Consider the following 56374-nt stretch of genomic DNA (forward strand, 5'->3'; position numbering starts at 1 on the left):
CCTCGGCTTGGGCGAGTCCATCCAATTACGAAAATCCCTGCCACCGTTTTCGCTCCTTATTTTTCGGCTACTTCTTGGCAGCCTGATACAGCGGCATCACCTTGGGAATCGCCGCCTGCAACGAAGCGACCCGCGTCGCCGAGGCCGGGTGAGTGCTCATGAATTCCGGCGGGGAACCTCCGGAATTCTGGCTCATTTTCTCCCACAGCGTGATCGCAGCATTCGGGTTGTAGCCAGCGCGTGCCGCCAGTTCCAGACCGAGCAGGTCGGCTTCGTTTTCATTACCGCGACTGTTCGGCAAGGTCAGGCTGTAATTGACCACGGTATCGGCCAGCGCAAGGCTGTCCTGCCCCAATCCGAGCAAGGCACCCGCGCCCTGTTTGGCCATCGCTACGCCATAGGCCTTGGACATCGCTTCGCGACCGTGCTCGCGCAAGGCGTGGGCGATCTCGTGACCCATGACTGCGGCGATTTCATCGTCGGTCAGTTTGAGTGTGTCGATCAGCCCGCTGTAAACAATGATCTTGCCGCCAGGGCCACAGTTGGCGTTCAGGTCATCGCTCTTGATCAGATTGACTTCCCACTGCCACTGCGCGGAATCCGGACGCAGCTTGGGCGCCTGGGCGATCAACCGGTCGGCAATCGCATGCACGCGCTTTGCATTGGCGCTGGTGGTATCGAGCACGCCTTTGCCGGACGCTTCGCTCACCGTTTCCTGATAGGACTGGGCGTACATCTTGTTCACTTCATCAGTCGAAAGCATGCTGAACATGTATTGCTTGCGCTCAACGCCCACCGCATCCCCACTGGTCGTGTTTACAGATTGGCAACCGCTGAGCAACAGGCTGGCAGTCAAGGCACTTAAAGCAACTGAACGACGCATGGTGAATCTCCCTGGAAACATGCTGGTGATTCTGGACGGCGAACAGCGAATGCGCCAGAGATCATCCGATAGCCTTTTTGGTCAGCTGATCCGGCGGTTGGTTCCAAAGGCGGTTGATCAATCTCTTCAGGTGTAGGTAGGACCGGACTTGTCCGGGAATACGGCAGCGCAGACACCGGGTTGGGTCAGGCTGAGTGATGCCGGCTCATCCGACGTCTTCGGGGACAAGTCCCCTCCTACCGGTTTGCGCAAATCAGGTAGGACCGGACGTGTCCGGGAAGGCTGCAGCGCAGACAACGTCACAAAGGCGTCAAGCACTCCGGCGCGTTGAGCTTTGGATCATTCACCAGATTGGCCAGCGGCCGTTCGCGCAGGGCGGTTTGCGGGCTGGCGAGCAGTGCTTGCAGGGTGGGCAACGGCGTGTCGGCGGCCAGCCAGTCCTTTTGGCCCTGGGCATCGAGAATCAACGGGCGGCGCTGGCTGGCGGCCAGTTGGGTGACCACCGCAACACTCAAATACGTATGCCCCTGCACCGGATACGCCTCCCAGATCGCCGCGAAAAACAGTGCCGAGCCCTCCCCCGGCGTCAGCCAGAACGGCCGTTTGCGAGTCGTGCCGCGCCATTCATAGAAACCATTGGCGGGCAGCAGACAGCGCCGCGAGCGAAACGCATCGCGAAACATCGGCTGTTCGACCAGGGTTTCGGCCCGGGCATGGGCCGGCGTGCGCGACAGGTCGGTCAGCCAGGCCGGCGTCAGCCCCCAGCGCGCGCGGGCCAGTTCAAGGTCGCCTTCGGTTTCGCTGCTGGCGCGCAGCATCAATACCGAGTCGGCCGGGGAAATGTTCCATTGCGCCTGTTGGTCAGCCGGGAAACCGGGCAAGGCCGCAAACGCGGGCGTCCAACGAAACAGGGCATAACGTCCACACATGAGGGCAACAAGACTCTTCTGGCAGCTAAAAAAACGGAATCGGGCAGCGTGTCAGCACACCAGCACGTCGGGAAAATTGTCCGGTTCGTCTCCGGACACAGGCAGCGCTGCATTGTACGCAGTGATCAACGCCCGTGCGTGCTCAGCCTGATCGTTATCGACCGACAGCCCCAACACGCCAAAAATTGGCAGCTCGCCCACCCCGCCCAGCAAATCCCGGCCGGTCAGATGCGCCTGCACGCCTTCACTGGCGAGCATGCCCTGCAGCAATTCGCCTTCGAGAAGGTTTTCCGGCTCGTAGATTTTCTGCATCACTCATTCTCACTGCGCACGTCCAGATTCCAGTCTTCGCCGTCGGTCTGCAGATCGAAAACGATCGGTCGGCAGCAGACCGGGCAATCTTCGATGTATTGCTGATCGCCGCCGGAAAGGTCCAGCACCGCTTCGACCGGTTCGCCACAGTAAGGGCAGTCGTAACTCTGTAATTCCTGCATCAAGGTCTCCGGGACTAGTTGTGCGTATAATCGCGCTCTATTTGAAGGCTGATGCACTAGAGTCTGAACGTTATTTTCAGACCCAGCCTTCCTTTTCCTGCCATTCCCTACAAGAGAGCATGATGGGCGAATTCGATGCCATCCGACCTTACGACGACGCCGAAGTCCCAGCTGTACTCGCGCGCCTGCTCAGCGACAAAGCATTCCTGGCGATCCTGACTCATTTCCGCTTCCCGCGCCTGGCCGGCGCGTTTGGCTGGGTGTTGCAACCGGTGCTGGCGCGCAAGCTGCGTCGCGAGTTTGCCGGGATCGATTCGGTGGCCACGCTTCAGGACAAGGTTGAGTATTACGTCGACCACACTATCGAGCGCGCCACTGACGGTGTGACCTATACCGGCGTCGAGCAGTTCAAGTCCGGCAGTGCGTATCTGTTTCTGGCCAACCATCGCGACATCGTGATGGACCCGGCTTTCGTCAATTACGCGATTTATCACGCAGGCTTGCCGACGCCGCGGATTGCCATCGGCGACAACCTGCTGCAAAAGCCCTTTGTCAGCGATCTGATGCGCTTGAACAAGAGCTTCATCGTGCACCGTTCCATCATCGGACGCCGGGAAAAAATGGCGGCGTACCAGTTGTTGTCGGCCTACATCAATCACTCGATTCGCAACGATTGCCAGTCGATCTGGATCGCCCAGGCCGAGGGCCGGGCCAAGGACGGCGACGACCGCACCGAATCGGCGATCCTGAAAATGTTCCACATGAGCCGCAAGGACGAGCCGTTTGCCGAAGTGATCCGCTCGCTGAACCTGACGCCCGTGTCGATCAGCTATGAATACGATCCGTGCGACCATGCCAAGGCGCGCGAACTGTACATCCGCGCCACCACGGGGAGTTACACCAAAGTACCGGGCGAGGATGACGTCAGCATCGCGTTGGGCATCACCGGCTACAAAGGCCGCGTGCATGTGAACTTCGCGCCGCCAATCACCGAGCTGTTCGAAGACACCAAAGCGCTGGCCATCGAAATGGACCGGCAAATTCTCGGCGGCTATCGCCTGTTCCCGGCGCATTACCTGGCTTACGCGCAATGGGCTGATGCTGATCCGGCACTCGGCGTGCCATTGGCGGCGGATGTGTTTGCGCCCGAGGAGCTGGCCAAAGCCCAGGAAGAATGGCAACGCCGCCTCGACGGTTGCCCGGAAGAACATCGGCCGTTTCTGGTCCAGCAATACGCGATGCCGGTACGCAATCAGTATCGGGTCAAGGCCGGGATCGCGCTGTAACTCGCGAACGGACGGTAAAGAAGGAGGCGCTCTGAAGAGCGCCTTTTTCTTTATGGGCTAAAGCAGGGATTACAGTCCGGTGCTGACCCAAGACAACAGCAACGCAAACCCCAGACAAGCCGCACCCACGCGGTAGCACAGGCGGTTCATGCGCAATAACGAGACGTCCATCAGATGCATGGGTTCATCGATCTGCGACAAGGCGCTCAGCACCGCAAGATGCCTGAGTTCGCGCTGTTCCCGGTTTCGCGTCACGTACAGCAAGCCGATTCCGGGGCAAGCGGCCAGCAATGCGAGCAGGTTGAGGGTAAAGGCAGGCGTGAGGGGTAAGAGCGACATTGCAGCCTCGATGGCGTTTTCAAAGCGCGCCGTGGGGTTCAGATTTGATAGAACCCTAATCTAGCCACCGTCACCTTAACGTAACCTGAACCGGGCACTGTATGGCACCTCGAGGGATAACCTCGATCCCTTCTGGAGCCATTCATGCTGCACGCCAAGAATCAGGACCGCCTGTATCTGATCGCCCCGAGCGACGAACAGGAAGCATTGATCGACGCTTTGTCCTTTAACGTCCAGGACCGCCACTGGCTGGTGTACTGCGCCCTCGGCGGGCATCAACACCACGACCTGCCGGACATGGATCAGCAGACCGGTTTCAGTTTTCTGGATTTTTATCAGCAGGCGGCATGAGGTAAGCAACCTCCAACAAAAAACCCGGCCTCTTCACAGAGAGGGCCGGGTTTTTTTGATCCAGCGTTTACGCGGTTACTGCGCCAGCGTCCGGCCAATCGTCTGATCCTGGAACAAACGCGTCAGCGCATCGCTCAACACGTCGCTGACCAGCTTGGTGTTGGTTTCCTGATTCGGCGCCATGCCGAAGCGCTGGTCCAGGGAGGCGGCATAACGACCGCTGTAGCTCTTACCGTTGTTCTGCACGTCAGCGCGGAACGTCGAACTGATGGTCGCTTCGGTCACGTACAGACCTTCTTTGGGCGACTGATATTTCAGGTCGGCGAGGGTCACGGTCAATTGCGGGCCGCTGCCACTGGCACTCGGCGTGAAGCCCAGCAAACGTACAGCGGCTTCGGCCTGGGCTTGCAGTTTAGGCAGCAGATCGGCACCGGAGACGCTGATCGCGCTGGTTTCCGGGTACATGCCGCCACGGGTGCCGAGTGTCGGGCCAGGACGACCATCAACCACACGCACCACCACCGGCTGGCCACGGCCGACAGGCGCAAGCTGGGCGTTCAGCTTGGGCTGCGGACTAAGTTGTTGCGGGCTGTGGGCACAGCCGACCAGTGTAAGACTGCTAACAGCAAGCAAACCAAACAAAATGCGACGCAGCATGCTCATCTCTCCATGGGCAGGGCACTAAATGTGCCGCAGTATAGCGGCGCTCACGGCACGCTAACCAGTTGAAAATCGGACTGCAAACAGACCGCAATGGTTCAGCAACACAGGTGTCACCGTCATGTCACGTGCGGCGTGCAACCTATGCTCAACCCAACAGGAGCATCGTCATGGACTTTCTCTGGTCACTGTTCAGCCTGCGTCGTCAATATCGCCACTACGCCCGCGTCGACCAATCCGGCATCTGCCAGGCGTTCAAGCGCTGCCGTCAGGCTCCGGCAGGCAGCGAATGGGTCGAAATCGTCGAGGAAAATCTCTCCTGGCTCGGCGCTCCACTGCCCGCCAACGCCCGCAGGCAGAGAGCTGCAAGCCGGTCCGCTGCACACCGCATGCTCACCGTCTGACCGGACGACGAATAAAAGTCACTTAATCAGATCAATTCCAGTCGTTTCATCGCTATAATCTCCCCCCGATTATAAGGACGTCTCCTGATCGGGCCTCGCAGCATTGCTAATCACTGGATTAGCGCCTTCGTATTGCCCACAGAGAGCCGCCCACACAGATCATGTGCAGGCATCTGTACTCGCTGGCTGGCGAATCGTTTCGAACCTTTCCTGCCTTAAAGCGCCTTATGCTTGCCTGCCTTCGATCTGCCAGAGCTGCCATCGCGCAGCCCTTTTTGAGGTTTGAGGTTCACGTTTCCAAAAGAGCGTGAAAAAAACGGGTTTCACAACTTCACAAGAGTGTGGCGAGCAAATGAATAGGTACGCGTTTGTAAATGCACCATTATCAGCGTCTGACCCAGCCCCTTTGAACAGGATTGATCGCTGCTGCGCAGTCTCCATGACCGGAGTCTGAAGCCTGTCCCCTACGGATTTGGTTGCATTACCGGAGGCCTTGACGATAGTCGAATGGCCGCTGGGCTTGAAAAATGCGTTCATGCACGTTTTATGAGCCGCATTTCAGGTCCGCTTGGTGACCTCCGTTGACGATGCGAAAAATTGCGAAGAACCGGACATGCCGATCCTGGCCAGCGTTACCTGGGGACTACTTTGATCCATGCCCCGCGACCTGGCGACCGACCTCGGGATCGTATGCCGTCAATTTGGTGCTGCAGATTTTGGAGACGCGTTAATGGCGCATAACGAAGCAGTTGATGTGGTATTGGTCGGGGCAGGCATCATGAGTGCCACCCTCGCCGTACTGCTCAAAGAGCTCGACCCCAGCCTGAAGCTGGAAGTCGTTGAGCTGATGGATTCTGGCGCTGCGGAGAGTTCCAACCCGTGGAACAACGCCGGTACCGGCCACGCCGGGCTGTGCGAACTGAACTACACGCCGCCTGCGGCCGACGGTTCCATCGACATCAAGAAAGCCGTACACATCAACACCCAGTTCGAAGTCTCGAAGCAGTTCTGGGCGTATCTCACGCAAAAAGGCACTTTCGGCTCCTCGAAGTCCTTTATCGCCTCGGTGCCGCACCTGAGTTTTGTCCAGGGCGCCGAAGGCGTCTCGTTCCTCAAGACTCGCTTTGAAGCGATGCGCAAGCATCACGCGTTTGCGTCCATGGAATACACCGAAGACAAGGCCACGCTTGCTGAGTGGATGCCGCTGATGATGCCCGGCCGCCCAGCCGACGAGCAGATCGCCGCGACCCGGGTGATCAACGGGACCGACGTCAACTTCGGCAACCTGACCAACCAGTTGCTCAAGCACCTGACCAGCACCCCTGATGCACAGGTCAAGTACTGCAAGCGCGTGACCGGTTTGAGCCGTAAAGGCGCGGGCTGGAGCGTCAGCATCAAGGACGTGAACAGCGGCAGTACTCGCGAAATCGACGCCAGATTCGTGTTCCTCGGCGCAGGCGGCGCGGCCTTGCCGTTGCTGCAGATGTCGGGCATCGAAGAAAGCAAAGGCTTTGGCGGCTTCCCGGTCAGCGGCCAGTGGCTGCGTTGCGACAACCCGGAAGTGGTCAAGCGCCACCAGGCCAAGGTTTACAGCCAGGCCGCCGTCGGTTCGCCGCCGATGTCCGTACCGCACCTGGACACCCGCGTGGTGGATGGCAAGAAATCCCTGCTGTTCGGACCTTATGCCGGTTTCACCACCAAGTTCCTCAAACACGGCTCGTTCCTTGATCTGCCCTTGTCGGTTCGTGTCGCCAACATCAAACCGATGCTGGCCGTCGCTCGCGACAACATGGACCTGACCAAGTATCTGGTCAGTGAAGTCATGCAGTCCATGGAGCAGCGTCTTGCCTCCCTGCGCCGCTTCTATCCGGAAGCCAAGGCCGAAGACTGGCGCCTGGAAGTGGCCGGGCAACGGGTGCAGATCATCAAGAAAGATCCGAAGAAAGGCGGCGTGCTGCAATTTGGTACCGAACTGGTGTCGGCCAAGGATGGTTCCCTTGCGGCCCTGCTGGGCGCTTCACCCGGCGCTTCGGTAACGGTGTCGATCATGCTGGAACTGATCGACCGCTGCTTCCCGGAAAAAGCCCGTGGCGAGTGGGCTGCCAAGCTCAATGAGATCTTCCCGGCCCGGGAAACGATCCTCGAAACCGATGCGCAGCTCTATGAGCGCGTCAGTACCGAGAACAACGAGCGTCTGGAACTGATCGAGAAACGCAGCGCGGTGCAAAGCATCGCGTAATGGCCTGGCCATAAAAAAACGCCCTTCGGGGCGTTTTTTTTGCTCTGGTTTTGATCAGCCGCGAGCTTTTTCGATCAGCTCGATGTATTCCTCGGCATTGCGCTGATCCTTGATCAGGGCGATGAAATCGTTGCCGTGCTCGTCCTTGCCATCAAAGTCGAAACCGGCTTCGCGGAAGAACACCAGGAACCGCTCGAAATCATTGACCCGCAGGCCACGGTAAGCCTTGATCAGCTTGTGCAGCGACGGCGATGTGGCGTCGACCGGCTCGAAATCGAGAAACAACTTGATCTGCGCATCGCCGATCTCGTCTCCGATCAACTGCTTCTTATCTTTACGCATTGCTGACTCCAACTGAATCGCGGACATGTTAACCGGCGGGCAGTTTACCCCCCGCCCGGCTCAAGGCTCAACGCATACGCGCAGGTGTGGTGTGCAAATCAGCCCAGACGTGACCATTGGCATAGCTCAGGAACTGGCAGTAGACCTTCTCGCTGCGCAGCAGATCGACCATCATCCGGTACTGGGTAACGGGGTAGTACAAGGTCAGAACGCGGCTTTTCTCGTCGTAGGCCGGTTTTTTCAGGCTTTTACTTTCGCCATCGAAATGGATCAACACTTCGGCAATGGTCGCGCCCTTGTTCAGCGGCTTGCCCTTGAGGCGCAGCAGGATCGGCGACGTCACCGGGATCGGCTGCTGATTGGATTGCCGCTGACTGCCGATCACCACGGAATATTCAGTGATCTGCAACAACTGCTGCTGCTCGGGCTCGCCTTCCCGGACGTTCAGGTCGTCGGGCGGCAGATACTGGGCGTGCATGGGCTCAGCTGAAACGCTTGCCGCCAAAGGCAGACTGCACAGCAGCGCCAACGCCGCGCTACGGATCAAAAACTTCATTTCGACTTCCCGCAAGGACTGGGCTGGCACTTTAGCATGGAGGCTGAGGAGAACTCCGTAGGACCGGCTTCAGCCGGGAGAAAGCTCTCCCGGCTGAAGCCGGTCCTACGGAAAATCACATCCCTTTAACTGCGTAGATCCCAGCGGCATTGCGCCAGTAGCCTTTGTAGTCCATGCCGTACCCGAAGATGTAACGGTCGATGCACGGCAGGCCGACGAAATCGGCTTTCAGGTCCGGGCGGGCTTTGCGGTTGTGGTCTTTGTCGATCAGCACGGCAGTGTGGACGGCGCTGGCACCGGCATGTTTGCAGAAGTCGATGATCGCGCCCAAGGTGTGACCTTCATCGAGAATGTCATCGATGATCAGCACGTCGCGGTCGATGAACGAAACTTCCGGCTTGGCTTTCCAGAACAGATCGCCGCCACTGGTTTCGTTGCGATAACGGGTCGCGTGCAGGTACGACGCTTCCAGCGGAAAATTCAGATGCGTGAGCAGTTTGCCAGCAAAGATCAGCCCGCCGTTCATCACGCAAAATACCACCGGGTTGCGGTCGGCGAGTTCGGCATTGATCTGCGCACCGACCTTGGCGATAGCGACTTCGACTTCGGCTTCGGTGTAAAGGCAGTCAGCCTCGCGCATGATTTGACGGATATGCTCGAGATCAGCAGACATGACGCTCTCCAATGGGGGCAGTGTAAGAAAAGCGGGCAAAGGTACGCATCCGCTCCAGTCAGGGCAAGCAATTCTGGACTAACGTGTCAGGATTCGTATGAAAACGCCGTAACACCCGTAGGACAGTAACAGCTGAATAGATTAACCTAGGCCGTTTTTTTGCCCCCCGCCCGGAGCCTTTCCTTATGCCTGTCCGTGAAATCCGTCATCCGCTGATCCAGCACAAGCTCGGCCTTATGCGCCGTGCCGACATCAGCACCAAAAATTTCCGTGAGCTGGCCCAGGAAGTCGGCGCCCTGCTCACTTACGAAGCCACCGCTGACCTGCCACTGGAAACCTACGACATCCAGGGTTGGGCCGGCACTGTCCAGGTCGAAAAGATCGCTGGCAAGAAGATCACCGTGGTGCCGATCCTGCGCGCCGGTATCGGCATGCTCGACGGCGTGCTCAGGTTGATTCCGGGCGCCAAGGTCAGCGCCGTGGGCGTCGCCCGCAACGAAGAAACCCTCGAAGCACATACCTATCTGGAAAAGCTGGTCCCGGAAATCGACGAACGTCTGGCGATGATCATCGACCCGATGCTCGCTACCGGCGGCTCGATGGTTGCAACGATTGACCTGCTCAAGAAAGCCGGCTGCAAGGAAATCCGCGCCATGGTGCTGGTCGCTGCACCCGAAGGCATCGCGGCAGTGGAGAAGGCTCACCCAGACGTGACGATCTACACCGCATCCATCGATGAGCGCCTCAACGAACACGGCTACATCATTCCGGGCCTGGGCGATGCCGGCGACAAGATTTTCGGCACCAAGCAAAAGGACGCGTAATGAAGCAGGACGAGTTCAACGATCCACTCTGGCGCACAGTTTTATCCGGCGCGCAGATGCTCTTCGTGGCGTTCGGCGCGCTGGTCTTGATGCCGCTGATCACCGGGCTGGATCCTAACGTCGCACTGTTTACTGCAGGCCTGGGCACGTTGCTGTTCCAACTGGTGACGGGGCGGCAGGTGCCGGTTTTCCTGGCATCGAGCTTTGCCTTCATCACACCGATCATCCTCGCCAAGGGCCAGTTCGGCCTGGCCGCGACCATGGGCGGGATCATGGCGGCGGGCTTCGTCTACACCTTCCTCGGCCTGGCGGTGAAGATCAAAGGCACCGGTTTCATCGACCGCCTGCTGCCGCCGGTGGTCATCGGCCCGGTGATTATTTCCATCGGCCTGGCCATGGCGCCCATCGCCGCCAACATGGCGATGGGCAAGTCCGGCGACGGCGCGGAACTGATTCCCTACAAGATCGCCATGTGGATTTCCATGCCCGCGCTGCTGACCACGCTGATCGTGGCGGTGTTCAGCAAAGGGATTTTCCGTCTGGTGCCGATCATTTCCGGCGTCCTGGTGGGTTTCGCCCTGGCGTTTTATTTCGGCGTCGTCGACACCGCGAAAATCGCCGCTGCACCTTGGTTGGCGTTGCCCGCGTTCACCGCTCCGGAATTCAACTGGCAGGCGATTCTGTTCATCGTGCCGGTGGCGCTGGCTCCGGCCATCGAGCATATCGGCGGGGTGATCGCAGTCGGCAGCGTGACCGGACGTGATTATCTGAAGAAGCCGGGCTTGCACCGCACCTTGCTGGGCGACGGCATCGCCACCACGGCAGCCGGTCTGTTCGGCGGGCCACCCAACACCACCTATGCCGAAGTGACCGGCGCGGTGATGCTGACCAAGAACTACAACCCGAAGATCATGACCTGGGCGGCGATCTTTGCCATCAGCCTGGCATTCATCGGCAAATTCGGCGCGCTGCTGCAGAGCATTCCGGTGCCGGTAATGGGCGGCATTCTCTGTTTGTTGTTCGGCTCGATTGCAGCCGTGGGCATGAACACGCTGATTCGTCACAAGGTCGATCTGGCCGAAGCGCGCAATCTGGTGATTGTCTCGGTGACGCTGGTGTTCGGTATCGGCGGCGTGTTGATCGGCACCGGCAACGGCCCCGACGATTTCGGCCTCAAGGGGATTTCCCTGTGCGCCGTGACCGCGATAGCGCTGAACCTGCTGCTGCCGGGCAATGACAGCTGGAAGAACAAGCATCTGGATGATCAATTGCCGTAGGGCACGGCATTGATCCGTCGGACGTGGCATTAAACCGTAGGACCGGCTTCAGCCGGGAGAATGTTCTCCCGGCTGAAGCCGGTCCTACGGGTCCTACAACATCAACGGCGCCCGCTCGCACAAGCGGTTCAGCGCCGCCGCCCAGTTCGGATCGTCGTTCAGGCACGGAATCAACACCAGCTCCTCCCCTCCCGCCGCCTTGAACTGTTCAGCGCCGCGATCACCAATCTCTTCCAGGGTTTCGATGCAGTCGGCGACGAACGCCGGGCACATCACCAGCAGCTTCTTCACGCCCTGCGCGGCCAGTTCTTCAAGATGGGCCTCGGTGTAGGGTTCGATCCATTTCGCCCGGCCTAGCCTGGACTGGAACGACACAGACCATTTGCCATCGGCGATGCCCATGCGCTTGGCGAAGGCTGCGGCAGACTGAATGCATTGAGCGCGATAACAGGTTGCCAGCACTTCCGGCGGCGCGGTCATGCAGCAATCCGGACCTTTCAGGCAATGACTGCGCGTCGGATCAAGCTTGAGCAAGTGACGCTCCGGCAAGCCATGAAAGCTCAGCAACAGGTGATCATGTGGCTGCTGTAAATGCGGGCGAACGTTCTCTACCAACGCGTCGAGGTATTCCGGCTGGTCGTAAAACGCCTGCAGGACCGAGAACTGCATCTTCATGCCTTTGCTGCGCACGACGCGTTTGGCTTCTTCGATAACAGTGGTCACCGTGCTGTCGGCAAACTGCGGATACAGCGGTGCCAGCGTGACCTTTTTGATGCCTTGACCGGCCAGGCGCGTCAGTACCGTTTCAATGGAAGGCTCGCCATAACGCATGGCCAATTCCACCGGGCCGTGCGCCCACTCCTTGGTCATGGCCTGATGCAGGCGCTTGCTCAGCACCACCAGCGGCGAACCTTCATCCCACCAGATCGAGGCGTACGCGTGCGCCGACTGCTCGGGGCGCTTGATCAGGATCAGCGACACCAGCAACCGACGAACCGGCCACGGCAGGTCGATAACGTAAGGGTCCATGAGAAATTGATTGAGGTAACTGCGCACGTCCGCCACCGAAGTGGAGGCCGGAGAACCCAGATTGACCAGCAACAACGCGTGATCGGTCATGCAACATCCTATTTCAGTGGCGGCCCAGCAAATCGTCGAGGGCTGCGGGCAGTTCGGTAAATCGAAAGGTAAAACCAGCCGCTTCAAGCCGCGTCGGGCGAGCCTTTTGGCCACCCAGCAGCAGCACCGACAGTTCGCCCATCAACACTTTCAGGGCAATGCCAGGCAGCGGCATGAACGCCGGGCGATGCAGCACGCCGGCGAGGATCCTGGCGAATTCACGATTGCGCACCGGTAATGGCGCGCAGACATTATACGGACCCCGGGCGTCATCTTTTGTTAACAGAAAATCTATTGCGGCAATTTGATCCTGAATATGAATCCACGGCATCCACTGCCGACCGCCGCCAATCGGCCCGCCCATGCCCAGCTTGAAGGGCAACAACAACCGCTGCAGAAAACCACCTTCATTGGACAGCACCAGACCGGTGCGAATGAGCACCACGCGAACGCCCAAAACCTCCGCCCGCTGCGCGGTTTCTTCCCACGCGCCGCACAGCTTGCTGGCGAAATCTTCTTTGACCGGTTGCGCGGTCTCGTCCAGTTCACGCTCGCCGCCGTCGCCATACCAACCCACGGCCGAACCACTGATCATCAGCGGAGGTTTTTGCTCGCGACGCTCCAGCCAGGCCAGCAATTGTTCGGTCAGCCCGATGCGGCTGTCCCACAACAGCACCTTGCGCTTGCGGGTCCAGGGCCGGTCCGCAATCGGTGCGCCAGCCAGGTTGATCAGCGCATCCACCGGCTCTTCGCCCAGGTCGTTGAGATGCGCAATGCCCCGCACCGAATCGCCACACAAACGCGTGACTTCCCTGGGGCGTCGACTCCAGACAGTGAGTTGGTGACCCTGTTTTTGCCAGAGTCGGCAGAGCTGACGTCCTAGCAAACCAGTACCGCCGGTCAGCAATATGTGCATGGCAGGTTTCCTTGCGTGGCGTTCGGGGCTATTGCGTAGTCTATTTTTCAGGACCCTTGAATTCATCAACCAAGGCCGTGCTTGAACGATAGGCCAAACCTGAGGAGCGTGAAGCGGGACTATCCGTTCGCATCGCCACAAAAGGCTTTGAGAAACACCCGACCCCAAGCTTGAGCCGTACAAGCAAGGTCAGCAGCCTGCGAACAGCAGATCGCTGCAAGTTATACCAAAAAACAATATTGTACAGGTTTTAACTACGGCGTAGTCTGTGCAGACAAGGTAACGAGGCCCCTATGACTGTACCTATCGCAATCATCGGTACCGGCATCGCCGGACTCTCCGCCGCCCAGGCGCTCAACGCCGCCGGGCATTCCGTACATCTTTTCGACAAAAGCCGCGGCAGTGGCGGACGGATGTCCAGCAAGCGCAGTGATGCAGGCTCGCTCGACATGGGCGCCCAGTATTTCACTGCTCGCGACCGCCGCTTCATGGCTGCTGTTCAGCAATGGCAAGCCCAGGGCTGTGTTGAGCAGTGGACGCCTTCGCTCTACAACTTTCATGCAGGCCAGCTCAGCCCGTCCCCGGACGAGCAAGTACGCTGGGTCGGCAAACCTGGCATGAGTGCGATCACCCGCGCCATGCTTGGCGATCTGCCTGTGACGTTTTCCTGCCGCATCACTGAAGTATTTCAGGGCGAACACCACTGGAATCTGCAGGACGCCGAAGGCCAGAGTCATGGCCCGTTCAGCCATGTGGTGATCGCTACGCCAGCCCCTCAGGCAACGACGCTGCTGGCTGCTGCGCCGAAACTCGCAGGCGTGGCCGCCGGGGTGAAAATGGACCCGACCTGGGCCGTCGCCCTGGCGTTCAGCAAACCTTTGGACACCCCGCTGGAAGGCTGCTTCGTGCAGGACAGTCCGCTGGACTGGCTGGCGCGCAACCGCAGCAAACCGGGCCGCGCCGTGACGCTGGATACCTGGGTGTTACATGCGACCAGCAGCTGGAGTAAACAGCATCTGGACATGCCCAAAGAAACCGTCATCGAGCATCTGCATGGCGCGTTTGCCGAGCTGATCGGCTGCGCAGTGCCCGCACCGAGCTTCAGCCTGGCCCATCGCTGGTTGTACGCGCGTCCTGCCAGCGCTCATGAATGGGGCGCGTTGTCCGACTCCGATCTGGGCATCTATGTCTGCGGCGACTGGTGCCTGTCCGGACGCGTCGAAGGCGCCTGGCTCAGTGGCCAGGAAGCGGCACGACGCCTGATGGAGCACCTCGATTGAACCGACTCAACCCCGCCAAGCTGCTGCTGTCCAAGTGGACAGCAGCACAGCCGGTCAACCGGGAAAAACACTTTCTGGTCACCGAACTGTTTCGCGATGAAGCAGGCACGGTGCTGGAGATCGAATTGCAGGCCGTGCTGACGCAACGCAACGAGCGCCTGGCGTTGCAAACCTTGCAGAATGAGGACGTGTGGCGGATGGGCTGGAAGTAAATCTATCCGCCATCCCGCCCCCCCTACAAAACCTGTACAAATAATTTGACTTGTACAAATGCGAACCTATGATGAGCTGAAGTTGTACAGAGACTTAAATCTGTATAAGTCCTGATCAGAGGTTTCGCCATGACCACGCCCGCAGTTCATAAACCGAAGCTCGGCATCAGCGCCTGTCTGCTGGGCGCGGAGGTGCGTTTCAATGGCGGTCATAAAGAATCTCAGCTGTGTACCCGTGCACTGACCGAATATTTCGAGTTCGTGCCGGCCTGCCCTGAAGTCGCCATCGGCATGGGCATTCCCCGTGAACCGATTCGGTTGGTGGGCGACGCGGAAAATCCTCAGGCGCTGGGCAGCGTCAATCGCGAACTGAACGTCACCCAGGCGTTGGCCGATTACGGTGTGCAGATGGCCACCGAACTGGACGACATCAGCGGCTATATCTTCATGCAGAAGTCGCCTTCGTGCGGCCTGGAGCGGGTCAAGGTCTACCGGGAAAACGGCGCACCGGTCGATGGCGGCGGGCGCGGCATCTATGCCCAGGCTTTCTGCGCGCGTCACCCCAACTTGCCGGTGGAAGAAGACGGGCGCCTCAACGACCCGGTGCTGCGGGAAAACTTCATCACTCGCGTGTTCGCCTACGCCGCCTGGCACGAACTGCTCAAGGCCGGGCTGACCCGACGCAGCCTGACCGAATTTCACTCGCGATATAAATATCAGCTGATGGCCAATGATCCGGTGCAGTACAAGGCACTGGGCAAGCTGCTCGGCGACATGGGCCGCAGCGACCCGAATGACATCGCGGCGCAGTATTTCAGCGACCTGATGAGCGCCCTGAAAAAATGCGCCACCCGCCGCACCCACACCAATGTCCTGCAGCACCTGACCGGCTACCTGAAACAGACCATCAGCGCCGCCGACAAGCAGGAAATCCAGCAGCTGATCACTCAATACCATCAAGGCATCGTGCCGCTGATCGTACCGCTGACGTTGCTCAAGCATCACTTCCGCCAACACCCCGATCCCTATGTGGCGCTGCAGGTGTACATGCAGCCCCATCCGGAAAACCTCAGCCTGCGGAATGCGATCTGAACCATGAATGAAATCCCTCCTCCCGATCACGAAAGTGCAGCCGAGCCCGAGCTTGAAAGTGGCTGGCTGCCGATTCGTGAGGTTGCCCGACAAACCGGCGTCAACGCCGTCACGTTGCGCGCCTGGGAACGCCGCTATGGGTTGATCGTCCCGCATCGCACGCCCAAGGGGCATCGGCTGTACTCCGACTATCACGTACTGCGGGTCATGAACATTCTGACCTGGCTCAACCGTGGCGTTTCGGTCAGCCAGGTCAAGCACCTGATCGACAGTCGCCAGCCAGACGCCAGCGTGCCGGGCAACGATTGGGAAGCCTTGCGGCGAACCCTGGTAACCCACATCGGCGAACTGGCCGAACGCCGGGTCGACGACGTGTTCAACCAGGCGATGTCGCTGTATCCGCCGCGCACGCTGTGCCAACAGCTGCTGCTGCCGCTACTGGCGGAGCTGGAATGCCGCTGGCAAGGGCAGTTCGGCGGGCAGATGGAGCGCGCGTTCTTTTATTCCTGGCTGCGCAGCAAGCTCGGAGCGCGGATCTACCACAACAATCGCCAGCTGAGCGGCGCACCGGTGTTGTTGGTCAACCATTCCGATCTGCCTCTGGAACCTCATTTGTGGCTGACGGCCTGGCTGGTGAGCAGCAACGACTGCGCGGTTGAAGTGTTCGACTGGCCGCTCCCGGTCGGCGAGCTGGCCCTGGCCAGTGATCTGCTCGAACCGCGCGCGGTGCTGCTGTATTCGAGCAAGGCCTTGAACATCAGCCAGCTGCCCAAGCTGCTCGCCAATATCACCTGCCCCGCGCTGCTCGCCGGATCGGCCGTGCGCATTCATTACAACGAACTCAACGTGGCGCCGACCCGCATCGAAGGCCTGACCCTCGCGGAAGGTCCGCTTGGCGCGCAAACCGCTTTGCAAGAACTCGGGCTTATTTAAGGAATGACCATGCAACTGCTTTGGCTGCGCAGTGATTTGCGCATTCACGACAACACTGCACTGACCGCTGCCATGGAGCAGGGTCCGACAGTGGCCGTGTACCTGATCAGCCCCGAGCAATGGCGGCAGCATGACGACGCGCCGTGCAAAGTGGATTTCTGGTTGCGCAACCTGGTGGAACTGGAACAAGCCTTGGCCGGGTTGAACGTACCGTTGTTGATTCGCCACGCGGACACGTGGGATCAGGCGCCGGACGTGTTGCGCCAGGTCTGCCGCGAACTGCACATCGAACGCGTGCATGCCAACGAGGAATACGGCATCAACGAAACCCGCCGCGATCTGGCCGTGGCGAACGCCCTCGAGCAGGACGGCGTCCACTGGCGCAGTTATCTGGATCAATTGTTTTTCAAGCCCGGCACTGTGTTGACCAAGACCGGCAACTATTTCCAGGTGTTCAGCCAGTTCCGCAAGGTCTGTTACGCGCGGATGCATCAGGCGATGCCGCGCCTGATTCATGCGCCGCACAAACAGCAGACGCTGAACATCGTCAGTGATTCGGTGCCGACTCAGGTTGAAGGTTTCGCGAGCCCAAGTGCCGCGCTGCAAGCCTTGTGGCCTGCAGGCGAAGACGAGGCGCAACGGCGCTTGCAAGCCTTCAGCGACGCCCAGATCGACTATTACCGCAGCGAACGCGACTTTCCGGCCAAGCCCGGCACCAGCCAGCTATCGGCGTATCTCGCGGCCGGGGTGATTTCCCCGCGTCAGTGTCTGCATGCAGCATTGATCAGCAACCACGGCGAATTCGAAACCGGCAGCGTCGGCGCAGTCACCTGGATCAACGAGCTGCTCTGGCGTGAATTCTACAAACACATTCTGGTCGGTTATCCGCGCGTCTCGCGGCATCGGGCATTTCGTCCGGAAACCGAAGCGCTGAAATGGCGCGACGCCCCGCAAGAGCTGGCGGCCTGGCAACAAGCCCGCACCGGCCTGCCGATCATTGATGCGGCCATGCGCCAATTGCTGGAAACCGGCTGGATGCATAACCGGCTGCGCATGGTGGTGGCGATGTTCCTGACCAAGAACCTGCTGATCGACTGGCGTGAAGGCGAGCGTTTCTTCATGCAGCACCTGATCGATGGCGATCTGGCCGCGAACAATGGTGGCTGGCAGTGGAGTTCTTCCACCGGCACCGATTCATCGCCGTATTTCCGGATTTTCAACCCGCTGGCCCAGTCGGAAAAGTTCGACCCTGAAGGCCTGTTCCTTAAGCACTGGCTGCCGGAGCTGGCCGGGCTGAACAAAAAGGAAGTACATGACCCCGCAGCATCTGGCGGTCTGTTTGGTGTGGCTGAGTATCCGAAGCCCATCGTCGACCTGCGCAGCAGCCGTGCCCGTGCCCTGGCTGCGTTCAAGGCCCTGCCCCATCGTCAACCTGCGGCCGAGGCAAGCCATGAGTGATTTCCTGCGGCGTTTTGCCCATGACTTTGCGGCGCTGGATAAAAACAGCCTGCAGCGACTCGGCACTTTGTACAGCGACGACGTGGTGTTCACCGACCCGCTGCACAAGATCCACGGCCTTGCGAACATGCAGGATTACTTCGCCCAGCTGTACGCCAATGTCACCCAGCTGCATTTCGACTTTTACGGCTTCGATGAAGTGGCAACCGGCAGCGGGTATCTGCGCTGGACCATGAGCTATGCACATCCGCGTCTGGCGAAAGGTCGCCTGATTCGCGTCGACGGCTGCTCGCACCTGCTCTGGCGGGACAAGGTTTATCAACATCGCGACTACTTCGATGCCGGCGCTTTGCTTTACGAGCACCTGCCCATCATGGGTCGCGGTATTTCATGGCTGAAAGGGAGACTGGCATGACCCATCCGAACGCGCGCCGCATCTGGCTGACTGGCGCCAGCAGCGGCATTGGCCTGGCACTGGCCGAGCAACTGCTCAAGGACGGGCATTTGCTGGCGCTGACCGCCCGCACCGTCAAGCCCCTTGAAGACCTGGACAGTCGTTATCCCCGACAGGTGCTGCTGGTCCCGGGCGATGTCACCGACGGCCAGCAAGTCACGGCCATCGGCGACCGGATCAATCAGGTCTGGGGTGCGCTGGACACTGCCATCCTCAACGCTGGCACCTGCGAATACATCGACAGCAGTGATTACGACGCCGCGCTGTTCGAACGGGTCATCCGCACCAATCTGCTGGCCAGTTCCTATTGCGTGCAGGAAGCGCTGCTGTTGCTACGGCATGGCCGCGAGCCGCATCTGGTGGGCGTTTGCAGTTCGGTGACCTTTATGCCGTTGACCCGCAGCGAAGCTTACGGCGCGTCCAAGGCTGGCTTGCGTTATCTGTTCGAGTCGCTGCGCGTCGATCTGGCCCAGGAAAATATCGATGTCACCGTGGTCAGCCCAGGCTTCGTCGATACGCCGTTGACGGCCAAAAACGACTTCGCCATGCCCATGCGCTGGTCGGCAGAAAAAGCCGGCAAGCACATCGCCGAACGCCTGCAGCGTAGCCGCCGTCCCCTGGAAATCGCCTTCCCCGCACCCTTCATTCTGATCCTGCGCCTGTTGTCGCTGTTGCCGACGCGCCTGCAACTGGCTTTGGGTAAACGCATGGCGCGCGCTCCGGCCAAGGACGCGCGATGAAGATCGCCATCATCGGCAGCGGCATTGCTGGCCTGACCAGCGCATACCTGCTTAACCGCTCGCACGAGATCACGGTGTTCGAGGCGGCGGACTGGATTGGCGGTCACACCCATACGGTGGATGTGCAGGTCAACGGTCGCGAGTACGCCATCGATACCGGTTTCATTGTGTTCAATGACTGGACGTATCCGAATTTCATTCGCCTGCTGGAAACCCTCGGGGTCGGGTTCAAGCCCACCGAAATGAGTTTTTCAGTGACCGATCCAAAAAGCCGCACCGAATACAACGGTAACAACCTCAATAGCCTGTTCGCCCAGCGCAGCAATCTGTTGTCGCCCAGTTTCTGGGGCATGCTGCGCGACATCCTGCGCTTCAATCGCGAAGCGCTGGATGACCTGCAAAGCCAGCGGATCGCCGCCGACACCACGCTGGGTGCCTACCTGAAAAGCGCCGGCTATGGGCAACGCTTTACCGAGCATTACATCGTGCCCATGGGCGCGGCGATCTGGTCGATGTCCCTGGCGGACATGCTCGCCTTTCCGTTGCAGTTCTTCGTACGTTTTTTCAAGAATCACGGGCTGCTGTCCGTCAACCACCGTCCGCAGTGGTGCGTCGTGGAAGGCGGTTCCAGCCAATATATCGAGCCGCTGATCGCTTCGTTTCGCCAACACATTCGCCTGGCCTGCCCGGTTCACAGCGTGCAACGGGGCGCGCAATGCGTGACCGTCAACAGTGCGGCGGGCAGCGAACGCTTCGACAAAGTGATTTTCGCCTGTCACAGCGATCAGGCCCTCAAGCTGCTGGCTGAACCGACCGCCGCCGAACAGGAAATTCTCGGCGCGCTGCCTTATGCCGACAACGACGTGGTGCTGCATACCGACATCGGCCTGTTGCCCAAACGGCCGTTGGCGTGGGCCAGCTGGAACTATCGATTGGGTGGCGATGCGCAGCAGCTGGCCGCCGTCACTTACGACATGAACATCCTGCAGGGCATCGAAAGCGACACCACGTTCTGCGTCAGCCTGAACCAGACCGCCGCCATCGACCCGCAGAAAATTCTCGCGCGCTACAGCTATTCCCATCCGCAATACAGCCTGGCTGGCGTTGCGGCCCAGGCACGATGGCAAGAACTCAACGGCGCCAATCACACCTGGTTCTGTGGCGCGTACTGGGCCAATGGCTTCCACGAAGACGGCGTGGTCAGCGCGCTGCGCGTGGCCGCCGAGTTCGGGGAATCCCTGTGAACAGCGCCCTGTACAGCGGCTGGATCAGCCATCGGCGATTCGCGCCGAAGGTCCATGATTTCCGTTATCGGATCGGCCTGCTGTACCTGGATCTGGACGAACAAGCGGCGGTATTGGGTCTGTCGCCGTTGGCGGGCGGGCGACGATTTGCCGCGTTTTCCTTTCGCGAAACCGATTATCTGCACGCCCTGACCGGACGCGGCGTGCCGCTGATCGAAGCGGTGCGCGAACGGGTCGGGGCGGCGCTCGGCCACATGCCGCTGGGCAAGGTCTGCCTGCTGACCCAGGCGCGCAGCTGGGGTCTGGCATTCAATCCGGTCAGTTTCTTTTATTGCCACGAGCTGGACGGCACGCTCGCGGCGATCCTCTGCGAAGTCACCAATACGCCCTGGGGCGAGCGTTATCACTACGTGTTGCCCGCCGACGGCGAAGGTCATCAGCATTTTGCGGTGGCCAAGGCGTTTCACGTGTCGCCGTTTCTGCCGCGTGATCTTGAATACCGCATGAGTTTCAGCCAGCCCGCCGCCCGCCTTGGGGTGCACATGGCCGACTGGCAGGGCGAGTTGAAGATGTTCGACGCCACGCTGAACCTCGAACGCCAGGACCTGAATCGCCAGACGCTGCATCGCTATTTGCTGACGTTCCCGTGGATGACCGCCAAGACCTGTCTGGCGATTTATTGGCAGGCCGTGCGTTTGTTCATCAAACGCATTCCGATTTTTCCGCATCAGGCCGCAGAAGGCGACTATCGCACCGCCGCCGCGCAACCCAAGGACCAACACCATGAAAAGCAGTAGCAGTGGGTTTTCTGCCAATCTGGGTACCAACAGCCTGACCGCCAACCTCTTGCGCCGAGGGGTGCTGCGCCAGTTGCAGAAATTGCGCGCCGGGCAATTGGTCGTCGTTGAGGGGGATGAGCGCCATGTGTTCGGCCGGGTCGGCGCGCCGTTGCAGGGTGAGATTCATGTGCTGGATTCGGCGACCTGGGGCATGGTCGCCAGCTCGGGTTCAATCGGCGCGGGGGAAGCGTTTATCCACGGTTACTGGACTTCGCCGGACCTGACTGCGGTGATCCGGGTTTTCGTCAGCAATCTGGATGTGCTCGATGGCATGGAAGGCGGCATGGCGCGTCTCGGCCGGCCGTTCATTCAGAGCCTGCACTGGCTTAACCGCAACACGCGGGAAGGTTCACAGAAAAACATCGCGGCGCACTACGATCTGGGCAATGAGCTGTTCGAGCAATTCCTCGACCCGACCATGATGTATTCCGCCGCGCAATTCCTCACTGCCGACGACACGCTGGAGCAGGCGCAGCTGAACAAGCTGGAACGCATCTGCCAGAAACTGGTGCTGACACCGGACGACCATTTACTGGAAATCGGCACCGGCTGGGGCAGCATGGCGATCTACGCGGCGCAGAACTACGGTTGCCGAGTCACCACCACGACCCTGTCCAAAGAGCAATTCGCCTACACCGAACAGCGCATCGTCCAACTGGGCCTGCAAGATCGAATCACTTTGCTGCTCAAGGATTACCGCGACCTCACCGGGCAGTTCGACAAGCTGGTGTCCATCGAGATGATCGAAGCGGTTGGCCACCGATTCCTGCCGACCTATTTCAAGCAATGCTCGTATCTGCTCAAGGACAACGGCCTGATGCTGCTGCAAGCCATCACCATTCGTGAGCAGCGCTACGAGCAAGCCAAGCGCAGCGTCGACTTCATTCAACGCTATATCTTCCCCGGCGGCGCGTTGCCATCGGTGCACAAAATGATCGAAATCGTGGGCCGTGACACCGACATGAACCTGCTGCACATGGAAGATTTCGGCCTCCACTACGCGCGCACCTTGCGCTTGTGGCACGAGAACTTCAGCCACGCTCATGGCTATTTGATGGAGCTGGGTTACGACGACTATTTCCTGCGCCTGTGGGAGTTTTACCTGTGTTATTGCGAAGGCGGTTTCCTGGAGCGCACCATCGGCACGGCGCAACTGCTGCTGGCCAAACCGGCGGCCTTGCCCCAACCCTTGCTGGGTCGCTTCGATGCTTAAGCAGATCGCCAACGCCGCGCTGTTTCAGGCGGGCTGGTTCGCCTGTGTCATCGGCGGCGACAGCTATTGGTTGCTGATCCCGGTTGGGGTACTGATCGTGCATCTGCTGTGGATAAGTTCGTGGGCCGCAGAAGGCAAGCTGCTGCTGTGGATAACTGGGCTGGGCACCCTTCTCGACAGTGCGTTGCTGATGTTGGGGGTGTTTGATTTTGATGCAGGCGGGCCGTTGATTCCGCTGTGGCTGATGTTGCTGTGGGCGGTGTTGGCGACAACCTTGAATCACTGCCTGAGCTGGACCGCCAAACCCTGGTGGCGCGCCAGCCTGTTGGGCGCGGTCGGCGGGCCGATGTCGTATTACGCCGGGTCGCAATTGGCGGGCGTGCATCTGCCGCTGGGCCTGTGGCCGAGCATGCTGATCCTGGCCGTGATATGGGCCGTGGTGTTCCCGCTTATGCAATGGCTTGCCGGGTATTTTCAGGCGCTGCGGCCCGATCAACCGCGCGGGCACCGGTCAGGCATTCCACACGAGTGACCTGCGCTGGCATACACTGCGCGCCTATGACGCTGACCCTGATCCCGACCCATCAAATCCCCACAGAAAGCGCAGTCACCTGCTCGACCTGTGCGGCCTGCTGCTGCCAGCTGGAAGTGATGCTGATCACCGACACCGGCGTGCCTGAACGCTTCATCGACAATGACGACTGGGGTGGCGAAGTCATGCTGCGCCTCGATGATGGCTGGTGCGCGGCACTGGATCGCAACAGCATGATGTGCACGATCTATGAAAAGCGACCGCTGATCTGCCGCGAATTCGAGACCGGCTCGGAGGACTGCATGAATGAACGGCGCGGGATTGAGACCGCTTATTTATAAGCCCTGTGCCGGGGGACCGGCTTTAGCCGGGAGAATGCCCTCCCGGCTAAAGCCGGTCCTACGGAAAAAAGCAGCCCTCCCGGCTAAAGCCGGTCCTACGGAAAAAGCAGTAATAGCTTACAGCGGCATCGTGTAATGCAGCGCGTAGCTTTCAATGCCATCGTTTGGCTCTTTGATACCCGCGTTTGAATAGTGTGTCGCGCGGATACCTACTTCGTGCCCACCAGCGAAGCGCAGACCGAAGCCGATCCGGTCTTCAAAGTTGAAGGCCGAACCCAGTTTGTTGTTCTCTACTTGCGTGTGGGAAAAAACCGCTACACCAATGCCCGCTTCGATGTAGGGCTTGACGGTTTCACCGGAAAACTCATAAACGAACACCGGAGAAAACGACAGGCTGTTGTTACTTGAGTGTTTGTCGCCATCCCAGTACGTATAAGCCCCGTCCCAATAGCCGGTCAGGCGGCCTACGTCGCTCTGCAGCCAGCTCTTGTCCCAGTCAAACTTCATACCCAGCCGATAGGTCTGTGTTTCTTCGCCGGTTTGGCCCACCGAGAACTCGACACCTGCGGCTTGAGCGGTTGTATTGAACCCCGCGAGTGCGGCCGCAATCGCGGCCAAACAAAGAAGACGCTTCATCAGAAACTTCCTACTCGATTGCAGTTATAAGGATTTTTTACTTCACCAGATTCGCTATAGAAATCCGGAGCCGCACGATAGTTCAGTGCAAAACAGTGCATTTCACGATTTTTTTACAAATCGAAGCTTCTCACACTGTCAGATTTTTTCCAGAGCACAGGTAGGATGTTTCTGAATTTAATTGGATTCGCACTGGTCCAGAACAGCGTTTCCCGAGCAGCAACGTCGCTTAACAAGCCGTTCTGGGTCAGCAGTCGCTGGAGTTGCCGGGCAACGGCGCTACCCGTGTCGATCAGGCTGATCGATTCCGGGATCATTTCGCGCAGCAATGGCTTGAGAAACGGATAGTGGGTGCAGCCGAGAATAATCGTGTCGCAGCCTTCGGCCAGCAGCGGATCAACGTAGCTTTGCAGCAATTCGCGGACAGTCGGGCTGATCAGATCGCCAGTCTCGATCAATTCCACCAGGCCGGGGCATGGCTGGGTGACGACCCGGACATCGCCGGCGAAACGATCAAGCAGAGCGGCAAATTTTGCGCTTTGCAGGGTTCCCGTCGTGGCCAATACACCGACCACGCCGCTGCGCGTGGCAGCCGCCGCTGGTTTCACCGCGGGCTCCATGCCGACGATTGGCCAGTGCGGGTAACGCTCACGCAATTGGGCGGCAGCGGCGGCAGTCGCCGTATTGCACGCCAACACCAACGCCTTGGCCCCTTGCTGGTGAAAAAAATCGGCGATGATCAGGCAGCGCTGACGAATGAATTCCGGTGTCTTCTCCCCATACGGGATATGCCCGCAATCGGCGACGTACAGCAACGACTCGTTCGGCAGCAGGCTGCGGATTTCACCCAGCACTGAAAGCCCGCCGACGCCTGAATCGAAAACCCCCACCGGCGCATCACTCGCTCTACTCATGCTTGCCCTGTTCGCTGGCGGCGCCACAGACGCTGCAACCCGGATCGCGCTTGACCTTCAATTCGCGAAAACGGGTAGTCAACGCATCAATCAATAACAGGCGTCCCACCAGCGGTTCGCCGAAACCGGCCAGCAGTTTCAACGCCTCAAGGGCTTGCAGACTGCCGACCAGGCCCACCAGCGGGCCAATCACGCCGGCTTCGCTACAGGTCAGCTCGGCTTCACTGCCGTGACCGTATAAACAGTGGTAACACGGGCTTTCCGGGCGGCGTGGGTCGAACACCGACAACTGCCCTTCCAGACGAATCGCCGCGCCGCTGACCAAGGGTTTGCGCCCCGCGACACAGGCCGCATTGACCGCGCCACGGGTGGCAAAGTTATCCGAACAGTCGAGCACCAGATCCACGGCATCGACGGCCGCAGCCAGGGAATCATCGTCCAGGGCGCGGCGATGAGCCACGAGTTTGATTTCGGGATTGATCGCCGTCAGCCGGGCAATGGCCGAATCGACCTTGCTCAGCCCGACGCTGGCCGTGTCATGAATGATCTGGCGTTGCAGGTTGGTCAGGTCGACCGTGTCGAAGTCCGCCAGATGCAGCTCGCCGACACCCGCCGCCGCCAGATACAACGCCACTGGCGAACCCAGGCCACCGAGGCCGACGATCAATACCCGGCTTTGCTTGAGGCGCAGCTGGCCGTCGATGTCGACATGCTGCAACAGAATCTGTCGGCTATAGCGCAACAGCTCCGCATCAGTCAGCACGGCATGCGTCCGAAAGTGATGCGTTCGTGTTCACCGAGGTCGCGACGGGTCTGGATTTTCTCGAAACCCTTGCTGCTCAACAGTTCGCGCACGGCGACGCCCTGATCGAAACCATGCTCCAGAAGCAACCAGCCACCGGCGTTCAGGTGTGCCGGGGCCTGATCGACGATCAGACGCAGGTCATCCAGCCCTTCGGCACCGGCTACCAGCGCGCTGCTGGGCTCGAAACGCACATCGCCGGCGACCAGATGCGGATCTTCCGAGGCAATATAAGGTGGATTGCTGATGATCACGTCGAACGTCTGGCCTTCGATGGCGCTGAACCAATGGCTGTTCAGGACCTTGGCGTTGTCCAGGTGCAGACGCTGGCGATTGCGTTCGGCAAGGGCAACGGCTTCGATCACCCGATCCACCGCAGTCACCTGCCAGAGCGGACGCTCGCTGGCCAGTGCCAGGGCAATTGCGCCAGTGCCGGTGCCCAGGTCCAGAACCTTGGTCGGCGCAAAGCCGGGGACCAGTTCCAGCGTCGCCTCTACCAGCATTTCGGTTTCCGGACGAGGGATCAGCGTGTGTGGCGCCACTTCCAGGTCCAGCTTCCAGAAACCCTGCTGACCCAGAATGTAGGCCACCGGTTCGCCGGTCCGGCGCCGTTGCAGATACGACGCGAACGTCAGCGCGGCTTCGCTGCTGACGATGCGCTCCGGCCACGTGTGCAGAAAACTGCGCGGTTTACCCAGCGCGGCGGCCAGTAACAATTCGACATCCAGACGCGCGGTCGGCGAATCGGGAAGCTCTGCGCTTCTTAACAAGCTGGCGATGATGGTCATTTACTCACCCAATGCCGCAAGTTGATCTGCCTGATATTCGGCGAGCAGCGGCTCTATCACTGCATCGACTCCGCCGGCCAAAACTTCATCCAGGGAGTACAAGGTCAGATTGACGCGGTGATCCGTTACTCGCCCCTGAGGGAAATTGTAGGTACGAATGCGTTCGGAACGATCCCCCGAACCCACCAGCAGTTTACGCTCGCTGGCAATGGCATTGGCCGCTGCGCTGGTTTGCTGGTCATTGAGTTTGGCAGAAAGCCAGGACATCGCACGGGCACGGTTCTTGTGCTGCGAACGCTCTTCCTGACATTCGACGACGATACCCGACGGAAGGTGGGTAATGCGCACCGCCGAGTCGGTCTTGTTCACGTGCTGGCCGCCGGCACCGGAGGATTTGTAAGTATCGACACGCAAATCCGACGGGTTGATCTCAATGACTTGATGCTCATCCGGCTCGGGCAACACCGCAACGGTACAGGCCGAGGTGTGAATGCGGCCCTGGCTTTCGGTCTCGGGAACCCGCTGCACACGGTGCGCGCCGGATTCGAATTTGAGCTTGCCGTAGACGTTTTCGCCTTCGACCCGGGCAATCACTTCTTTATAGCCGCCGTGCTCGCCGATATTTTCCGAAAGGATTTCCACCCGCCAGCCACGCCGCTCGGCGTAGCGCGAATACATACGGAACAGGTCACCGGAGAAAATCGCCGCCTCGTCGCCACCGGTTCCGGCACGAATTTCGAGGAACACGTTGCGTCCGTCATTGGGGTCCTTGGGCAGCAGCATGCGTTGCAGCTGGCTTTCCAGTTCCACCAGCAATTGCTTGGTCTCGCGGACTTCCTCGACGGCCATTTCGCGCATGTCCGGATCGCTGTCCTTGAGCAGCGCCTGGGCGCCATCCAGATCGGCCAGGGCCTTGAGCAGCTGTTTGTAGGCCGCAACAATCGGCTCCACCTCGGCGAATTCCCGGGAATAGGCGCGAAATTTGTTCTGATCGGAAATGACTTCCGCATCGCCAAGCAACGCAGTCAATTCCTCGAAACGGTCGCTGAGGATATCCAGCTTATTGAGCAGTGACGCTTTCATTGCGGGGGTTTATCCGTCGAGCCCTCGTTAAGGGCAAAAAGTTCCTGGGCCATGGCCAGCGCATCGAGGCGACCTTCAGCAGACAGTTTTTTCAGTTGCACGCTGGGTGCATGCAGCAATTTGTTGGTCAGGCCGCGCGCCAGTTGCACCAGCACCTCTTCGGCATTGGCACCGTTGGCCAGCATGCGTTGCGCCTTGAGCAGTTCTTCGTCACGCAGGCGTTCGCTCTGCTGGCGATAAGCCCGCAGCACATCGACCGCAGCCAGTTCGCGCAGGCGAAACATGAATTCGTCAGCGCCGATGGTGACCAGCTGCTCGGCAGCCATCGCCGCGCCCTGACGGCTTTTCAGGTTTTCGGCGACCACTTCGTGCAAGTCGTCGACGGTGTAAAGGTATACGTCGTCCAGCTCGCCGACTTCCGGCTCGATATCCCGGGGGACGGCGATATCGACCATGAAGATTGGCTTGTGCTTGCGCAGCTTGAGCGCGCTTTCCACCGCGCCCTTGCCCAGAATCGGCAACTGGCTGGCGGTTGAGCTGATCACAATGTCGCTGTTGACCAGTTCGGCCGGGATATCCGCCAGCAACACCGCGTGGGCACCGAACTCTGCGGCCAGGATGCTTGCGCGCTCCAGCGTGCGGTTGGCGACCACGATGCGCTTGACGCCCAGGTCGTGCAAATGGCGGGCGACCAGAGTAATGGTCTCCCCGGCGCCAATCAGCAAGGCCTGACTGCGCTGCAAATCGCTGAAGATCTGCTTGGCCAGGCTGACGGCGGCAAAAGCGACGGATACCGGGTTTTCGCCGATGGCCGTGTCGGTGCGCACCTGTTTGGCGGCACTGAACGTGGCCTGAAACAGTCGGCCCAGCAGCGGACCGATGGTTCCGGCTTCCCGGGCCACGGCGTAGGCTGATTTCATCTGCCCCAGAATCTGCGGTTCGCCCAATACCAGCGAGTCGAGGCCGGATGCGACGCGCATCATGTGGCGCACGGCCGCATCGTCCTCGTGCACATAGGCACTGGCACGCAATTCTTCAAGGCTCAGCTGGTGATAGTCGGCCAGCCAGGCCAGGATGGATTCGGACGCGAGTTCATCGTGTTCGATGTACAACTCACTGCGGTTGCAGGTCGAGAGGATCGCAGCTTCGCGGCTGTTGGTGAGGCGGCAGAGCTGCTGCAAGGCCTCAACCAACTGTTCAGGCGTAAATGCCACGCGCTCGCGGACGTCTACCGAGGCAGTCTTATGGTTAATACCAAGTGCAAGGAAGGCCATTCAAGGTCGCTGATGGTGACGTGAAGCCGACAATTGTCCTACTTCAATAGATTCAGAACAACCACCGCAGACTATTGTCCTAATACAGCCGCTGCACAAACGCCTCAAAACGGGACCTGCGGCCTGCAAAAATATGCACATCCAGCAGTTTTCCAACCGGCTGTGGGTTTGCTTCCAGCCTTGTGTCATGATGCCCAGACCGCAGGTAAGTCGTCCCTTCTTATATATGAATAGATCCTCCGCGTTATTCCTTGCCCTTGTCTTTCTGAGCGGCTGCCAGTCAATGGCCCCCGTTGAACCGCAGGTAACGCCTGTGCCGAAGGACACGACTCCAGCGCCTGATGCCAAGCCTCAGGTCTATGGATCGTTCACTCAGGAAACCTTTGTCAGCCTGATGAGCGCCGAGCTCGCGGGTCAGCGCAATCGTTTCGACATCGCGCTGGACAACTACGTGACCCAGGCGATCAATACCCAGGATCCGGGTGTTTCTGAGCGCGCGTTCCGGATTGCCGAGTACCTGGGCGCCGATCAGGCTGCACTGGACACCTCGCTGATCTGGGCCAGGAACGACCGAACCAACCTCGAAGCACAGCGCGCCGCCGCGATCCAGCTGGCCCGCGCCGGTCGCTATGACGACTCCATGGTCTACATGGAAAAAGTCCTTCAGGGTCAGGGCGACACACACTTCGATTTTCTTGCGCTGTCCGCTTCGGAAACCGATCCCGAGACGCGCAATGCGCTGCTGAAAAGTTTTGACCGGCTGCTCGCCAAATACCCGAGCAACGGCCAGCTGATTTTCGGCAAGGCGCTGCTCCTGCAACAGAACGGCGATGCCGAGAATTCCCTGAAGCTGCTGGAAGACAACCCGCCTAAAGAAGGTGAAGTTGCGCCGATCCTGCTGCGCGCCCGCCTGCTGCAAAGCATGGATCGCGGCAAGGAAGCGTTGCCGATCCTCGAAAAAAGCATCAAGAAATACCCGGACGACAAACGCCTGCGCCTGACTTACGCGCGCATGCTGGTTGAACAGAACCGCATGACGGACGCCAAAGTGCAGTTTTCCAGCCTCGTCCAGCAATTCCCCGAAGACGACGACCTGCGCTACTCCCTGGCGCTGGTGTGCCTGGAAGCCAAGGCCTGGGACGAAGCGGCTGGCTATCTGGAAGACTTGATCGCCCGTGGCGCGCATGTCGACTCGGCGCACCTGAATCTGGGGCGCATCCACGAAGAGCGTAACGATCCACAAAGCGCGCTGGCTGAATACGCTCAGGTTGGGCCCGGCTCCGATTTCCTGCCCGCGCAGCTGCGTCAGGCCGACATCCTGATGAACAACGGCAGCGCCGCCGAAGCCTCCAAGCGTCTGGCCGAAGCCCGCGAAGCGCAACCCGACTACGCCATTCAGCTGTACCTGATCGAGGCCGAAACCCTGGCCAACAACAATCAGGCCGAACGCGGCTGGCAAGTGTTGAATCAGGCGCTCAAGCAATACCCGGATGATCTGAACCTGCTGTACACCCGGGCGATGCTGGCCGAGAAGCGCAACGATCTGGCGCAGATGGAAAAAGACCTGCGCACGATTCTCAAGCGCGAGCCGGAAAACGTCATGGCCCTGAATGCCCTGGGTTATACCTTGTCGGATCGCACGACTCGCTATGCCGAGGCCAAGGAACTGATCGAAAAAGCTCATACCCTGAACCCGGACGACCCGGCCGTGCTCGATAGCCTGGGCTGGGTGAACTACCGCCTGGGCAACCTGGACGCGGCTGAACGTTACCTGCGCCTGGCTTTGGAACGCTTCCCGGACCACGAAGTCGCCGCCCACCTTGGCGAAGTGCTGTGGGCCAAAGGCGAGCAGCGCGAAGCCCGTAAAATCTGGGGCAAAGCCCTGGAGCAACAACCTGACAGCCCTATTTTGCGCAGCACCATGAAGCGCCTGACCGGATCCGAGACTCTTTAATTCTATGTTTTTGCGCCACGTAATCGTCTTCAGCCTCATCGCCCTGCTCGCCGGCTGCGCCGGTATTTCCTCCCGTGAAGCCCTGGAGGGCAAGGGAGATCCAGCGCAATGGCGCCAGCACAAACAGCAACTGAGCAGCCTTGATGGCTGGCAGATAAACGGCAAGGTCGGCATCCGCGCACCCAAGGATTCTGGCAGCGGCACGCTGTTCTGGCTGCAACGTCAGGATTACTACGACATTCGCCTGTCCGGCCCGCTGGGACGTGGCGCAGCTCGCCTGACTGGCCGCCCTGGCGCCGTCAGCCTGGAAGTGGCCAACCAGGGCCGCTACGAATCGGCGGACCCGGAAACCCTCTTGCAGGATCAACTGGGCTGGAAATTGCCGGTCTCGCATCTGGTCTGGTGGGTACGCGGCCTGCCCGCGCCTGACAGCAAAAGTCGTCTGCAACTGGATGGCGACAGCCGTTTGGCCAGCCTCGAACAGGACGGCTGGCAGGTTGAATACCTGAGCTACGTCGAACAGAACGGCTACTGGCTGCCCGAACGCGTCAAATTGCATGGTCAGGACCTCGATGTCACGCTGGTGATCAAGGACTGGCAGCCGCGCAAACTGGGGCAATAAACATGAGCGCACCCCGCCTGACCTTGCCCGCCCCGGCAAAACTGAACCTGATGCTGCACATTCTTGGCCGTCGCCCTGACGGCTACCATGAACTGCAAACCCTTTTTCAGTTTCTCGATTACGGCGACGAGCTCAGCTTCGCCGTTCGGCAAGACGGCGAAATTTGCCTGCAAACCGACGTTCCCGGTGTCCCCCACGACAGCAACCTGATCGTCAAGGCCGCCCGCGCGCTGCAAAAACAATCCGGCTGCACCCTCGGCATGGACATCTGGCTGGAAAAACGCCTGCCCATGGGCGGCGGAATCGGCGGCGGAAGCTCCGATGCCGCGACGACACTGCTCGGCTTGAATCATTTGTGGAGGCTGGACTGGGACGAAGACCGGCTCGCTGCACTGGGCCTGACGCTGGGCGCGGACGTGCCGGTTTTCGTGCGTGGACACGCCGCATTTGCTGAGGGTGTGGGCGAAAAACTCACTCCCGTAGACCCCGAAGAACCGTGGTATCTGGTGCTCGTGCCGCAAGTATCTGTAAGTACAGCAGAAATTTTTTCAGATCCGCTGTTGACACGTAACACTCCTCCCATTAAAGTGCGCCCCGTTCCCAAGGGAAACAGTCGAAATGACTGCTTACCGGTTGTAGCAAGGCGTTATCCAGCTGTACGTAACGCTTTGAATTTGTTAGGTAATTTTACCGAAGCAAAATTAACCGGAACTGGAAGTTGTGTGTTTGGGGCCTTCCCAAACAAAGCTGAAGCTGATAAAGTCTCGGCCCTTCTGACAGAGACCCTTACAGGGTTTGTAGCAAAGGGAAGCAACGTTTCGATGTTGCATCGCAAGCTGCAGGACCTGCTCTAAAAGGAACCGAGTACTGGGTACTCGATGCAACAAATACAGGGGCGTCGCCAAGCGGTAAGGCAGCAGGTTTTGATCCTGCCATGCGTTGGTTCGAATCCAGCCGCCCCTGCCATTTTCTATACTCATCCAGGTTACCCTCAGCCTCTAGGTACTGCGCGTGTCCAAGATGATGGTCTTTACGGGGAACGCTAACCCCGATCTGGCTCGACGTGTCGTACGTCAGCTGCATATCCCACTAGGTGATGTCTCCGTCGGTAAATTTTCCGATGGCGAGATTTCTACTGAGATCAATGAAAACGTCCGCGGTAAAGACGTCTTCATCATTCAGCCGACTTGCGCACCGACCAACGATAACCTGATGGAACTCGTCGTGATGGCTGATGCCTTCCGCCGCTCCTCAGCGTCTCGAATCACTGCGGTGATTCCTTACTTTGGTTATGCCCGTCAGGATCGCCGTCCGCGTTCCGCACGTGTGGCTATCAGCGCGAAAGTCGTTGCTGACATGCTTACCGTGGTCGGGATCGATCGTGTTCTCACGGTTGATCTGCATGCTGACCAAATCCAGGGTTTCTTCGATATTCCGGTAGATAACATCTACGGCTCCCCCGTTCTGGTGGATGACATTGAAGATCAACGCTTCGAAAACCTGATGATTGTTTCCCCGGATATCGGTGGCGTCGTGCGTGCACGTGCCGTTGCCAAATCCCTGGGCGTAGATCTCGGGATCATCGACAAGCGCCGTGAGAAAGCCAATCACTCTGAAGTGATGCATATCATCGGTGATGTCGAAGGGCGTACCTGTATTCTGGTCGATGACATGGTCGATACCGCCGGCACCTTGTGCCACGCGGCTAAAGCCTTGAAAGAGCATGGCGCTGCCAAAGTCTTTGCCTACTGCACACACCCTGTGCTGTCGGGTCGGGCGATCGAAAACATTGAAAATTCCGTGCTGGACGAACTGGTGGTAACCAATACCATTCCGTTGTCCGCTGCAGCACAGGCCTGTAGCCGTATCCGTCAACTGGATATTGCTCCGGTAGTCGCCGAGGCGGTCCGCCGCATCAGCAACGAAGAATCGATCAGCGCGATGTTCCGCTAGGCTTAGCCCGGCAGATATCTCGTTGACGAAAAGCGCCCCGCCCTGACATTCGGTCCATACCGTCTTAGCGCTGGTCGCAAACGCGAAGACGAATGTGGTTAATTTGGAGAAACAACATGAACGATTTTACTTTGAATGCTGAACTGCGTTCCGACCTGGGGAAAGGTGCGAGCCGCCGCCTGCGTCGTCTCGCAAGCCTGGTTCCAGCTGTAGTTTACGGTGGCGAAAAAGCCCCTGAGTCCATCAGCATGCTGGCTAAAGAAGTTGCCAAGCTGCTGGAAAATGAAGCTTCGTACAGCCACATCATCGAGCTGAACATTGCTGGCAAAAAGCAAAACGTCATCATCAAAGCTCTGCAACGTCACCCGGCCAAAGGCCACGTGATGCACGCTGACTTCGTACGCGTTGTAGCTGGCCAGAAACTGACCGCTATCGTGCCTGTACACTTTGTTGGTGAAGACGCTCCGGTCAAGAAAGGCGGCGAAGTTTCGCACGTGACTTCCGAACTGGAAGTAACCTGCCTGCCGAAAGATCTGCCTGAGTTCATCGAAGTAGACGTGTCTGCTCTGGAAATCGGTTCGATCATTCACTTGTCCGACCTGAAAGCGCCTAAAGGCGTTGAGTTCGTGGCACTGGCGCACGGTAACGACCTGGCTGTTGCCAACGTTCACGCTCCACGCGTTGCACCGACCGAAGACGCAGCAGAAGAAGGCGCTGCCGAGTAATTCATTACTGGGTATCGCCGGAGTTGCTCGGCAAGCATCGTGAAAGACAGCAGGCAAATCGGGCAGGATCGCGGAGTTTACATCATGGTAAATGAGCAGTTTTTGTCCCCGTTTGCCGCTGTCAGCAGCGGTGTTATCCACAGCTCAAAAGAAGGGCCCCTGTCGTGACTGCCATACAACTGATCGTTGGCCTGGGAAATCCAGGCGCTGAATACGAACAGACCCGGCATAACGCAGGGGCTCTTTTTGTTGAACGTATCGCCGACGCGCAACGAGTCAGTCTCGTCGCCGAGCGCAAATTTTTTGGCCTGACCGGGCGCTTCAGTCACCAGGGTCAGGATATTCGTCTGTTGATCCCCACCACGTTCATGAACCGCAGCGGCCAGTCCGTCGCGGCACTCGCCGGCTTCTATCGTATTCCGGCCGAAGCGATCCTGGTGGCCCACGACGAACTTGATCTGCCTCCGGGCGTTGCCAAGCTCAAGCAGGGCGGCGGCCATGGCGGTCATAACGGGCTGCGCGACATCATTGCGCAGCTCGGCAATCAGAACACCTTTCACCGCCTGCGGCTTGGCATCGGCCACCCGGGCGACGCCAGTAAGGTCTCCGGTTTTGTCCTGGGTCGAGCGCCTCGCGCCGAACAGGAAAAACTGGACGCCAGTATCGACTTTGCCCTCGGCGTGCTGCCGGATATCTTCGCCGGGGAATGGAACCGAGCGATGAAAAACCTGCACAGCCAGAAGGCCTGACATCACTCGAGGGGAAACATCATGGGCTTCAATTGCGGCATCGTCGGCCTGCCCAACGTCGGCAAATCCACTCTGTTCAACGCCCTGACCAAGTCCGGGATTGCAGCAGAGAACTTCCCCTTCTGCACCATCGAGCCGAACACCGGGATCGTGCCTATGCCCGATCCGCGTCTGGCGGCATTGGCGGCCATCGTTAACCCGAAGCGCATCCTGCCGACCACCATGGAATTCGTCGACATTGCCGGCCTGGTGGCCGGTGCGTCCAAAGGCGAAGGCCTGGGCAACAAGTTCCTGGCCAACATCCGCGAGACCGATGCCATCGCTCACGTGGTGCGCTGCTTTGAAGACGAAAACGTGATCCACGTTTCCAACAGCGTCGATCCAAAGCGCGACATCGAAATCATCGACCTGGAACTGATCTTCGCCGACCTCGACAGCTGCGAAAAACAGCTGCAGAAAGTGACGCGCAACGCCAAGGGCGGCGACAAGGATGCAGTGGTCCAGAAAGGCCTGCTTGAGCAGTTGATCGCTCACTTCACCGAAGGCAAGCCCGCGCGCACCTTGATGAAGACCATGCACGCCGACGACAAGGCCGTGGTGCGTGGCTTCCATCTGCTGACCACCAAGCCGGTCATGTACATTGCCAACGTCGCGGAAGACGGCTTCGAGAACAACCCGCTGCTGGACATCGTGCGCGCCATCGCCGAAGAAGAAGGCGCAATGCTGGTGCCGGTCTGCAACAAGATCGAAGCCGAAATCGCCGAGCTTGATGACGGCGAAGAGAAGGACATGTTCCTCGAAGCCCTGGGCCTCGAAGAACCCGGCCTGAACCGCGTAATCCGCGCCGGCTACGAAATGCTGCACTTGCAGACTTACTTCACCGCTGGCGTCGAAGAAGTCCGCGCCTGGACCGTCCGCGTCGGTGCCACCGCGCCACAGGCCGCTGGCGTGATCCACACCGACTTCGAAAAAGGCTTCATCCGCGCCGAGTGCATCGCCTACAACGACTTCATCCAGTACAAGGGCGAAGCCGGTGCCAAGGAAGCAGGCAAATGGCGTCTGGAAGGCAAGGACTACATCGTCAAGGACGGCGACGTGTTGCACTTCCGTTTCAACGTCTAACCAGCGAGCAGTATTTCTGTAAATCCCAAGGGATTGCACAGAGCCCTGACGAAGATCTCAGAAGCCCCGTATATCGGGGCTTTTGCGTTTCAGAGCAGTAATCGTCTGACCAACACACTTTCTTGATAACCGCGTTTAGGACTATGGTAAGGATCCGTTCAAGCAGCTGGCCCGGCATCGGGTTATTGCCGATCACCGTTGAAGAAGGATGCTTCCATGTTAGGCATAGTCCAGTTTCCGTTGTTCGTATTAGCCGTCATGGCCCTCAATGCAACGCCAGGGCCAGATGTCGCTTATGTCGCGGGCCAAAGTATGGTGCATGGCCGGCGCGCAGGCATTCTTTCCGCCTTGGGCGTTGCCTTGGGCGGATGCCTGCACACGATTTGTTGTGCGGTCGGGCTCACAGCCCTGCTGGCGGCTTCACCTTCAGCGTTCATCGCGATCAAGTACCTGGGTGCCCTATACCTCATCTACCTGGGGGTGCGGACACTCTTCACAAAAGCCACGCCGGGCCACCTTCGTACTGCGACTCCCCGGCTAAACCAGAGGGCGCTGTTGTTTCGAGGTTTCCTGACGAATGCGTCGAACCCCAAAGTCCTGCTGTTTTACGTCGCATTCTTTCCGCAATTTGTTACGCCCGACAGCGTCGACAAAACGGCGGCGTTCCTGGTGCTCGGTGCAGTGTTCGTTTTCCTGGGGCTGGTCAATGACATTGCCGTCGCATGGTTAGCCGCGAAAGCCGCACGTGCGGTCGGCGGTCGACCGCAGGTCAGGCAGTGGATTGATAGAGTGATCGGTATCACCTTCATCGGGCTGGGCGTGCGACTCGCGCTGACTCACAAGTAAACAAAAATGTGCAGGAATTGCCGCCCAGGCCACAAGCGGGCGGCGCACAACTCACTGCTTCTGAAACGCGGTCATTTCCTGCATCAGTTGATTCAACAGACGACTCGAACCCACGCTGAGTTGCCTGCCCAGCCGGCTGATGAGATGCACCTGAGAGTTGCTGAACACCTCGGATTCCAGCGGCAGCGCTCGCAGCTTGCCACTTTCCAGTTCATCGACCATGACGAAGGTCGGCAGCAAGGTGACGCCGCCCTGCATGGCGAAGCGCTTGAGCATGGCGAAGGTGTTGCAGGTCAGGGTTGGAATCAGCGAAACCCCGGACTGCTGCTCGGCCTGAGTGAGAATCTGGCGAATCCCGTAGGACACGCCAAGCAATCCCAGGCGATAAGTGTCCAGGCCCTTGAGCGGCAGCGGGCCCTGCACCTGCGCGAGGGGATGATCGGGGCTGACGGCCACGCAAACCGGCTGCTTCTGATGGGCGTGTGAACGGATTTTCGGGTCGGTCGGCGGATTGAACACCAGGCCGATATGCGCCTCGTCTTCCACAACCTGGCGGATCACTTCGTTGGTGCCACAGACGTTCACTTGCAGTTCGACCTTGGGGTAAAGCGTCGAGAATTTCGCCAGCGGTTCAGCCAGCCCATCGATGAAACCCTCGCCGATTGCCAGGATCACCGAGCCGCTTTGCAACCCGCGCAAGGCTTGCAGCGATTCGAGTAGAACTTCCTGCTGCGACAGGCGCTGGCGGTAATAGCCCAACACCTTTTCGCCCGCCTCCGTTGGTTTCACGCCGCGTCGATGCCGCTCCAGCAATGGCGTGCCCAGCTCGTGTTCGAGTTGCGCGATCTGGCGGCTGACCGCTGAAGGCGCCACGTCGAGAAAGTCCGCCGCGCCGCGCACGCTGCCCAAACGCACCGCTTCGAAGAAATACAGGATGCGTCGATCTTGAACCAGACTCATAACCACCTGCGTTGCGCTGAACGCAACAAAAATGAATTTAGCGATTATTGCTGCGTGGGCAGACCGATGTCCATACTCGAGCCATCCGCAATTAAAACTGAACGTGCGGCCTTGCGTGCCAAACAGCTGAGCGAGCATTTCGAGATGACTATAAAAGTAGGTGTGATTGGGTTGGGCAACATGGGTGGCGGCATGGCTGCAACCCTGGCAAGCAAAGGCTTCGACGTCAGCGGCTTCGACTTGTCGGCGGCAGCGCTGATTGCGGCCCAGAGCAAGGGCGTCAAGCCTGTCACTGACAGAACCGCGTTGATCCAGCAGGTCGACGTGCTGATTCTGTCGCTGCCCAAGGCCGAACACGTCGAAGCGGTATGCCTTGGCGCTGACGGCATCCTCGCCCAAGGCAACCGTGGCCTGATCGTCGTCGACACCACGACTTCCACACCCGAGGCCAGCCGCAAGGTCGCCGCGGCCCTGGCAGAAAAAGGCATCGGCTTTATCGACGCTCCGGTTTCCGGCGGCCCGAAAGGCGCGGCCACCGGCACCATGTCCATGGTGATCGGCGCTGAAGACGAAGACCTCGCCAACGTCATGCCGGTCCTCGAAGGCATGAGCGGCACTCGGGTACACGTCGGCAAATGCGGTGCGGGCAACGTGGCGAAGATCGCCAACAACATGCTCGCCGCCTGCCACCTGATCAGCACCGCCGAAGCGGTGAGCATGGCGGCCAAGGCTGGCGTCGATCCGGAAAAACTGATGCTCGGCCTCAACGCCGGCTCCGGCCGTAGCGGCGCGACCCAAGTGATGTTTCCGACCTGGGTGCTGAACAAAACCTACAACTCCGGTTTCACCATGGGCCTGATGCGCAAAGACGTCGGTCTGGCCAGCGACCTGGCCGCGAGCCTGGATCTGGACTTGCCGCTGGCGCGCATCGTCGCGCAACTGTGGGCCGCCAGCAGCGAAACGCTGCCGGATGGCGAAGATTTCAACTGCATCGTGCAGCGCACCGACGCCCAGCTATTCGGCAAAGGGGAATAATCCATGAGCACGCAAAAAATTCTCGAACTGATGCGCCCGTATTGGGGCGATCAAAGCACGGTCGGCAGCTATGTTGGCGGTGAATTCGTCGCAGGCCATGGCGCGCCGGTTGAAGTGCGCAACGCCCACGATGACAGCCTGATGCTGAGCTACGCCGATGCCGACGCCTCGCTGGTCGACGTGATCGACAAGGCCGCGAAAACCGCGCAAATCCAGTGGGCTGCATTGACCGCCCAGGCGCGCGGCCGCTTGATGTATCAGGTCGGCGCGCTGATCCGCCAGGAAGCCGCCAGCCTGGCGCAGATCGAATCCCTGACCGCCAACAAGCCCATTCGCGACGCGACGGTTGAAGTGGCGAAAGTCGCCGAGATGTTCGAATACTACGCAGGCTGGGCCGACAAGCTGCACGGCGAAGTGATTCCGGTGCCGACCTCGCACCTCAATTACGTCACCTACGAACCGCTGGGCACCGTGCTGCAAATCACCCCGTGGAACGCACCCATTTTCACCTGCGGCTGGCAGATCGCTCCGGCCATCGCGGCCGGTAACGCAGTGATTCTCAAACCGTCCGAACTGACCGCACTGTCTTCCCTGGCTGTTGCCGTACTGATCGAACGCGCGGGCGTGCCTAAAGGCTTGGTCAACGTAATCGCCGGGTTCGGCCACACCATCGGTCAAGCGCTGATCGCCAAGGCTGATATTCGCAAAGTGGTGTTTGTCGGTTCGCCAGCCACTGGCCGCCACATCGCCATTGCCGCTGCGCAACGCTGTATTCCGTGCGTCATGGAACTGGGCGGCAAATCCGCCAATATCGTCTTCGAAGACGCCGATCTGGAAGTCGCCCTGCGTGGCGCGCAGGCGGCGATTTTCTCCGGCGCCGGGCAAAGCTGCGTTTCCGGTTCACGCCTGCTGGTGCAGGAATCGATTTTCGAACGTTTCACCACCGCTCTTGCGGCTGCGGGCAAGCAATTCAAGGTCGGCGATCCGAGCAATCCGGACACCCAGATCGGCCCGATCAACAATGCCAAGCAGTACGCCCACGTCAAAACCATGGTGGAAGGCGCGTTGAAAGACGGGGCCAAACTGGTCGGCGTCGATGCCGATCCGCTGCCAAAGGGTCCGGGTTATTACGTCAATCCGACGGTTCTTGCCGGGAATAACGCGCTGTATTGCGCCCAGGAAGAAATCTTTGGCCCGGTGGTCGTGGCCATCCCGTTCAAAGACGAAGCCGACGCGATCCGCATCGCCAACGACAGCCGCTTTGGCCTGGCCGGCGGCGTGTGGACCCGTGATGTCGGGCGCGCCCACCGCGTCGCCAGACAAGTGCGGGCCGGGACTTTCTGGGTCAACGGCTACAAGACCATCCACGTCAGCTCGCCCTTCGGCGGCTATGGCGAGAGCGGTTATGGCCGTTCGTCTGGCCTGGATGCATTGCGCGAGTACAGCGAAGTCAAAAGCGTCTGGGTCGAAACCGCTGCAGTGCCTGCGGTCAGTTTTGGCTACGGCGCGAGCCTGGAGTAAATCTGATGACTGTTTCCAAGAATCTGATCGAGGACGCCATTGCCTGGCGTCGCGACTTTCACTCCGCACCTGAGTTGGGTTTCGAAGAGCTGCGCACCTCTGAACGGGTCGCGCAGTTGCTGGAAAGCTTCGGCATCGAAGTCCATCGCGGCCTCGGCGGCACCGGCGTGGTCGGCACGCTGCGCACCGGCGATGGCCCGACCATTGGCATCCGCGCCGACATGGACGCGCTGCCCATTCAAGAGTTGGCCAAGCATTCCCACAGTTCGAATCACAAGGGCTGCATGCACGCGTGTGGTCACGACGGGCACACCGCCATCTTGCTCGCCACCGCCCGCCATCTGAGCGAGACGCGCAATTTCAGCGGCACCGTGCATTTCGTGTTTCAGCCTGCCGAAGAGAATCTCGGTGGTGCCGGCAAGATGATCGAAGACGGTTTATTCGAGCGCTTCCCGATGCAGGCGATTTACGGCCTGCATAACTGGCCGGGCGTGCCAGCCGGGCACGTAGTGATCAATCCGGGCCCGATGATGGCGTCGCTGGATACGTTCGAAATCGTCCTGACCGGCAAAGGCAGCCATGCCGCCATGCCAGACAAAGGCGCCGACCCGATTGTTGCCGCAGCGGAACTGGTGCTGGGTTTGCAAACCATCACCTCGCGACGCCTGTCGCCGCTGGATTCAGCGGTGATCAGCATCACCCAGTTCAATGCCGGGGAAGCCATCAACGTGATCCCGGAAGTTGCCGTGCTGCGCGGTACTGTGCGCTGCCTGCAATCGCCGGTTCGCGACAAGGTTGAAAAGCTGATCGGTGAGTTCGTCGAGCAGCTGCCAACGGCGTTCGGTGTCAGCGGCAAGCTGGCTTACACCGTCGGTTACCCGGTCACGGAAAACAATGTCGATGCGGCGGCGACGATGCGGCGCGCGGCGATTGCGGCGGTAGGCGAAGACAAGGTTCAGTGGGGCTGCAATCCGTCGATGGCGTCCGAGGATTTCGCGTTCATGCTCAATGAATGTCCGGGTGCCTATGTCTGGCTGGGCGTGGATGGCGAAAAACCTTCAGCGGCGCTGCACAACCCGTACTACGACTTCAACGACCAGGCCATCGAGCCCGGCGTTGCGGTGTGGACGAGTCTGGTGGAGCAGGAAATGCCGCAGCGCTAACAGTATCGTTGGAGCGAGGCTAGCCCGCGAAGGCGTCAGGTCAGGCGACAAAGGTGTCGCCTGATAGATCCATTCGCGAGCAAGCCTAACTCCAACGGATCAAATCAACTAGCACTCCACCCATTTCACCGCCAACCCGCCGCGAGATGTTTCCTTGTATTTGTCGAGCATGTCGGCGCCGGTGTCGCGCATGGTGCGGATGGCTTGATCCAGGGAAATCAAATGCTCGCCGTCGCCGCGCATGGCCATTTGCGCGGCATTGATGGATTTGACGGCGGCGATGGCATTTCGCTCGATGCACGGCACCTGCACCAGACCTCCCACCGGATCACAGGTCAGGCCCAGATTATGTTCCAGACCGATTTCGGCTGCGTTTTCCACCTGCTCCGGCGTTGCGCCGAGAATCTCCGCCAAACCCGCCGCCGCCATGGCGCATGCCGAACCGACCTCGCCCTGACAGCCGACTTCCGCGCCGGAAATCGATGCATTCTTTTTGCACAGAATCCCCACCGCTGCCGCGCTCAGGAAAAACCGCACGACGTCGTCTTCGTTGGCATCGGGATTGAATTTCATGAAGTAATGCAGCACCGCCGGGATAATCCCCGCAGCACCATTGGTCGGTGCAGTGACCATGCGCCCGCCCGCTGCGTTCTCTTCGTTGACCGCCAGGGCAAACAGGTTGACCCATTCCATGGCGCTCAAGGTCGAGCTGATCACATTGGGTTTGCCCAGCTCCTGCAGGCTGCGATGCAGACGAAACGCACGACGCCGCACATTCAGCCCGCCAGGCAAGATGCCTTCCTCGCGCAAGCCTTTGTTCACACAGTCCTGCATGGCGCTCCAGATATGCATGATCTTCGCGCGGATTTCGGCCTCGGTGCGCCAGACTTTTTCGTTCTCCAGCATCAAACCGGAGATGCTCAGGCTGTGCTTCTTGCACAGACGCAGCAACTGCGCGCCGCTGGAAAAATCGTAAGGCAGCTCGGTGGTGTCACTGTCCAGCACGCCGCTGGCGGCCTGCTCGGCATCGATGACAAAACCACCGCCCACCGAGTAATAAGTCTGCTCATACAGCTCGCCGGTGGCACCATAGGCGCAGAGCGTCATGCCGTTGGGGTGATAAGGCAGGCTTTCTTCCAGCAAACGCATGTCGCGCTGCCAGTCGAAGGTGATCTGATGATCGCCCCCCAGCAGCAAGACCTGCGCCTCAAGCACCGCCTGCACACGCGGGGCGACTTGCGCCGGATCAACCTGATCGGGCCATTCGCCCATCAGGCCGATGACCACGGCCCGGTCGCTGCCATGCCCGATCCCGGTTGCGGACAACGAACCGTACAAACGCACTTCGACGCGCTCGACCTTGTCCAGCAACTCCATCTCACGCAACTGGGTGCTGAAGATCGCCGCAGCGCGCATCGGTCCCACGGTATGAGAACTGGACGGGCCGATGCCGATTTTGAACATGTCGAAGACGCTGATAGCCATACGGGTTTCTCGATTCGTGAGAGGCTTGGAACCACTTTTCTATGCCTGGCATTCTTGGCATTGCCCGGCTGATCGACAAACGAAACTTCCTAAGCCACGGTTAAGCAGAACTGATCAATGAGCAAAATCCTCACCGCGCAAATGCACGCCTGGCTTCAAGTCTTCGCCTGTGCTGCCCGACACCTGTCGTTCACTCGCTGTGCGGATGAGCTGCACGTCACGCCCGGCGCGATCAGCCAGCAGATGCGCCAGCTGGAAGAACGCCTGGGTTTCGCGCTGTTTCATCGGGTTGGACGCGGGCTGGAACTGACCGCCGAAGGCCAGCGCCTGGCGGTTGTCGCCAACGAAGTGCACAGTCGCATCGATGATGAACTGCGGCTACTGCACTCCGGACGTATCGGCGGGGTGTTCAAGCTGCGCTGCATTCCGTCGTTCCTCAGCAAGTGGCTGATGCCGCGTCTGCCGCTGCTGGAACAGGCATTCCCGGACATTCAATTGCGCATCGTCGCCGAAGACAGCAGCGGCTCGTTGCGCGACGACGACTTCGATCTGGCCATCGACCTGAACGACGGCAGTTATCCGGGCCTGATGACCACGTCGTTGCTGGAAGAGGAATTGTTTCCGGTCTGCTCCCCTGCCCTGCAGCAAGGCAAGCCACCGCTGGATACGCCCAGTCAACTGGTGCATTACCCGTTGCTGCACGACATCACTGCCTGGCGTGGCAGTTATGAATATGCGGAGTGGGAGTTTTACCTGAATGCCATCGGCGCATCCGGCATCGATGTGCGGCGCGGTCATACGTTCAATCGTAATCACCTGACCATCGAGGCGGCGATCATGGGCATGGGCGTGGCCATCGCGCGCAAAGCGCTGATCACCACCGAGCTGGAAGAAGGCTCGTTGATCGTGCCGTTCGGCCATCCGATTGCAGCGCGGAAAAAATACGTTCTGGTTTACCGCGAAGGCGCACTCAACACGCCGGCGCGGCGTGCGGTGCATGACTGGCTGGTGGAGCAGGCACTAAAGCATTGATACCCTGTTGGAGCGAGGCTTGCCCGCGAAGCCGTTGTTCCGGTTCGCGGGCAAGCTTCCAACAGGTTGCAACTTAATGGAAAAACTCGGCAATCATCACGGCACCGATAAACGTGCCGAAGTTGGCCAGGAACGACACCAGCACGATGCGCCAGCCCAGCAGGCGGAAGGCCGGCAAGTCCTTGGCAATCGACAGCCCGGCAAACGCCAGCATCGGGGTGATCACCGCCAGCATGTTCACCGCGCCAACCATCTGCGAGATCTGCGCCGCCCAAGGGCACAGCGGCGAGGTCATGAACATCGCGACCACCGAAACGGTGCACACCGCCGGGATCTTGCGCCGCAGGGCCACACACAGCATCTCGCCGATGAACACGGCCAGAATCATGATCGCCACGCCACCGAAGGCTGCCGACGAGAGCGTCTTGTAGCCCACGTAGTTGGCGATCAAGGCCAATGCGCCCGCCGCCAGCCACGCGCTGATCTTGCCAGGCCAGCCCAGTTCGCGAACTTCCAGCTGCACGTCGTCGTGCCTGGGCCCGGAAGTCAGAACCGATGCCTTGGTGGTGCGGCCGATGATTGGCTCCAGGACGCGATAACCCCAGACTGCCAGCGGCAACGAGATGAACAGCGTGAAGTAGGTGCCGATAGTGGTGGTGATCAGGTTCGACGCGGCGGCCAGCGCCATGACTTCCTTGGCCACTTCCGGCGTCTGCTGGGCCGCGATGGCGCCAGCGGCGGCGGCCATCATGCTGCCCGAACCGATGCCGGAACCCATCGCCAGCGAGTTGGGATGGAAAATCCCGAGGCTGGCAATAAAGCCGGCGACGATCGCGATGAACAGCGCACCGAACAACGTGCCGGTCAGGTATTCGGCCAACACGCCGCGCCCTTCCGGAGAGTCCATGCCGTAACGCTCACCGATGATCGCCAGGCTAGGCTCGCGGCCTACCGAGAAGGTCGCGCCAATCGCTTCGCGCTTGATCCCCAGCATCAAGGCGACCGGCAGACCGAGGATAACCGTGCCGACAAAGTGGCCGAACTCTTGAAACACCAACGCCCAGCCCGAGGCGAATACCACTGGCAAGGAGCCACCGACCACCATACCCAGCTTGGCGATGAACACCAGCAGCGCAGGTTGCAGAATGGAAGCGGAACGCATTTGGTCGCCGTAATCGAGACCGATAGTGCCCGGCACTCGACGACTGATCAGGCCAATGCCCGCACCAATCAGCAGCGCCCAGACCATCGGCAGCAGCACGACTTTGCCGGGGCCCAGGGGAATACTGATGGCACCGATCGACTCGGCAATAATCAGGATGACTGCGGCCCAGACGTACAGTTTGACCGTCGACGAAACAGCACGGCTATCACCCAGTGTCACGGCTTGCGAATGTTGCATGGTAATCCCCTTCACCTGCTGAACAGCCGCCATGCGGCCGGTCAATAGTTGTTGTTTTTCAGGAGGCGCCGACGGCACCCAGGGCAGTTTCAAATCCATGCCAGGCATGGCGGCTCACGCAAAGCGGGCCATCTCTTTTATTGCGCGAATCTGTCGAGCAGACCGGCCTTTGGCTCCCGCGACTGACGAGGCGAAAAAATACCCTGACGAAGGGAACTTCAACGCTTTCAACCACTCTGCGGTGCAGTTCGAGTATGGGTAGCGTGAGGGCTCACACCAATATTGCTGATTGGATTTATTGTTGCCTTAAACAGAACACCGATGCCGGGGAAGCATGCAGCAAACATAGAATTTTGCAGGAGGGGACTTGTCCCCGAAAGACCGCAGCTCAGACAGCGTTAGCCTTGTGGACTTTCGTTGTCCGGACCATCGTATTCGGGGACAAGTCCCCTCCTACCGGTCGTTAGAGATTCCGGTAGGAGCGAACTTGTTGGCGAGGGGGCATTCCTGACGCCGCTTCGCCAACAAGTGGGCTCGTGCGCTTCTATCAATCCAGACGGAACCGCGCCGTGTTGTCGCTCAACGCGCGACTGCCTCTGCTCAAGGTATCTGCCGCCTGATTCACCGCGCGCGCGCCATCGAGCAAACGCCCCGCCGCCTGATCGACTTGCTGGATATTGCCGCTGACTTCATCGGCGGTACTGGCCTGCTCTTCCACAGCGGTGGAAATCTGCGCAAGGGTGTCGGTAACGCCTTGCACCGCACTGGCGATTTCCACCAGCCGTTGACCCAGCCCGGTCACCGACTCCGCGTCGGTGATGGCCTGGCCGCAGGCGGCTTCCATCAGCCCGACTGCCTGGCTCACTGTGGAGCGCAAGCTGTCCACCGTGCTGGCGATTTGCGCGGTGGACGCTTGCGTGCGCTGGGACAGGCTGCGAACTTCATCGGCCACCACGGCAAAACCACGGCCCTGCTCACCGGCCCGCGCCGCTTCGATGGCCGCATTGAGCGCCAGCAAGTTGGTCTGTTCGGCGATGCCGCGAATGGCATCTACCACCGACTGGATCTGCTGGCCCTGCTCACTGACCCGCCCCAACGCCGACGCAGTATCCGTCAGACGCTGATTGAGCTGCTGAATGCTGTCCGTGGTGCGTTGGCTGTCGCGGCTGCTCTCCTCGGCAATCTTGCGGGTCTGCCGCGCGCTGTCGGAAGCCTGCTCACAGCTTCTGGCCACGCCTTGCGACGTCGCCGCCAACTCGGTGGCCGCTGCAGCGATCTGACTGATCTGATGCTGCTGCTCTTCGACTTCATTGAGCGTGCCGCTGGACTGGGCATTCAGGGTCAAGACTGCGTGGCCGAGCTGCAAGGTTTCGTGATTGACGCCCAGCAAGCTGGTGCGCAACTGGATCACGGCAACGTTAAGTGCCGTGCTGATCGCGGCCAGTTCGTCGCGCCCTTCCACTTGCACCTGAACACACAGGTTGCCATCGCGCAGGGACTCAGCCAGGGTCGTGATGCCGCTGGCACTGCGCCGAATCGACGCTTGCAGACAGGCAAAGAGATAAAGCGCCGCCAACAACAGCAGGCCAAAGCAGATGCCAATGGGGATGAACTGCATGTTGGATTTTTCGCGGTAATACGCCAGGCGCGTATCCAGTGAATCCAGAGAGTGATTGCGCAGCGTAGCCAGATCGCCCAGCAAGCTATCGACACTGCGCTCGAACGCCGGCGGATCGAGTTTGATACTGCCGCCAAAGACACCGTCATCCAGGACTTTCAGCTCCGTGTCCAGGCGCTGCATGCTGGCGTTGTACTCGTCCGCCCAGGTGCGCAACTCCGCAGGCAGCTTGGCTTGCAGCGACGCCCCCGTCTTGAGCATCTGATCGCGGGCGTCGCTGATCCGGCCACGCAACTCGCGCACTTGCAGGCGGCTTTGCAGACTGAACTGCCCGGTGACCACTGACGTTTGCCCGATACTTGCCATGCGTCCGATACGTTCGATCAGCTCCGGGATCTGCTGCGTCGACATTTGCATCAACAAATAGGTTTCAAGCCATGGATCGAGGATCAAGCCACTGCTTGTGGCGATCTGCTCGCGCAACGCCTGAAGATTGCTCAGCGCTGTGGTAAAGCGGTCATAACCATCCGGCCACCAGCCCACGGTACGCAACGACGCGATGTCCATGCCCGTGACGGACGCTTGCAGCGTTTCATAACGCTTGGCGACGTCGACATCGGCGCCCTCGGTCTTGAGCGTGGCGCCCAACGCTTCAAGCGCCTGCGCGATACGTGGGCTCGCCACATCCATGGCAGACATCGCGGCTTTGGCGGCCGGAGTCGGCTCGCGAAGAATGTCGGCAGCCTTCCAACGTGCGGCGTTATCGCGCTGCCCTGAAAGCTCGCGATCAAGCACATCCAGCGCCAATAACTGGCGAACACCCGAACGCTCGCCCGAAATCAATGCAAGCTTGCTGCGGTAGTCCTGGCCGATCATCCACAGACTGCCCACCAGCGGCAGCATGAATAACAGAAACAGGACCTGAAACTTGCGAGCAAAACGGAACCGTCCTAATAAACGCATTCCCGGCGACAAAACGCTATACATGCCCGACTACTCCCCTGGACGCTCTGCAAACACGGCAGCGGCCGTGGCAGTTATCACTGAAATACGCTAACGGCAAAATGCCATGCTATTGATTAAACAGCGATAGTCGCCTGATTTTTTATTATTCGGACCAACGGAAACTGACGTCTTGCGACCCGGCGCCCGGAAACACTATTGCGGCCATGACTGCGTAGAGAAGCAAGAAATGGACCGCAAAAAACATAGCCACGCCACCGGCCCGGCAGGGGTCGTGATTGGGAGTATTCGTTGAATGTGAGACAAAACAACTCATTGGCCGGAAAATGACTGTAACCGGCTAAAGAAAAGCTGAAGCAGAGGGCAAAAAAACCAAGGCTGCGCGCCGTAAAACCCTAACCGCTTGATCACACGCATAAATTTTTCAGAACAACGCTTGACACATATCCGTTATCCACGAATAATGCGCGCCACTTGGCTACATAGCTCAGTTGGTTAGAGCATAGCATTCATAATGCTGGGGTCCGGGGTTCAAGTCCCTGTGTAGCCACCAAGTACCGGTTTACAGACATCTTCGGAAGTCTATAGACCACTCAAGAAGCCCGCCTCGTGCGGGCTTTCTTGTGTCTGGCGGTATGGTTTTATCACTGCCCGGTTACCTCTCCGCCTTCTGCTCGCCTCAATTCAACCCGCCGCCTCATTCACAACACGTGCGGTGCGGATGAACAGCGCGCGCACTTTGTCCCAGAAATTCCCGCCCAGCACGAAGAAACTGCCAACAAACATGGCGTCTCCCAATACCTGGGCCTGCCAGAGGTTGGGCCGCAGTCCCGGCCAGATAGTGTCGATGTAAGGTTCGAGAAATGCGGCGATCAGCGGCAGGCAGAACATGACAACCCCGATTTTGTGACGCGTCGGACCCACTTCGAGGTCCGCAGAAGGCGCCAGATTTGAAACATAGCCGAATACGCTGCGTTTCAACTGCTGGAATCCGGACTTGCCCATGATTGCGATGACCAGAATCAGCAGGACTTTGTTGCTGATGAACAGGATCCCTGTCAGCGCTGCAATCCTTGAACCAGGGACGTCAAGCGCTGCCATGACCGGCACCGTCAACCAGGAGCCTGCCATCACGCAGATAATTGCGATGCCTGCCTTGAAGCGCCAACCGGCAGAGTGAGGCGCGACACTGTCTTGGGTGTTCATTGTCATCGTCCCTTTTTATTGATTTTCAGCGGCTCGTACGACCCTCCAGACAGCGTAGCAGGGGGGACGCTTGAGGGGCTTCGCCGAATCCGGAGCGCGTATCCCAAGCTGAGAAATAGCCGGGTTACGTCTGATGCAGGCGCGCGCTCAACGGACCAGTCGACAACCCTTCACCACCCACGCCTGAAAAAACCTCTCAACTGCGATTAATTACCATTTACTTAAATGTGAAAATTTCGTAGTCTGCGCCCATCCACCACGTAGTCCATTTCCCAAACATGCGCGAGATAGAGCGCTGCGTGTGTTTGCGCGTTCGACACGTGCTTTTTGCTTAACGTAGGAATCACACAATGCTCCGTCCCGTTTTGCCCGCCTTGACCACTGCCCTCGCGCTCGGCTTGTCCACCTCCGTACTGGCTGCTCCGGTCCATCTCGATCTGCCGGCCCAACCGTTGGCGACGTCTCTCACCCAGTTGGGTCAGGCCAGCGGTATGCGGGTGATATTCGACACGAAGCAGGTTTCCGGCAAACAGGCGCCGACGCTGCGTGGCGATCTGGAACCGGCGCAAGCCTTGCAGCGCTTGCTGGCAGGCAGCGGTTTGACGGCCAGCGTCGAAGGCAATTCAGCACGGGTGATTCAGCCGGTTCAGGCCAACAAGGGCGCCATCGCGCTGGACGGCGTGAACATCAACGCCGATTACGGCATTTCCGGGCAGGCGACCACTGAAGACAGCAAGTCCTACACCACCGGCTCCATGAACACCGCGACCAAGCTGCCATTGTCGATCCGCGAGACGCCGCAGTCAGTCAGCGTGATCACCCGCCAGCGCATCGAAGATCAGGGCATGAACGACCTGAACGACGTGGTCAAATATGCACCGGGCATCACGCTGCACAAGACCGCTTCCGACCGTCAGGAATTTCTGGCGCGCGGTTTCAAGATCGACAACATCATGTACGACGGCCTGCCGTCGAGCATCAGCACCTACACGCAAGACGTGATTTCCAGTGCTGACCTGAGCATCTACGATCGCGTCGAAGTGGTCCGTGGGGCTACTGGCCTGATGACCGGCGCGGGCAGCCCCGCAGCCACACTCAACCTGGTGCGCAAACGCCCGACCGCCACGCCGCAGGTCAGCATCACCACCAGCGCGGGCAGCTGGGATCGCTATCGCACCGAAGTGGACGCGTCGAACAAACTCAACGATTCCGGCACCGTGCGTGGCCGCGTCGTCGCCGCGTATCAGGACGGCAACAGCTTCACCGACGTACGCGAAAACCAGCGCCAGACGTTCTACGGAATTCTTGAAGCCGACCTGAACGATTCCACCACCTGGACCATCGGCGCCTCCAAACAGCGCGACGACAACACCTCGGATTGGGGTGGCTTGCCGAGCGGCCCGAACGGCGAAGACCTGCACTTGCCGCGTTCAGCCTTCCTCAGCAACAACTGGTCGTACTGGGACAAAGACAACTACAGCCTGTTCAGTGATATCACCCACCGCTTCGACAACGGCTGGTCAGCCAAGCTCGCCGCCGCGAAGATCTGGGCCAAGGCCGACACATTCTCCACGTATCTGGGCAACTACGACGGCGCTGGCTTCCAGCAGTACGCCGGCAAATACCGCGACGACGATGACCAGACCAACCTGGACGCGTCGCTGTCCGGCCCGTTCCAGCTGTTTGGTCGTGAGCACGAACTGGCGGTCGGCGTCAGCCATCGTCAGGAGAAATTCGATCAGTGGGGCGGCTGGACCGATGGCACACCGGTGGATATCTGGAACTTCGATCACAGCCGGATCGCCAAACCAACGGTTGATGAATCCCTGTACGAAAGCCGTAATACCGCCACCGAAAAAGGTGCCTATGCCGTCGCGCGTTTCAACCCCATCGACCCGCTGCACGTCATCATTGGCAGCCGTGTCAGCTGGTATGAATACAACGACCGGGTTGGTGATGGCGACTATAAAGTCACCCGCGAAGTCACACCGTACGCCGGCATCATTTATGACCTGAACGACACCTACTCGGCGTATGCCAGCTACACCGAAATCTTCAAACCGCAGACCGAGAAGGATTCCGGTGGCACTGTGCTGGACCCGATGACCGGCAAGAACTATGAAATCGGGCTGAAAGGCGAGTACTTCGATGGCGCGCTGAATGCCTCGGTGGCCCTGTTCGAAATGGAACAGGAGAACCGCGCTTACCTGCTCGACAATCAGAACCAGAGTAACTGCCCGTCCTTCCCGGCAACCAGTTGCTATGGCGCAGCCGGCAAAGTGCGCAGCCGCGGTATCGACACAGAGCTGACCGGCGCCCTGACGCCAAACTGGCAGTTCTCGGCGTCTTACACCTACGTGCTCAGCCAATACGTCAAGGATGCGACCGAAGGCAATGAAGGCAAACTGTTTGCGCCAAACCAGCCCAAGCATCTGTTCAAGGCAGCCACCAATTACAACTTGCAAGGCGAGTTGAGCAAGGTGCGTGTGGGTGCAGATCTGTTCGCGCAGAGCGAAACCTTCAACCGCGTGGGTAATGGCACTGCGGATCAGGACGCTTACGGCATTGTTGGCCTGATGGCGGGTTACAAATTCGATGAGCATTGGGACGGTCGCGTCAACTTCAACAACGTGCTCAACACTCGCTACTGGCAGGGCATCCCGAATGCCAGCGGCACCGGGCAATATGGCGATCCGCGTAACCTGATGTTCTCGTTGAAATGGTCGCTCTGACCCTTAAGAACCAAACCTGACAGACCGTCTGGATAAAACACCCCGCACCGACAAACGGGGTGTTGTTGATCACGTCAGGCATCGGCAGTGCTCACTGCCTGTCGTCCGGTTTTATTGATAAAACCTGTTTCGCACCCCGCAGAATAAATACCCGCACGCCATCCCCTGCCAATGACCAACTTGTACCGAATCGAACAGTTAAATACGAACTTGAACCGGGCTTTCTGTTGAGCGCGGTACATCTGCCGAGGCTTCAAACTTTCTCAATAAAATATCCAATTTATTGCGACCGGCAGTGTCAGAACATCGGATGACTGAAGCTTTTGATCGAGCCTCAATAAACCTAGCGTTCAGGCGGTTTCACCTGACTGTGAATGCCCTGCGCATTCTGAACCATGAAGTGCAAGGTCAGCCTGATGAGCCGAACGATGAGTTTTATACCGTGAACACTTTATTATCCCTGTTGCCCGGCGGCGGCCAAGCCGGTGAGGCGATTCGCGCCCATGACTGGTCGACTACCAGCTTCGGCGCGCTGCCGACCTGGCCAGCGACCTTGCGCCATGCGCTGGGGCTAATGCTCAACTCACCCGACAGCATGTATCTGATCTGGGGACCGGAACTGCGGTTCTTCTATAACGATGCCTATCGTCCGGTTCTGAGTGGACGCGAACGCGACGCCATGGGGCAACCTGTCGCTGCGCTCTGGGGCGACGTCTGGGAACAAGTCCGGCCACTGGTGGAAAAAGCCCTGAGCGGAATATCCTGCCGCATCGACAATCATCCGGTCGTCATGCGGCGCTCGGGCGTCGATCAGCAGACCTGGTGGAACCTTTCCTTCTCGCCGATCCATGGCGACGCGGGCGCTGTGGATGGCGTGCTATGCCAACCTATCGAAACCACCGAGACCGTTCGCTCGGCTGCCTTGTTACGCTCAAGCGAGGAATTCAACAGGCGAGTGCTCGCCAGCAGCACCGACTGCATCAAGGTGCTGGACCTCGACGGTCGGCTGGCCTGGATGAGTGAGGGCGGGCAGCGCGTCATGGAAGTCAGCGACTTCAATGCCATTCGTGGTTGCCCGTGGCCGGACTTCTGGAAGGATCAGGGCAATCTCGAAGCGGTTAACGCCGTCGAACTGGCCAGATCAGGTCGCGAAGGTTTTTTTGAAGGCCAGGCCGCGACGATGACCGGCATCCTCAAATGGTGGGACGTGCGTGTCAGCCCGATTCTCGGCAGCGACGGTCGGCCGGAGAAGCTGCTCTGCGTATCGCGGGACATCACCGACGCCAAACAGGCTGAAGCCGAACTGCGTATGTTGAATGAAACCCTGGAGCAACGGGTCAAGGACCGCACCCAAGACCTTGATCGGCTCTGGCGACTGTCGGCCGACATCATGCTGGTAGCACGACTCGATGGCTTGATCCTGGCAGTGAACCCGGCCTGGACAAGGCTGTTGGGCTGGACCGAAGAAGAACTGCTTGGCCGCGAATTCATGGAATGGGTGCATCCCCACGATATTGCCGGCACCGAATCCGCTGTCACTGAACTGGCCAATGGCATCAGCATTCCCAATTTTATCAATCGCTATCGACATAAAGACGGTTCGTGGCGCTGGTTGTCCTGGACGGCAGTGCCCGATCAATCCTGCATTCATGCTGTCGGTCGCGACATCCAGGCTGAGCGGGAGGCCACCGAAGCATTGCGGCTGTCCGAGGAAGCGCTGCGTCAATCACAGAAACTGGAAGCGGTCGGCCTGCTCACTGGCGGTGTCGCCCACGACTTCAATAACCTGCTGACGGTTATCAAGTCATCCACCGACCTGCTCAAGCGCCCCAACGTCAAGGAAGAACGCCGTATCCGCTACGTTGAAGCCATCTCTTCAACCGTGGACCGTGCCGCCAAACTTACTGGACAGCTGCTGGCGTTTGCCCGGCGACAGGCGCTGAAACCGGAAATTTTCGACGTCTGTCAGAACATCTACTCCATCGGCGACATGCTCGATTCGTTCACCGGCACACGGGTCAAGGTGCTCGTCGAAACACCTGATTACCCCTGCTTCATCAAGGCTGATACCAGCCAGTTCGATAACGCGCTGGTCAACATGGCGGTCAACGCACGGGACGCCATGCAAGGCGAAGGCACGCTGACGATTCAGGTCAGTGCGGTCGACCATTTGCCTGCGGCGCGGTCGCATCCAGGCCGCGAAGAAGACTTCATTCGCATCGACCTCACCGACACTGGCAAGGGCATCAGTGCGGAGGATATCGAGCACATCTTTGAGCCGTTCTTCACCACCAAAGGCGTCGGTCACGGAACAGGGCTCGGGCTGTCTCAGGTGTTCGGGTTTGCCAAGCAATCGGAGGGCGACATTCTGGTCCATAGCCAGGTCGGCAGCGGCACCCGTTTTTCGCTGTTTCTGCCCCGCTGCGCCACGCAGCCGGGCGCAAATGAACTGAACGCCTTGCGGATATCGCTTGATGACATCACCGACCTGAGCGTTCTGGTGGTGGAAGACAACGACGACGACGTTGGCGACTTTGCCACCCAGACCCTCATTGAACTGGGCTTCCGCGCCTGGCGTGCCGCCAATGGCCACGACGCACTGGCCGAACTGTCCAGCAACGCTGCAGCCTACGACGTGATCTTTTCCGACGTGATGATGCCCGGCATCACCGGCCTGGAACTGGCCCGCGAAGTCGAGCATCTGTATCCGACCTTGCCCGTGGTGCTGACCACCGGATACAGCGAAGTATTCGTCCAGGAAGGTGTGGAGAAATTCAGACTGCTGCCCAAACCGTACTCCATCGAAGCGATGTCCAACGTGCTGCGTGAGGCAGTGCTGGAAAGTCGCAAGGGGACGGGGGAAAAAACGTAATCTAATGACCGGTTGGAGCGAGGCTTGCCCACGAATCAGGCGCATCGGTGGTGCCAGACCCACCGCGTTATCGATCTTCGCGGGCAAGCCTCGCTCCAACGAATCGCGGGAGCTTCGGCGCCCGATATCTATCCAAAGAGGTATTCAGTTATGACCTTCAACTGGCACAGCGACCCCATCACCCGCACCACTGCAGTCGACAGGCACTACAAAAACACTCAGAACGTGCGGCGTTTTCTGACAGAGCAGTGTGGGGATGGTTTCAAGTTCGACCGGCCTTTCATGGCCTGGATCAACGATGGCCGGGCGAAGAACATGGGTGATGTGGCGGATGAGTGGCAGCGTCGGCAGTCAGGCAACGCCTAGGCCGCTGCGCCTGCGTTCACTGCGCCGCGAATCGCATCCAGCAGCATGGCGAACGCCGGGTTGTCGTTGTCCGAACGCCAGATCAAATGCAGTTCGCTTTGCACGCCCTCCCCCAGATCGATCTCGCGGAAGGTCACGCCCTTGAACACCACGCTGGCGGCGCAGCGCGGCACCAGCGCCAAGCCCATGCCAGCGTTGACCAGCGCCAGAATCGTCAATGACGAACCCAGCCATTGCACGTACTGCGGCGCCACGCGCGCCGAACGGAACATGCCGGTCAGCAGCTCGTTGAACGGCGGATACGCCGCGTGGGAGTACATCAGAAACGGTTCGCCATCCAGATCAGTCACCGCAACCGTCGCGGACGTCGCCAGACGATGGGTGCTGGGCACAGCGAGCAAGAAGGGTTCGCGCACCAGGCATTCGGTGGCGAACCCCGGTTGCAGCAATGGCGAGCGAACGATGCCCAGATCGATACGTCGCGCGCGCATGGCTTCGTGCTGTTGATAGGTGTTCATCTCCTCCAGGGAGATTTTCACGTGGGGCTGCTTGAGTCGCGCCTCGGCGATTACCTTGGGAAGGAATTCATAGACGGCGCTGCCCACGAAACTGATGGTCACCGAACCAATATCTCCTTTGGCAAAGCGCTTGGCCGATGCTGCCGCTTGTTGCGCACGTTCCAGAAGATTCTGCGCCTCGATGAAAAACGCCCGGCCGGCGGCGGTCAGCGCCACGCTGCGAGTACTGCGGGTAAACAGCGCAACGCCCAGGTGATGTTCCAGCAACTGAATTTGCCGACTCAGCGGCGGCTGAGTCATGTTCAAGCGTTCAGCGGCGCGGCGAAAGTTGAGTTCCGTGGCCACGGTGGTGAAACAGCGCAACTGGGCTAGCTCAAACATTGATTCATTCCAGGTATCAATC

Annotated in this window: 56 protein-coding genes and 2 tRNA genes; 35 read left to right on the forward strand and 23 right to left on the reverse strand. The window is 59.4% G+C overall.

Annotated elements, in window-relative coordinates:
- Positions 1 to 67: 67 nt before the first annotated feature.
- The 4 genes from CFII64_RS08850 to CFII64_RS08865 form a co-directional block, all read right to left on the reverse strand.
- A complete protein-coding gene (locus tag CFII64_RS08850; RefSeq protein WP_020290446.1) occupies positions 68 to 883 on the reverse strand; it encodes a M48 family metallopeptidase in 816 nt (271 codons plus the stop codon).
- A 299-nt stretch (positions 884 to 1182) separates the two neighbouring features.
- A complete protein-coding gene (locus CFII64_RS08855; RefSeq protein ID WP_020290447.1) occupies positions 1183 to 1812 on the reverse strand; it encodes an SOS response-associated peptidase in 630 nt (209 codons plus the stop codon).
- 51 nt (positions 1813 to 1863) lie between these two features.
- Positions 1864 to 2124 carry a putative signal transducing protein gene (locus tag CFII64_RS08860; RefSeq protein ID WP_020290448.1) on the reverse strand — a complete coding sequence of 87 codons (261 nt, stop codon included), beginning with the start codon at positions 2122 to 2124 and terminating at the stop codon, positions 1864 to 1866.
- Entirely contained in the window at positions 2124 to 2306 is a 183-nt protein-coding gene (locus tag CFII64_RS08865) for a CPXCG motif-containing cysteine-rich protein (RefSeq protein ID WP_003318204.1), read from the reverse strand. The genes CFII64_RS08860 and CFII64_RS08865 overlap by 1 nt, the downstream gene beginning before the upstream one ends.
- Positions 2307 to 2428: 122 nt before the next feature.
- Between CFII64_RS08865 and CFII64_RS08870 the strand changes: the two genes are divergently transcribed.
- Complete coding sequence (locus CFII64_RS08870; RefSeq protein WP_020290449.1) at positions 2429 to 3592, forward strand: 1-acyl-sn-glycerol-3-phosphate acyltransferase; 1164 nt, start codon at positions 2429 to 2431, stop codon at positions 3590 to 3592.
- Positions 3593 to 3661: 69 nt separating this feature from the next.
- Here the strand turns inward: CFII64_RS08870 and CFII64_RS08875 are convergent, their stop codons facing one another.
- Complete coding sequence (locus tag CFII64_RS08875; protein ID WP_020290450.1) at positions 3662 to 3931, reverse strand: hypothetical protein; 270 nt, start codon at positions 3929 to 3931, stop codon at positions 3662 to 3664.
- Between the two features lie 144 nt (positions 3932 to 4075).
- On the opposite strand from CFII64_RS08875, the gene CFII64_RS08880 reads away from it, so the two are divergent.
- Complete coding sequence (locus tag CFII64_RS08880) at positions 4076 to 4282, forward strand: hypothetical protein (RefSeq protein ID WP_020290451.1); 207 nt, start codon at positions 4076 to 4078, stop codon at positions 4280 to 4282.
- A gap of 75 nt (positions 4283 to 4357) precedes the next feature.
- Here the strand turns inward: CFII64_RS08880 and CFII64_RS08885 are convergent, their stop codons facing one another.
- Complete coding sequence (locus CFII64_RS08885; protein WP_020290452.1) at positions 4358 to 4939, reverse strand: YajG family lipoprotein; 582 nt, start codon at positions 4937 to 4939, stop codon at positions 4358 to 4360.
- A gap of 173 nt (positions 4940 to 5112) precedes the next feature.
- On the opposite strand from CFII64_RS08885, the gene CFII64_RS08890 reads away from it, so the two are divergent.
- Positions 5113 to 5346, forward strand: coding sequence for a hypothetical protein (locus CFII64_RS08890; RefSeq protein WP_020290453.1), 234 nt, complete (start codon positions 5113 to 5115; stop codon positions 5344 to 5346).
- A gap of 730 nt (positions 5347 to 6076) precedes the next feature.
- Positions 6077 to 7585, forward strand: a complete 1509-nt coding sequence (gene mqo, locus CFII64_RS08895; RefSeq protein ID WP_020290454.1) for a malate dehydrogenase (quinone) — start codon at positions 6077 to 6079, stop codon at positions 7583 to 7585.
- A gap of 54 nt (positions 7586 to 7639) precedes the next feature.
- Here the strand turns inward: mqo and CFII64_RS08900 are convergent, their stop codons facing one another.
- From CFII64_RS08900 to CFII64_RS08910, 3 genes are all read right to left on the reverse strand, one after another.
- The gene (locus CFII64_RS08900) at positions 7640 to 7927 is read right to left on the reverse strand and encodes a PA4642 family protein (protein WP_020290455.1); all 288 of its coding nucleotides are present in this window, start codon (positions 7925 to 7927) and stop codon (positions 7640 to 7642) included.
- A gap of 67 nt (positions 7928 to 7994) precedes the next feature.
- Positions 7995 to 8483, reverse strand: coding sequence for a hypothetical protein (locus CFII64_RS08905; RefSeq protein ID WP_020290456.1), 489 nt, complete (start codon positions 8481 to 8483; stop codon positions 7995 to 7997).
- Between the two features lie 115 nt (positions 8484 to 8598).
- On the reverse strand, positions 8599 to 9156 hold the full coding sequence (locus tag CFII64_RS08910; RefSeq protein ID WP_020290457.1) for a hypoxanthine-guanine phosphoribosyltransferase: 558 nt from the start codon (positions 9154 to 9156) through the stop codon (positions 8599 to 8601).
- A 185-nt stretch (positions 9157 to 9341) separates the two neighbouring features.
- Between CFII64_RS08910 and upp the strand changes: the two genes are divergently transcribed.
- Both upp and CFII64_RS08920 read left to right on the forward strand, forming a co-directional pair.
- Positions 9342 to 9980 carry a uracil phosphoribosyltransferase gene (upp, locus tag CFII64_RS08915; protein ID WP_020290458.1) on the forward strand — a complete coding sequence of 213 codons (639 nt, stop codon included), beginning with the start codon at positions 9342 to 9344 and terminating at the stop codon, positions 9978 to 9980.
- On the forward strand, positions 9980 to 11257 hold the full coding sequence (locus CFII64_RS08920) for a uracil-xanthine permease family protein (protein ID WP_020290459.1): 1278 nt from the start codon (positions 9980 to 9982) through the stop codon (positions 11255 to 11257). Before upp ends, CFII64_RS08920 begins: the two co-directional genes overlap by 1 nt.
- A gap of 93 nt (positions 11258 to 11350) precedes the next feature.
- Here the strand turns inward: CFII64_RS08920 and hemH are convergent, their stop codons facing one another.
- Positions 11351 to 12376 carry a ferrochelatase gene (gene hemH / locus CFII64_RS08925; RefSeq protein WP_020290460.1) on the reverse strand — a complete coding sequence of 342 codons (1026 nt, stop codon included), beginning with the start codon at positions 12374 to 12376 and terminating at the stop codon, positions 11351 to 11353.
- A 13-nt stretch (positions 12377 to 12389) separates the two neighbouring features.
- Positions 12390 to 13292: a TIGR01777 family oxidoreductase gene (locus CFII64_RS08930; protein WP_020290461.1), complete on the reverse strand. Its 903-nt coding sequence runs from the start codon at positions 13290 to 13292 to the stop codon at positions 12390 to 12392.
- A gap of 293 nt (positions 13293 to 13585) precedes the next feature.
- Here CFII64_RS08930 and CFII64_RS08935 point away from each other — a divergent pair, with 293 nt between their 5' ends.
- The 12 genes from CFII64_RS08935 to CFII64_RS08990 all read left to right on the forward strand — a co-directional run bounded on the left by CFII64_RS08935 (position 13586) and on the right by CFII64_RS08990 (position 23630).
- Positions 13586 to 14572: an NAD(P)/FAD-dependent oxidoreductase gene (locus tag CFII64_RS08935; protein WP_020290462.1), complete on the forward strand. Its 987-nt coding sequence runs from the start codon at positions 13586 to 13588 to the stop codon at positions 14570 to 14572.
- Positions 14569 to 14784 carry a TIGR02450 family Trp-rich protein gene (locus CFII64_RS08940; RefSeq protein ID WP_020290463.1) on the forward strand — a complete coding sequence of 72 codons (216 nt, stop codon included), beginning with the start codon at positions 14569 to 14571 and terminating at the stop codon, positions 14782 to 14784. The genes CFII64_RS08935 and CFII64_RS08940 overlap by 4 nt, the downstream gene beginning before the upstream one ends.
- A 129-nt stretch (positions 14785 to 14913) precedes the next feature.
- Positions 14914 to 15876 carry a DUF523 and DUF1722 domain-containing protein gene (locus CFII64_RS08945; RefSeq protein WP_020290464.1) on the forward strand — a complete coding sequence of 321 codons (963 nt, stop codon included), beginning with the start codon at positions 14914 to 14916 and terminating at the stop codon, positions 15874 to 15876.
- 3 nt (positions 15877 to 15879) lie between these two features.
- Positions 15880 to 16809 carry a MerR family transcriptional regulator gene (locus CFII64_RS08950; RefSeq protein WP_020290465.1) on the forward strand — a complete coding sequence of 310 codons (930 nt, stop codon included), beginning with the start codon at positions 15880 to 15882 and terminating at the stop codon, positions 16807 to 16809.
- A gap of 9 nt (positions 16810 to 16818) precedes the next feature.
- Positions 16819 to 18267: a deoxyribodipyrimidine photo-lyase gene (phrB, locus tag CFII64_RS08955; RefSeq protein WP_020290466.1), complete on the forward strand. Its 1449-nt coding sequence runs from the start codon at positions 16819 to 16821 to the stop codon at positions 18265 to 18267.
- The gene (locus CFII64_RS08960; RefSeq protein WP_020290467.1) at positions 18260 to 18682 is read left to right on the forward strand and encodes a nuclear transport factor 2 family protein; all 423 of its coding nucleotides are present in this window, start codon (positions 18260 to 18262) and stop codon (positions 18680 to 18682) included. The genes phrB and CFII64_RS08960 overlap by 8 nt, the downstream gene beginning before the upstream one ends.
- Positions 18679 to 19461 (forward strand): SDR family oxidoreductase, encoded by a 783-nt coding sequence (locus CFII64_RS08965; RefSeq protein ID WP_020290468.1) that lies wholly within the window; start codon positions 18679 to 18681, stop codon positions 19459 to 19461. Before CFII64_RS08960 ends, CFII64_RS08965 begins: the two co-directional genes overlap by 4 nt.
- Complete coding sequence (locus tag CFII64_RS08970; RefSeq protein WP_020290469.1) at positions 19458 to 20705, forward strand: NAD(P)/FAD-dependent oxidoreductase; 1248 nt, start codon at positions 19458 to 19460, stop codon at positions 20703 to 20705. The genes CFII64_RS08965 and CFII64_RS08970 overlap by 4 nt, the downstream gene beginning before the upstream one ends.
- Entirely contained in the window at positions 20702 to 21502 is an 801-nt protein-coding gene (locus tag CFII64_RS08975) for a DUF1365 domain-containing protein (RefSeq protein ID WP_020290470.1), read from the forward strand. The genes CFII64_RS08970 and CFII64_RS08975 overlap by 4 nt, the downstream gene beginning before the upstream one ends.
- Positions 21489 to 22757, forward strand: coding sequence for a cyclopropane-fatty-acyl-phospholipid synthase family protein (locus CFII64_RS08980; RefSeq protein ID WP_020290471.1), 1269 nt, complete (start codon positions 21489 to 21491; stop codon positions 22755 to 22757). Before CFII64_RS08975 ends, CFII64_RS08980 begins: the two co-directional genes overlap by 14 nt.
- Complete coding sequence (locus tag CFII64_RS08985) at positions 22750 to 23289, forward strand: DUF2878 domain-containing protein (RefSeq protein ID WP_020290472.1); 540 nt, start codon at positions 22750 to 22752, stop codon at positions 23287 to 23289. The genes CFII64_RS08980 and CFII64_RS08985 overlap by 8 nt, the downstream gene beginning before the upstream one ends.
- A 26-nt stretch (positions 23290 to 23315) precedes the next feature.
- Positions 23316 to 23630, forward strand: a complete 315-nt coding sequence (locus tag CFII64_RS08990) for a YkgJ family cysteine cluster protein (protein ID WP_020290473.1) — start codon at positions 23316 to 23318, stop codon at positions 23628 to 23630.
- A gap of 117 nt (positions 23631 to 23747) precedes the next feature.
- On the opposite strand, the gene CFII64_RS08995 is transcribed toward CFII64_RS08990, so the two are convergent.
- The 6 genes from CFII64_RS08995 to hemA all read right to left on the reverse strand — a co-directional run bounded on the left by CFII64_RS08995 (position 23748) and on the right by hemA (position 29127).
- Positions 23748 to 24266, reverse strand: coding sequence for an acyloxyacyl hydrolase (locus CFII64_RS08995; protein ID WP_020290474.1), 519 nt, complete (start codon positions 24264 to 24266; stop codon positions 23748 to 23750).
- A 113-nt stretch (positions 24267 to 24379) separates the two neighbouring features.
- Positions 24380 to 25180 carry a glutamate racemase gene (gene murI / locus CFII64_RS09000; RefSeq protein WP_044901258.1) on the reverse strand — a complete coding sequence of 267 codons (801 nt, stop codon included), beginning with the start codon at positions 25178 to 25180 and terminating at the stop codon, positions 24380 to 24382.
- Positions 25173 to 25943 (reverse strand): molybdopterin-synthase adenylyltransferase MoeB, encoded by a 771-nt coding sequence (locus tag CFII64_RS09005; protein ID WP_020290476.1) that lies wholly within the window; start codon positions 25941 to 25943, stop codon positions 25173 to 25175. Before CFII64_RS09005 ends, murI begins: the two co-directional genes overlap by 8 nt.
- On the reverse strand, positions 25937 to 26770 hold the full coding sequence (gene prmC, locus CFII64_RS09010) for a peptide chain release factor N(5)-glutamine methyltransferase (RefSeq protein ID WP_020290477.1): 834 nt from the start codon (positions 26768 to 26770) through the stop codon (positions 25937 to 25939). The genes CFII64_RS09005 and prmC overlap by 7 nt, the downstream gene beginning before the upstream one ends.
- On the reverse strand, positions 26771 to 27853 hold the full coding sequence (prfA, locus tag CFII64_RS09015; protein WP_020290478.1) for a peptide chain release factor 1: 1083 nt from the start codon (positions 27851 to 27853) through the stop codon (positions 26771 to 26773).
- On the reverse strand, positions 27850 to 29127 hold the full coding sequence (hemA, locus tag CFII64_RS09020) for a glutamyl-tRNA reductase (protein WP_020290479.1): 1278 nt from the start codon (positions 29125 to 29127) through the stop codon (positions 27850 to 27852). The genes prfA and hemA overlap by 4 nt, the downstream gene beginning before the upstream one ends.
- A 226-nt stretch (positions 29128 to 29353) precedes the next feature.
- Between hemA and CFII64_RS09025 the strand changes: the two genes are divergently transcribed.
- From CFII64_RS09025 to CFII64_RS09065, 9 genes are all read left to right on the forward strand, one after another.
- Positions 29354 to 31081, forward strand: a complete 1728-nt coding sequence (locus CFII64_RS09025; RefSeq protein ID WP_084488250.1) for a tetratricopeptide repeat protein — start codon at positions 29354 to 29356, stop codon at positions 31079 to 31081.
- Between the two features lie 4 nt (positions 31082 to 31085).
- On the forward strand, positions 31086 to 31703 hold the full coding sequence (gene lolB, locus CFII64_RS09030) for a lipoprotein insertase outer membrane protein LolB (RefSeq protein WP_020290481.1): 618 nt from the start codon (positions 31086 to 31088) through the stop codon (positions 31701 to 31703).
- A gap of 2 nt (positions 31704 to 31705) precedes the next feature.
- A complete protein-coding gene (gene ispE, locus CFII64_RS09035; protein WP_020290482.1) occupies positions 31706 to 32557 on the forward strand; it encodes a 4-(cytidine 5'-diphospho)-2-C-methyl-D-erythritol kinase in 852 nt (283 codons plus the stop codon).
- Positions 32558 to 32594: 37 nt separating this feature from the next.
- Positions 32595 to 32669 (forward strand) — tRNA-Gln (locus tag CFII64_RS09040).
- A 45-nt stretch (positions 32670 to 32714) separates the two neighbouring features.
- Positions 32715 to 33656, forward strand: a complete 942-nt coding sequence (locus CFII64_RS09045; protein WP_002552145.1) for a ribose-phosphate pyrophosphokinase — start codon at positions 32715 to 32717, stop codon at positions 33654 to 33656.
- Between the two features lie 116 nt (positions 33657 to 33772).
- On the forward strand, positions 33773 to 34381 hold the full coding sequence (locus CFII64_RS09050) for a 50S ribosomal protein L25/general stress protein Ctc (RefSeq protein WP_020290483.1): 609 nt from the start codon (positions 33773 to 33775) through the stop codon (positions 34379 to 34381).
- Positions 34382 to 34545: 164 nt separating this feature from the next.
- Positions 34546 to 35130, forward strand: a complete 585-nt coding sequence (pth, locus tag CFII64_RS09055; protein WP_020290484.1) for an aminoacyl-tRNA hydrolase — start codon at positions 34546 to 34548, stop codon at positions 35128 to 35130.
- 21 nt (positions 35131 to 35151) lie between these two features.
- Positions 35152 to 36252, forward strand: a complete 1101-nt coding sequence (ychF, locus tag CFII64_RS09060; protein WP_020290485.1) for a redox-regulated ATPase YchF — start codon at positions 35152 to 35154, stop codon at positions 36250 to 36252.
- Positions 36253 to 36468: 216 nt separating this feature from the next.
- A complete protein-coding gene (locus tag CFII64_RS09065; RefSeq protein WP_020290486.1) occupies positions 36469 to 37098 on the forward strand; it encodes a LysE family translocator in 630 nt (209 codons plus the stop codon).
- Between the two features lie 51 nt (positions 37099 to 37149).
- Here the strand turns inward: CFII64_RS09065 and CFII64_RS09070 are convergent, their stop codons facing one another.
- Positions 37150 to 38058: a LysR family transcriptional regulator gene (locus CFII64_RS09070; protein ID WP_020290487.1), complete on the reverse strand. Its 909-nt coding sequence runs from the start codon at positions 38056 to 38058 to the stop codon at positions 37150 to 37152.
- Between the two features lie 144 nt (positions 38059 to 38202).
- On the opposite strand from CFII64_RS09070, the gene CFII64_RS09075 reads away from it, so the two are divergent.
- Genes CFII64_RS09075 through CFII64_RS09085 form a run of 3 tightly spaced genes read left to right on the forward strand, consistent with a single transcriptional unit; the run spans position 38203 to position 41777 of the window.
- Positions 38203 to 39093 carry an NAD(P)-dependent oxidoreductase gene (locus tag CFII64_RS09075; RefSeq protein WP_044901262.1) on the forward strand — a complete coding sequence of 297 codons (891 nt, stop codon included), beginning with the start codon at positions 38203 to 38205 and terminating at the stop codon, positions 39091 to 39093.
- A gap of 3 nt (positions 39094 to 39096) precedes the next feature.
- Positions 39097 to 40614: an aldehyde dehydrogenase family protein gene (locus CFII64_RS09080; protein ID WP_020290489.1), complete on the forward strand. Its 1518-nt coding sequence runs from the start codon at positions 39097 to 39099 to the stop codon at positions 40612 to 40614.
- 5 nt (positions 40615 to 40619) lie between these two features.
- Positions 40620 to 41777 (forward strand): M20 aminoacylase family protein, encoded by a 1158-nt coding sequence (locus CFII64_RS09085; RefSeq protein WP_020290490.1) that lies wholly within the window; start codon positions 40620 to 40622, stop codon positions 41775 to 41777.
- 108 nt (positions 41778 to 41885) lie between these two features.
- Here the strand turns inward: CFII64_RS09085 and CFII64_RS09090 are convergent, their stop codons facing one another.
- Positions 41886 to 43262, reverse strand: a complete 1377-nt coding sequence (locus tag CFII64_RS09090) for an L-serine ammonia-lyase (RefSeq protein WP_020290491.1) — start codon at positions 43260 to 43262, stop codon at positions 41886 to 41888.
- A gap of 117 nt (positions 43263 to 43379) precedes the next feature.
- On the opposite strand from CFII64_RS09090, the gene CFII64_RS09095 reads away from it, so the two are divergent.
- Positions 43380 to 44294, forward strand: a complete 915-nt coding sequence (locus CFII64_RS09095) for a LysR substrate-binding domain-containing protein (RefSeq protein ID WP_020290492.1) — start codon at positions 43380 to 43382, stop codon at positions 44292 to 44294.
- A gap of 73 nt (positions 44295 to 44367) precedes the next feature.
- On the opposite strand, the gene CFII64_RS09100 is transcribed toward CFII64_RS09095, so the two are convergent.
- Together CFII64_RS09100 and CFII64_RS09105 are read right to left on the reverse strand one after the other, a co-directional pair.
- Positions 44368 to 45696, reverse strand: a complete 1329-nt coding sequence (locus CFII64_RS09100; protein WP_044901263.1) for a DUF3100 domain-containing protein — start codon at positions 45694 to 45696, stop codon at positions 44368 to 44370.
- A gap of 547 nt (positions 45697 to 46243) precedes the next feature.
- Entirely contained in the window at positions 46244 to 48301 is a 2058-nt protein-coding gene (locus tag CFII64_RS09105) for a methyl-accepting chemotaxis protein (protein WP_020290494.1), read from the reverse strand.
- 452 nt (positions 48302 to 48753) lie between these two features.
- Between CFII64_RS09105 and CFII64_RS09110 the strand changes: the two genes are divergently transcribed.
- Positions 48754 to 48830: transfer RNA gene (locus CFII64_RS09110), tRNA-Met, on the forward strand.
- A gap of 131 nt (positions 48831 to 48961) precedes the next feature.
- Here the strand turns inward: CFII64_RS09110 and CFII64_RS09115 are convergent.
- Positions 48962 to 49483, reverse strand: a complete 522-nt coding sequence (locus CFII64_RS09115; RefSeq protein ID WP_020290495.1) for a transporter suffix domain-containing protein — start codon at positions 49481 to 49483, stop codon at positions 48962 to 48964.
- 350 nt (positions 49484 to 49833) lie between these two features.
- On the opposite strand from CFII64_RS09115, the gene CFII64_RS09120 reads away from it, so the two are divergent.
- The 3 genes from CFII64_RS09120 (at position 49834) to CFII64_RS09130 (ending at position 55453) form a co-directional block, all read left to right on the forward strand.
- A complete protein-coding gene (locus CFII64_RS09120; RefSeq protein ID WP_020290496.1) occupies positions 49834 to 52215 on the forward strand; it encodes a TonB-dependent siderophore receptor in 2382 nt (793 codons plus the stop codon).
- Between the two features lie 574 nt (positions 52216 to 52789).
- Positions 52790 to 55087, forward strand: coding sequence for a PAS domain-containing sensor histidine kinase (locus tag CFII64_RS09125; RefSeq protein ID WP_256208050.1), 2298 nt, complete (start codon positions 52790 to 52792; stop codon positions 55085 to 55087).
- A gap of 150 nt (positions 55088 to 55237) precedes the next feature.
- Entirely contained in the window at positions 55238 to 55453 is a 216-nt protein-coding gene (locus CFII64_RS09130) for a DUF6434 domain-containing protein (protein ID WP_020290498.1), read from the forward strand.
- Here CFII64_RS09130 and CFII64_RS09135 read toward each other — a convergent pair.
- Entirely contained in the window at positions 55450 to 56352 is a 903-nt protein-coding gene (locus CFII64_RS09135) for a LysR substrate-binding domain-containing protein (protein ID WP_020290499.1), read from the reverse strand. The two genes, CFII64_RS09130 and CFII64_RS09135, sit on opposite strands and share 4 nt — an antisense overlap.
- Positions 56353 to 56374: the final 22 nt, after the last annotated feature.

This window comes from Pseudomonas sp. CFII64, assembly GCF_000416235.1.
Classification (GTDB): domain Bacteria; phylum Pseudomonadota; class Gammaproteobacteria; order Pseudomonadales; family Pseudomonadaceae; genus Aquipseudomonas.

Bases quoted from the DNA above. Each gene is read 5' to 3' on its own strand.
- CFII64_RS08850 (WP_020290446.1), bottom strand. From the start codon at position 883: ATGCGTCGTTCAGTTGCTTTAAGTGCCTTGACTGCCAGCCTGTTGCTC.
- CFII64_RS08855 (WP_020290447.1), bottom strand. From the start codon at position 1,812: ATGTGTGGACGTTATGCCCTGTTTCGTTGGACGCCCGCGTTTGCGGCC.
- CFII64_RS08860 (WP_020290448.1), bottom strand. From the start codon at position 2,124: ATGCAGAAAATCTACGAGCCGGAAAACCTTCTCGAAGGCGAATTGCTG.
- CFII64_RS08865 (WP_003318204.1), bottom strand. From the start codon at position 2,306: ATGCAGGAATTACAGAGTTACGACTGCCCTTACTGTGGCGAACCGGTC.
- CFII64_RS08870 (WP_020290449.1), top strand. From the start codon at position 2,429: ATGGGCGAATTCGATGCCATCCGACCTTACGACGACGCCGAAGTCCCA.
- CFII64_RS08875 (WP_020290450.1), bottom strand. From the start codon at position 3,931: ATGTCGCTCTTACCCCTCACGCCTGCCTTTACCCTCAACCTGCTCGCA.
- CFII64_RS08880 (WP_020290451.1), top strand. From the start codon at position 4,076: ATGCTGCACGCCAAGAATCAGGACCGCCTGTATCTGATCGCCCCGAGC.
- CFII64_RS08885 (WP_020290452.1), bottom strand. From the start codon at position 4,939: ATGCTGCGTCGCATTTTGTTTGGTTTGCTTGCTGTTAGCAGTCTTACA.
- CFII64_RS08890 (WP_020290453.1), top strand. From the start codon at position 5,113: ATGGACTTTCTCTGGTCACTGTTCAGCCTGCGTCGTCAATATCGCCAC.
- mqo (WP_020290454.1), top strand. From the start codon at position 6,077: ATGGCGCATAACGAAGCAGTTGATGTGGTATTGGTCGGGGCAGGCATC.
- CFII64_RS08900 (WP_020290455.1), bottom strand. From the start codon at position 7,927: ATGCGTAAAGATAAGAAGCAGTTGATCGGAGACGAGATCGGCGATGCG.
- CFII64_RS08905 (WP_020290456.1), bottom strand. From the start codon at position 8,483: ATGAAGTTTTTGATCCGTAGCGCGGCGTTGGCGCTGCTGTGCAGTCTG.
- CFII64_RS08910 (WP_020290457.1), bottom strand. From the start codon at position 9,156: ATGTCTGCTGATCTCGAGCATATCCGTCAAATCATGCGCGAGGCTGAC.
- upp (WP_020290458.1), top strand. From the start codon at position 9,342: ATGCCTGTCCGTGAAATCCGTCATCCGCTGATCCAGCACAAGCTCGGC.
- CFII64_RS08920 (WP_020290459.1), top strand. From the start codon at position 9,980: ATGAAGCAGGACGAGTTCAACGATCCACTCTGGCGCACAGTTTTATCC.
- hemH (WP_020290460.1), bottom strand. From the start codon at position 12,376: ATGACCGATCACGCGTTGTTGCTGGTCAATCTGGGTTCTCCGGCCTCC.
- CFII64_RS08930 (WP_020290461.1), bottom strand. From the start codon at position 13,292: ATGCACATATTGCTGACCGGCGGTACTGGTTTGCTAGGACGTCAGCTC.
- CFII64_RS08935 (WP_020290462.1), top strand. From the start codon at position 13,586: ATGACTGTACCTATCGCAATCATCGGTACCGGCATCGCCGGACTCTCC.
- CFII64_RS08945 (WP_020290464.1), top strand. From the start codon at position 14,914: ATGACCACGCCCGCAGTTCATAAACCGAAGCTCGGCATCAGCGCCTGT.
- CFII64_RS08950 (WP_020290465.1), top strand. From the start codon at position 15,880: ATGAATGAAATCCCTCCTCCCGATCACGAAAGTGCAGCCGAGCCCGAG.
- phrB (WP_020290466.1), top strand. From the start codon at position 16,819: ATGCAACTGCTTTGGCTGCGCAGTGATTTGCGCATTCACGACAACACT.
- CFII64_RS08960 (WP_020290467.1), top strand. From the start codon at position 18,260: ATGAGTGATTTCCTGCGGCGTTTTGCCCATGACTTTGCGGCGCTGGAT.
- CFII64_RS08965 (WP_020290468.1), top strand. From the start codon at position 18,679: ATGACCCATCCGAACGCGCGCCGCATCTGGCTGACTGGCGCCAGCAGC.
- CFII64_RS08970 (WP_020290469.1), top strand. From the start codon at position 19,458: ATGAAGATCGCCATCATCGGCAGCGGCATTGCTGGCCTGACCAGCGCA.
- CFII64_RS08980 (WP_020290471.1), top strand. From the start codon at position 21,489: ATGAAAAGCAGTAGCAGTGGGTTTTCTGCCAATCTGGGTACCAACAGC.
- CFII64_RS08985 (WP_020290472.1), top strand. From the start codon at position 22,750: ATGCTTAAGCAGATCGCCAACGCCGCGCTGTTTCAGGCGGGCTGGTTC.
- CFII64_RS08990 (WP_020290473.1), top strand. From the start codon at position 23,316: ATGACGCTGACCCTGATCCCGACCCATCAAATCCCCACAGAAAGCGCA.
- CFII64_RS08995 (WP_020290474.1), bottom strand. From the start codon at position 24,266: ATGAAGCGTCTTCTTTGTTTGGCCGCGATTGCGGCCGCACTCGCGGGG.
- murI (WP_044901258.1), bottom strand. From the start codon at position 25,180: ATGAGTAGAGCGAGTGATGCGCCGGTGGGGGTTTTCGATTCAGGCGTC.
- prmC (WP_020290477.1), bottom strand. From the start codon at position 26,770: ATGACCATCATCGCCAGCTTGTTAAGAAGCGCAGAGCTTCCCGATTCG.
- prfA (WP_020290478.1), bottom strand. From the start codon at position 27,853: ATGAAAGCGTCACTGCTCAATAAGCTGGATATCCTCAGCGACCGTTTC.
- hemA (WP_020290479.1), bottom strand. From the start codon at position 29,127: ATGGCCTTCCTTGCACTTGGTATTAACCATAAGACTGCCTCGGTAGAC.
- CFII64_RS09025 (WP_084488250.1), top strand. From the start codon at position 29,354: ATGAATAGATCCTCCGCGTTATTCCTTGCCCTTGTCTTTCTGAGCGGC.
- lolB (WP_020290481.1), top strand. From the start codon at position 31,086: ATGTTTTTGCGCCACGTAATCGTCTTCAGCCTCATCGCCCTGCTCGCC.
- ispE (WP_020290482.1), top strand. From the start codon at position 31,706: ATGAGCGCACCCCGCCTGACCTTGCCCGCCCCGGCAAAACTGAACCTG.
- CFII64_RS09050 (WP_020290483.1), top strand. From the start codon at position 33,773: ATGAACGATTTTACTTTGAATGCTGAACTGCGTTCCGACCTGGGGAAA.
- ychF (WP_020290485.1), top strand. From the start codon at position 35,152: ATGGGCTTCAATTGCGGCATCGTCGGCCTGCCCAACGTCGGCAAATCC.
- CFII64_RS09065 (WP_020290486.1), top strand. From the start codon at position 36,469: ATGTTAGGCATAGTCCAGTTTCCGTTGTTCGTATTAGCCGTCATGGCC.
- CFII64_RS09070 (WP_020290487.1), bottom strand. From the start codon at position 38,058: ATGAGTCTGGTTCAAGATCGACGCATCCTGTATTTCTTCGAAGCGGTG.
- CFII64_RS09075 (WP_044901262.1), top strand. From the start codon at position 38,203: ATGACTATAAAAGTAGGTGTGATTGGGTTGGGCAACATGGGTGGCGGC.
- CFII64_RS09080 (WP_020290489.1), top strand. From the start codon at position 39,097: ATGAGCACGCAAAAAATTCTCGAACTGATGCGCCCGTATTGGGGCGAT.
- CFII64_RS09085 (WP_020290490.1), top strand. From the start codon at position 40,620: ATGACTGTTTCCAAGAATCTGATCGAGGACGCCATTGCCTGGCGTCGC.
- CFII64_RS09090 (WP_020290491.1), bottom strand. From the start codon at position 43,262: ATGGCTATCAGCGTCTTCGACATGTTCAAAATCGGCATCGGCCCGTCC.
- CFII64_RS09095 (WP_020290492.1), top strand. From the start codon at position 43,380: ATGAGCAAAATCCTCACCGCGCAAATGCACGCCTGGCTTCAAGTCTTC.
- CFII64_RS09100 (WP_044901263.1), bottom strand. From the start codon at position 45,696: ATGCAACATTCGCAAGCCGTGACACTGGGTGATAGCCGTGCTGTTTCG.
- CFII64_RS09105 (WP_020290494.1), bottom strand. From the start codon at position 48,301: ATGTATAGCGTTTTGTCGCCGGGAATGCGTTTATTAGGACGGTTCCGT.
- CFII64_RS09115 (WP_020290495.1), bottom strand. From the start codon at position 49,483: ATGAACACCCAAGACAGTGTCGCGCCTCACTCTGCCGGTTGGCGCTTC.
- CFII64_RS09120 (WP_020290496.1), top strand. From the start codon at position 49,834: ATGCTCCGTCCCGTTTTGCCCGCCTTGACCACTGCCCTCGCGCTCGGC.
- CFII64_RS09125 (WP_256208050.1), top strand. From the start codon at position 52,790: ATGCTCAACTCACCCGACAGCATGTATCTGATCTGGGGACCGGAACTG.
- CFII64_RS09130 (WP_020290498.1), top strand. From the start codon at position 55,238: ATGACCTTCAACTGGCACAGCGACCCCATCACCCGCACCACTGCAGTC.
- CFII64_RS09135 (WP_020290499.1), bottom strand. From the start codon at position 56,352: ATGTTTGAGCTAGCCCAGTTGCGCTGTTTCACCACCGTGGCCACGGAA.